At 64.7% G+C, this 54,044-nt stretch carries 47 protein-coding genes, 3 pseudogenes and 1 riboswitch; of the genes and pseudogenes, 19 read left to right on the top strand and 31 right to left on the bottom strand.

Features of this window, described 5'->3' with window-relative positions; genetic code table 11:
- Window positions 1–85: 85 nt before the first annotated feature.
- The 17 genes and pseudogenes from TVC13_RS07950 to TVC13_RS07870 form a co-directional block, all read right to left on the bottom strand.
- A complete protein-coding gene (locus tag TVC13_RS07950; protein WP_422400677.1) occupies window positions 86–1,468 on the bottom strand; it encodes an NAD(P)/FAD-dependent oxidoreductase in 1,383 nt (460 codons plus the stop codon).
- Window positions 1,469–1,592: 124 nt separating this feature from the next.
- The gene (locus TVC13_RS07945) at window positions 1,593–3,062 is read right to left on the bottom strand and encodes a S8 family serine peptidase (protein WP_422400676.1); all 1,470 of its coding nucleotides are present in this window, start codon (window positions 3,060–3,062) and stop codon (window positions 1,593–1,595) included.
- Window positions 3,059–3,919, bottom strand: a pseudogene (locus TVC13_RS07940) (exopolyphosphatase); the annotation flags it as partial. The pseudogene TVC13_RS07940 and the gene TVC13_RS07945, both read right to left, overlap by 4 nt.
- Window positions 3,920–4,126: 207 nt before the next feature.
- Window positions 4,127–4,714 (bottom strand): annotated as a pseudogene (locus TVC13_RS07935) (DUF501 domain-containing protein); the annotation flags it as partial.
- Between the two features lie 84 nt (window positions 4,715–4,798).
- Window positions 4,799–5,392 (bottom strand): FtsB family cell division protein, encoded by a 594-nt coding sequence (locus tag TVC13_RS07930; RefSeq protein WP_422400675.1) that lies wholly within the window; start codon window positions 5,390–5,392, stop codon window positions 4,799–4,801.
- Between the two features lie 318 nt (window positions 5,393–5,710).
- Window positions 5,711–6,991, bottom strand: coding sequence for a phosphopyruvate hydratase (eno, locus tag TVC13_RS07925; protein WP_422400674.1), 1,281 nt, complete (start codon window positions 6,989–6,991; stop codon window positions 5,711–5,713).
- 117 nt (window positions 6,992–7,108) lie between these two features.
- Window positions 7,109–7,801 (bottom strand): MazG nucleotide pyrophosphohydrolase domain-containing protein, encoded by a 693-nt coding sequence (locus tag TVC13_RS07920; RefSeq protein WP_422400673.1) that lies wholly within the window; start codon window positions 7,799–7,801, stop codon window positions 7,109–7,111.
- Window positions 7,794–8,945, bottom strand: coding sequence for an adenosine deaminase (locus TVC13_RS07915; protein WP_422400672.1), 1,152 nt, complete (start codon window positions 8,943–8,945; stop codon window positions 7,794–7,796). Before TVC13_RS07915 ends, TVC13_RS07920 begins: the two co-directional genes overlap by 8 nt.
- A 33-nt stretch (window positions 8,946–8,978) precedes the next feature.
- A complete protein-coding gene (locus TVC13_RS07910; RefSeq protein ID WP_422400681.1) occupies window positions 8,979–9,626 on the bottom strand; it encodes a DedA family protein in 648 nt (215 codons plus the stop codon).
- A gap of 246 nt (window positions 9,627–9,872) precedes the next feature.
- A complete protein-coding gene (locus tag TVC13_RS07905; protein WP_422400671.1) occupies window positions 9,873–11,156 on the bottom strand; it encodes a thymidine phosphorylase in 1,284 nt (427 codons plus the stop codon).
- Entirely contained in the window at window positions 11,153–11,575 is a 423-nt protein-coding gene (locus TVC13_RS07900; RefSeq protein ID WP_422400670.1) for a cytidine deaminase, read from the bottom strand. The genes TVC13_RS07905 and TVC13_RS07900 overlap by 4 nt, the downstream gene beginning before the upstream one ends.
- A 34-nt stretch (window positions 11,576–11,609) precedes the next feature.
- On the bottom strand, window positions 11,610–12,899 hold the full coding sequence (locus tag TVC13_RS07895; protein ID WP_422400669.1) for an ABC transporter permease: 1,290 nt from the start codon (window positions 12,897–12,899) through the stop codon (window positions 11,610–11,612).
- Entirely contained in the window at window positions 12,896–14,263 is a 1,368-nt protein-coding gene (locus TVC13_RS07890; RefSeq protein ID WP_422400668.1) for an ABC transporter permease, read from the bottom strand. Before TVC13_RS07890 ends, TVC13_RS07895 begins: the two co-directional genes overlap by 4 nt.
- Window positions 14,260–15,804, bottom strand: coding sequence for an ABC transporter ATP-binding protein (locus TVC13_RS07885; RefSeq protein WP_422400667.1), 1,545 nt, complete (start codon window positions 15,802–15,804; stop codon window positions 14,260–14,262). The genes TVC13_RS07890 and TVC13_RS07885 overlap by 4 nt, the downstream gene beginning before the upstream one ends.
- A gap of 136 nt (window positions 15,805–15,940) precedes the next feature.
- Complete coding sequence (locus tag TVC13_RS07880; RefSeq protein ID WP_422400666.1) at window positions 15,941–17,053, bottom strand: BMP family lipoprotein; 1,113 nt, start codon at window positions 17,051–17,053, stop codon at window positions 15,941–15,943.
- A 255-nt stretch (window positions 17,054–17,308) separates the two neighbouring features.
- Window positions 17,309–18,514 (bottom strand): amidohydrolase, encoded by a 1,206-nt coding sequence (locus tag TVC13_RS07875; protein WP_422400665.1) that lies wholly within the window; start codon window positions 18,512–18,514, stop codon window positions 17,309–17,311.
- Window positions 18,515–18,642: 128 nt separating this feature from the next.
- Window positions 18,643–19,794, bottom strand: a complete 1,152-nt coding sequence (locus TVC13_RS07870) for a mannose-1-phosphate guanylyltransferase (protein WP_422400664.1) — start codon at window positions 19,792–19,794, stop codon at window positions 18,643–18,645.
- A gap of 228 nt (window positions 19,795–20,022) precedes the next feature.
- Here TVC13_RS07870 and sdhC point away from each other — a divergent pair, with 228 nt between their 5' ends.
- The 5 genes from sdhC (at window position 20,023) to TVC13_RS07845 (ending at window position 24,388) form a co-directional block, all read left to right on the top strand.
- Window positions 20,023–20,403: a succinate dehydrogenase, cytochrome b556 subunit gene (sdhC, locus tag TVC13_RS07865; protein WP_422400663.1), complete on the top strand. Its 381-nt coding sequence runs from the start codon at window positions 20,023–20,025 to the stop codon at window positions 20,401–20,403.
- Between the two features lie 3 nt (window positions 20,404–20,406).
- Complete coding sequence (locus tag TVC13_RS07860; protein WP_422400662.1) at window positions 20,407–20,874, top strand: succinate dehydrogenase hydrophobic membrane anchor subunit; 468 nt, start codon at window positions 20,407–20,409, stop codon at window positions 20,872–20,874.
- 63 nt (window positions 20,875–20,937) lie between these two features.
- The gene (gene sdhA / locus TVC13_RS07855; RefSeq protein WP_152228749.1) at window positions 20,938–22,704 is read left to right on the top strand and encodes a succinate dehydrogenase flavoprotein subunit; all 1,767 of its coding nucleotides are present in this window, start codon (window positions 20,938–20,940) and stop codon (window positions 22,702–22,704) included.
- Window positions 22,704–23,480: a succinate dehydrogenase iron-sulfur subunit gene (locus TVC13_RS07850; RefSeq protein ID WP_152228750.1), complete on the top strand. Its 777-nt coding sequence runs from the start codon at window positions 22,704–22,706 to the stop codon at window positions 23,478–23,480. Before sdhA ends, TVC13_RS07850 begins: the two co-directional genes overlap by 1 nt.
- A 125-nt stretch (window positions 23,481–23,605) precedes the next feature.
- Window positions 23,606–24,388: an alpha/beta hydrolase gene (locus TVC13_RS07845; protein WP_422400661.1), complete on the top strand. Its 783-nt coding sequence runs from the start codon at window positions 23,606–23,608 to the stop codon at window positions 24,386–24,388.
- Here the strand turns inward: TVC13_RS07845 and TVC13_RS07840 are convergent.
- The 4 genes from TVC13_RS07840 to TVC13_RS07825 form a co-directional block, all read right to left on the bottom strand.
- Entirely contained in the window at window positions 24,385–24,966 is a 582-nt protein-coding gene (locus TVC13_RS07840; protein ID WP_422400660.1) for a 2'-5' RNA ligase family protein, read from the bottom strand. The two genes, TVC13_RS07845 and TVC13_RS07840, sit on opposite strands and share 4 nt — an antisense overlap.
- Before the next feature lie 6 nt (window positions 24,967–24,972).
- On the bottom strand, window positions 24,973–26,001 hold the full coding sequence (gene trpS / locus TVC13_RS07835) for a tryptophan--tRNA ligase (RefSeq protein WP_422400659.1): 1,029 nt from the start codon (window positions 25,999–26,001) through the stop codon (window positions 24,973–24,975).
- A gap of 8 nt (window positions 26,002–26,009) precedes the next feature.
- Window positions 26,010–26,858: an exodeoxyribonuclease III gene (locus tag TVC13_RS07830; protein ID WP_422400680.1), complete on the bottom strand. Its 849-nt coding sequence runs from the start codon at window positions 26,856–26,858 to the stop codon at window positions 26,010–26,012.
- 84 nt (window positions 26,859–26,942) lie between these two features.
- Entirely contained in the window at window positions 26,943–27,455 is a 513-nt protein-coding gene (locus TVC13_RS07825) for a hypothetical protein (protein WP_422400658.1), read from the bottom strand.
- Between the two features lie 178 nt (window positions 27,456–27,633).
- Between TVC13_RS07825 and TVC13_RS07820 the strand changes: the two genes are divergently transcribed.
- A complete protein-coding gene (locus TVC13_RS07820) occupies window positions 27,634–28,152 on the top strand; it encodes an O-acetyl-ADP-ribose deacetylase (protein WP_422400657.1) in 519 nt (172 codons plus the stop codon).
- Here TVC13_RS07820 and TVC13_RS07815 read toward each other — a convergent pair.
- Entirely contained in the window at window positions 28,149–28,991 is an 843-nt protein-coding gene (locus TVC13_RS07815) for a GAP family protein (protein ID WP_422400656.1), read from the bottom strand. The two genes, TVC13_RS07820 and TVC13_RS07815, sit on opposite strands and share 4 nt — an antisense overlap.
- 125 nt (window positions 28,992–29,116) lie before the next feature.
- Here TVC13_RS07815 and TVC13_RS07810 point away from each other — a divergent pair, with 125 nt between their 5' ends.
- Together TVC13_RS07810 and TVC13_RS07805 are read left to right on the top strand one after the other, a co-directional pair.
- On the top strand, window positions 29,117–30,388 hold the full coding sequence (locus TVC13_RS07810) for a sensor histidine kinase (protein ID WP_422400655.1): 1,272 nt from the start codon (window positions 29,117–29,119) through the stop codon (window positions 30,386–30,388).
- Window positions 30,385–31,056, top strand: a complete 672-nt coding sequence (locus TVC13_RS07805) for a response regulator (RefSeq protein WP_422400654.1) — start codon at window positions 30,385–30,387, stop codon at window positions 31,054–31,056. Before TVC13_RS07810 ends, TVC13_RS07805 begins: the two co-directional genes overlap by 4 nt.
- 20 nt (window positions 31,057–31,076) lie before the next feature.
- On the opposite strand, the gene TVC13_RS07800 is transcribed toward TVC13_RS07805, so the two are convergent.
- The 6 genes from TVC13_RS07800 to TVC13_RS07775 form a co-directional block, all read right to left on the bottom strand.
- Window positions 31,077–31,991 (bottom strand): ABC transporter permease, encoded by a 915-nt coding sequence (locus TVC13_RS07800; RefSeq protein WP_422400653.1) that lies wholly within the window; start codon window positions 31,989–31,991, stop codon window positions 31,077–31,079.
- On the bottom strand, window positions 31,988–32,860 hold the full coding sequence (locus TVC13_RS07795) for an ABC transporter permease (protein WP_422400652.1): 873 nt from the start codon (window positions 32,858–32,860) through the stop codon (window positions 31,988–31,990). The genes TVC13_RS07800 and TVC13_RS07795 overlap by 4 nt, the downstream gene beginning before the upstream one ends.
- A complete protein-coding gene (locus TVC13_RS07790) occupies window positions 32,853–33,821 on the bottom strand; it encodes an ABC transporter ATP-binding protein (protein ID WP_422400651.1) in 969 nt (322 codons plus the stop codon). Before TVC13_RS07790 ends, TVC13_RS07795 begins: the two co-directional genes overlap by 8 nt.
- Window positions 33,822–33,911: 90 nt before the next feature.
- Entirely contained in the window at window positions 33,912–34,850 is a 939-nt protein-coding gene (locus TVC13_RS07785; protein ID WP_422400679.1) for a bifunctional methylenetetrahydrofolate dehydrogenase/methenyltetrahydrofolate cyclohydrolase, read from the bottom strand.
- A 20-nt stretch (window positions 34,851–34,870) separates the two neighbouring features.
- The gene (gene glyA, locus TVC13_RS07780; RefSeq protein ID WP_422400650.1) at window positions 34,871–36,154 is read right to left on the bottom strand and encodes a serine hydroxymethyltransferase; all 1,284 of its coding nucleotides are present in this window, start codon (window positions 36,152–36,154) and stop codon (window positions 34,871–34,873) included.
- 88 nt (window positions 36,155–36,242) lie between these two features.
- Window positions 36,243–36,333: riboswitch (ZMP/ZTP riboswitch) on the bottom strand.
- 2 nt (window positions 36,334–36,335) lie between these two features.
- A complete protein-coding gene (locus tag TVC13_RS07775) occupies window positions 36,336–36,878 on the bottom strand; it encodes a GNAT family N-acetyltransferase (RefSeq protein WP_422400649.1) in 543 nt (180 codons plus the stop codon).
- Between the two features lie 84 nt (window positions 36,879–36,962).
- Between TVC13_RS07775 and purU the strand changes: the two genes are divergently transcribed.
- The 9 genes and pseudogenes from purU to TVC13_RS07730 form a co-directional block, all read left to right on the top strand.
- Window positions 36,963–37,841, top strand: coding sequence for a formyltetrahydrofolate deformylase (purU, locus tag TVC13_RS07770; RefSeq protein WP_422400678.1), 879 nt, complete (start codon window positions 36,963–36,965; stop codon window positions 37,839–37,841).
- Window positions 37,842–37,935: 94 nt separating this feature from the next.
- Window positions 37,936–38,460 carry a gamma carbonic anhydrase family protein gene (locus TVC13_RS07765; protein WP_422400648.1) on the top strand — a complete coding sequence of 175 codons (525 nt, stop codon included), beginning with the start codon at window positions 37,936–37,938 and terminating at the stop codon, window positions 38,458–38,460.
- Window positions 38,461–38,566: 106 nt separating this feature from the next.
- Window positions 38,567–39,775, top strand: coding sequence for an ROK family transcriptional regulator (locus TVC13_RS07760; protein ID WP_422400647.1), 1,209 nt, complete (start codon window positions 38,567–38,569; stop codon window positions 39,773–39,775).
- Window positions 39,776–40,015: 240 nt separating this feature from the next.
- Window positions 40,016–41,587 carry a multiple monosaccharide ABC transporter ATP-binding protein gene (gene mmsA / locus TVC13_RS07755; RefSeq protein ID WP_422400646.1) on the top strand — a complete coding sequence of 524 codons (1,572 nt, stop codon included), beginning with the start codon at window positions 40,016–40,018 and terminating at the stop codon, window positions 41,585–41,587.
- Window positions 41,584–42,876 (top strand): multiple monosaccharide ABC transporter permease, encoded by a 1,293-nt coding sequence (gene mmsB / locus TVC13_RS07750; protein ID WP_422400645.1) that lies wholly within the window; start codon window positions 41,584–41,586, stop codon window positions 42,874–42,876. The genes mmsA and mmsB overlap by 4 nt, the downstream gene beginning before the upstream one ends.
- Before the next feature lie 81 nt (window positions 42,877–42,957).
- On the top strand, window positions 42,958–44,040 hold the full coding sequence (locus tag TVC13_RS07745; protein WP_422400644.1) for a substrate-binding domain-containing protein: 1,083 nt from the start codon (window positions 42,958–42,960) through the stop codon (window positions 44,038–44,040).
- 191 nt (window positions 44,041–44,231) lie between these two features.
- Window positions 44,232–45,347, top strand: a complete 1,116-nt coding sequence (locus TVC13_RS07740; protein ID WP_422400643.1) for a Gfo/Idh/MocA family protein — start codon at window positions 44,232–44,234, stop codon at window positions 45,345–45,347.
- A 141-nt stretch (window positions 45,348–45,488) separates the two neighbouring features.
- Complete coding sequence (locus TVC13_RS07735; RefSeq protein ID WP_422400642.1) at window positions 45,489–46,958, top strand: glutamate--cysteine ligase; 1,470 nt, start codon at window positions 45,489–45,491, stop codon at window positions 46,956–46,958.
- Window positions 46,959–47,150: 192 nt separating this feature from the next.
- Window positions 47,151–47,546: pseudogene (locus TVC13_RS07730) on the top strand (Hsp20/alpha crystallin family protein); the annotation flags it as partial.
- A 536-nt stretch (window positions 47,547–48,082) separates the two neighbouring features.
- On the opposite strand, the gene TVC13_RS07725 reads toward TVC13_RS07730, so the two are convergent.
- Window positions 48,083–49,303, bottom strand: coding sequence for an NADP-dependent isocitrate dehydrogenase (locus TVC13_RS07725; protein ID WP_422400641.1), 1,221 nt, complete (start codon window positions 49,301–49,303; stop codon window positions 48,083–48,085).
- A gap of 175 nt (window positions 49,304–49,478) precedes the next feature.
- Complete coding sequence (gene purH / locus TVC13_RS07720) at window positions 49,479–51,092, bottom strand: bifunctional phosphoribosylaminoimidazolecarboxamide formyltransferase/IMP cyclohydrolase (RefSeq protein ID WP_422400640.1); 1,614 nt, start codon at window positions 51,090–51,092, stop codon at window positions 49,479–49,481.
- A gap of 278 nt (window positions 51,093–51,370) precedes the next feature.
- On the opposite strand from purH, the gene TVC13_RS07715 reads away from it, so the two are divergent.
- Window positions 51,371–52,723, top strand: a complete 1,353-nt coding sequence (locus TVC13_RS07715; RefSeq protein WP_422400639.1) for an MFS transporter — start codon at window positions 51,371–51,373, stop codon at window positions 52,721–52,723.
- A 107-nt stretch (window positions 52,724–52,830) separates the two neighbouring features.
- On the opposite strand, the gene purN is transcribed toward TVC13_RS07715, so the two are convergent.
- Entirely contained in the window at window positions 52,831–53,409 is a 579-nt protein-coding gene (purN, locus tag TVC13_RS07710) for a phosphoribosylglycinamide formyltransferase (RefSeq protein WP_422400638.1), read from the bottom strand.
- 39 nt (window positions 53,410–53,448) lie between these two features.
- On the opposite strand from purN, the gene TVC13_RS07705 reads away from it, so the two are divergent.
- Entirely contained in the window at window positions 53,449–53,892 is a 444-nt protein-coding gene (locus tag TVC13_RS07705; protein ID WP_422400637.1) for an NfeD family protein, read from the top strand.
- Window positions 53,893–54,044: the final 152 nt, after the last annotated feature.

The raw sequence follows: 54,044 nt of genomic DNA, 5'->3' as shown, positions 1-54,044 counted from the left end.
GGGCAAACCCCCCCCCTAACCCCCCCCGGGGGGCCCGCCGGACCCGCAGCCGGGCGGCCGCCGCTGTATGGCAGTCTCGCTGGTGTTACTTTGCAGCAGGCTTCTTGGCCGGCGTTGCGGCCTCCACGAAGGCCTTGCGCGGGTTCTTCAGGTGCATCAGCTGCGTGAAGTCGCGGCCGAACCAGAAGTTCGATGCCCAGCCGGAGATCACGCGGAACTTGCGCTCGAACATCGGCATGGCCATGCCGTGGTAGCCGCGGTGGGCCAGCCAGGCCGGGAGGCCCTTCATGCCGAAGCCCATGATGTTGGCAACGCCCTTGTACTGGCCCATGCCGGCAACTGCGCCGAGGTTCTTGTGGCGGTACTCAACAACCTGGCCCTCGCCGTAGCGGTCGGCCAGCAGGTTCTTGGCCAGGCGCTTGGCCTGGCGGACAGCGTGCTGTGCGTTGGGAACGCAGAAACCGCCGACGCCGCCGCCGGTGAGGTCGGGAACAGCCGATACGTCGCCTGCTGCCCAGGCACCTTCCAGGGGACCGTCATCGCCGGTGATCCGCAGTTCGGCGTTCGCACGCACGCGGCCGCGGTCATCAATCGGGAAATCGGTGGCGCGGACCATCGGGTTGGCCTGCACACCGGCGGTCCAGATGAGCGTGTCAGCTTCGAACTCGCCGGCCGGGGACTTGTCCGCCATGTTGATGAGCTTCAGCAGGCCGCCTTCGGCGCTGGCCAGGGAGGTGTTCAGCAGGACTTCAATGCCGCGCTCACGCATGGAGGAGACAACCCACTCAGCCTGGTCCGGCTTGACCTCGGGCATAACGCGTCCCATGGCTTCGATCATGACGAAGCGCAGGTCTTCCCGCTTCAGGCGGTTGTTCTCGCGCACGGCGCCACGGGCCATGTCTTCGATTTCGGTGATGGTCTCAATACCGGCGAAGCCGCCGCCGACGACGACGAAGGTCAGGGCGCGGGCGCGCTCAGCCTGGTCGGTCATCAGGGAAGCGGTTTCGATGCGCTCGAGCACCTTGTTCCGCATTTCCACGGCTTCTTCGATGGTCTTCATGCCAATGCCGACCTCGGCGAGGCCCGGAATCGGGAAGGTTCGCGTGACGGAACCGGCGGCCATAACGACGTCGCGGTAGCTCAGTTCGAACGGTGCGCCGCCGTCAGCCGGCTCAACCGTTGCGGTGTGCGTCGCGTGGTTGATGGCCACGACCTTGCCGGAGATCAGCTCGGTGTCCTTCAGGTGCATGCGGTGGGAAACAACGGCGTTGCGCGCGTTGATGGTTCCGGCTGCGACCTCGGGAAGGAAGGGCTGGTAGGTCATGTACGGCAGCGGATCCACCACCGTAACGATCCCGCCGTTGGCCTTAACCTTCTTTTGGAGGTTCTTGGCTACGTACAGACCGACGTAACCACCGCCAACCACCAGAACGCGGGGACGATCAGAGAATTGTGTTTGCGATGCCATGGGCAACATCCTACCCGACTTGTGAAAGTCTTCACTAAGTCTCACGACTTCATTTCTTCACCTTGCGGAACAGCCGTTATCGGGCTTCACTGCGGGGGTTTTCGGCTGGCCCGGAAGCACCTGTTCAGGCGTGTGGAGCAGGCTCAGACGGGTGTTTAATCTCATCCCCGGCAGTGTCGGTTTCGTCTGCCGGTTCCGGGTCCGGCGAACCGTTCCCGGCTGCCTGCGCCGAGCGCCTTACGCGTAGCACGGCAATGGCGCCGCCGGCACCAACGAGCAGGATCAACCCACCGAATCCCAGCACCAGACCGGCCGGCAGCGGGTCGTTCCCGGCGCGGGGATCAGCTGCCACCGGCACCTGGGGCTCGGGGATGTCCGGGAGGCTCTGGCCGGGCGGAGGCGCAGTGTCTTCTGCTGCGGGGGCTTCACCGCGGCGGTGGATCCGAATCCATTCCTCGATCGTTCCCAGCGGGTTCCCGGCGACGGCCGGAACATCGGCGTTCAGGGCAGCTGCTGCGTCCACGATGCCGTACCCGTAGAGCGTGTCCCGGCCGGGAGCTCCGCTGTCCTTTGCCGTGGTGATGATCCGGTTGATCACCTGAGGGGCGGTCAGCTCCGGATAGGCAGAACGGATCAGGGCCGCGACGCCGGAAACCAGCGGCGCGGCTGCAGAAGTTCCGGACCACTCGGCGTAGCGCGAGGGTCCCTCAGGCAGACCGCCCACGAGGTTCTCAGCCGGCGCCGCAACACCGATGCTGATGCCCTCGGATGAGGAATCCCAGCTCGCACGTCCCTCACGGTCAAGTCCCGCGACGGTCAGGACACCCGGGATCGTTGCAGGTGCCCCCACCTGGGTCATCCCCACACCGCGGTTGCCGGCTGCCGCCACAATAACGACGTCGTTCTGTTCGGCATAGAGGAAGGCCTCGTCCCAGCTTTCGGGCCAGGCCGTGGAGGTGGACCCGAGAGACATGTTGATGACCTTGGCACCGTTGTCCACGGCCCAGCGCACCGCGTTGGGCAGCTGCTCGTCGATCGGAATGCCGCCGGGATTCGCGCCGCCGATCCACGCTGAGACAGCGAGGATCTCAGCTTTTGGCGCTACGCCGATGATGCCGTCGGGTCCGGCGCCCGGACCGTTGTAGGCGTCTTTGTCCTTGTCTTTATCGTCTTTATCGGCTTTGCCGTCTGTGTCTTCTTTGCTTACTTCAGCGGCATGCCCGCGTCCGCCCAGCAGTGTGGCAACCAGGGTTCCGTGCTCCGGGTTCACTCCCAGGCCGCGCGTACCGGCGGGATCACCGGCGCCGGACACGTCCGTTCCGCCGGTGACGGCCCCGGCAAGGTCCGGGTGGCCGGCGTCGATGCCGGTGTCGATGACCGCCACCTTGACGCCTTCACCCTGGCTCTTCTTCCAGGCCTCGGTGATGCCGTAGTCGGAAAGCCAGTACTGCTTGTCGCGCCATTCGTCCGCGTGGGCTGCCTCCGGGGCTGCCAGCTGGAAAAGGACTACGGCCGCAAGCGAGAACGCCCCGGCACCGGCAGCACGCCTAACCGCGGCGCCGGCCTTCCGGCGCCGCCCTGCTTCCCCGTTCACCGCAGCGTGCTCAGGGCTATGCCGTCAAGGATGTCGTGCTCCGAGGTGATCGCGGATTCCACGCGGCCGTCGGTAAGTTCCGACATACGGTCAACGATTGTCTGCCAGATCAGTGCGCCGGCCCCGATCACGTCGACGCGTCCGGGGTGCATGTACGGCAGGGCTGCGCGCTCGGCACGGCTCATATGGAGCAGTGAGGACGCCGCGTGGTCCACCTGACCGCTGCTCAGCTCGGTGCCGTGGATCGCTTCGGAGGAGTGTTCCGGCAGTTTCAGGGCATGCGCCGTCACGGTGGTGATGGTTCCGGCAACACCAATGAGCCGGTCGGCGGTGGCCAGCGGAACGGTCTGGAGGACCTGGGCGATCATGTCCAGGATGTCGCCGCGGGCCATGGCGATTTCAGCCTCGGTGGGCGGGTCGGAGACCAGATGGCGTTCGGTGAACCGCACGCAGCCCATGTCCGTGCTCTTGGCTGCCAGGACGTGGCCGTCGATTCCCAGGACAAACTCTGTGGAGCCGCCGCCAAGGTCGACGACGAGGGTCCGGGCGCCCTTGTCCCCGGCGAGGACGCTGGATGCCCCGGCAAAGGACAGCCCGGCTTCCTCATCACCTGAAATGACCTCGGGTTCAACGCCCAGCCGGGCGCGGATACCTTCGGTGAATTCTTTCCGGTTCTCGGCGTCGCGGGTGGCTGACGTGGCGACGAATCGGACCTTCTGCGCTCCGTGTTCGCGGATCAGGGCAGCGTATTCGTCCGTGGCTTCAAAGGTGCGCTCCAGTGCGGCGTCGGAGAGCCGTCCGGTCGCGTCCACGCCTTCGCCCAGGCGGACAATGCGCATTAGGCGAACGACGTCGGTCAGCCGGGTAACGCCGTTTTCAGTGTGGGCGTCGGCGATCAGGAGACGGATTGAATTGGTGCCGCAGTCCACGGCAGCCACCCGGACAACTCCGGGCGTTCCTGCGTTCTGTTCCATTGTGTCCTCCTGCTCCCCCGCTGCTGCCTGCTGTTCAGCCTGCAGCGCCGCACGCCTGGCAGCCCGCTTTTGGTCCAGTTCCTGTGCAGAGAGGCCCTGGGTCTTGGTGTGTCGGCTCAGGTCACGTGATGGTGCAGGACTGTTCGTGTCCCATGCGCCAACACAATAGCAGCGCTCACGGGTCCACCACTCGGCGATGGCGTCCAGGGCTTCGTCGCCCAGCGGGTTCACGCCCGGTCCGGCGGCCAGCGAATGGCCAACCAGGACGTGCAGGCACTTCACACGGGTAGGCATGCCACCCGCGGAAACACCGTCAATCTCCGGCACGGGTCCGGTACCCGTGCGTTCGCCGATCTCATTGCGGACCTGGAGGTAAGCCTCGTGGGCGTGGCGGTACCGTTCGGCCAGCTCCGGGTCCTGTTCCAGCCGTGCCGTCATTTCCGTCATCAGTCCGGAGGCCTCAAGCCGGGAAACGGCGGCGGTGATCACGGGGTGGGTCAGGTAATAGGTGGTGGGGAAGGGAATCCCGTTGCTGAGCCGCGGCGCGGTGGTGGCGACCAGCGGGTTGCCGCAGACGCAGCGGGCCCCGATTTCGACGACGTCGCGGACCGGACGTCCGAGCTGGCGGCTCAGGGTCTCCAGGTCTTCCTGGGTCGGGGTGAGCTGCTCTGGGGTCATGCCGGAAGGTCCTTCCTGGGGGTCCGCAGGGGACCCGAACTGGTGATGTCTCTCTGCACCAGCCTACTGTGCCCGGCGCAAAGTTTAGGGTGCGGTGGCTGAGCGGAGAACCGAATCCCAGAGCGCGTCGACCCATTCAAGGTCCTGCGGCGCCTGTGCAGCGGCTTGCTCCTCGACGTCCTCCACGCCGTGTTCACCCTTGACCAGGTAGCGGGTCTCCCCCGGCATCACCAGGAAGATCCTCTCCCTGGCCTGCGCCTTGATGTATGCGGGGTCCTCCCAGCGGTCCAGCGTCTCTTCGAGTTCACGCCCAACTTCCTGCTCGCGGGCGATTTCAGCCTCCAAGGCGGCGATTTCCGAGCGCTGCTGCAGGAAAGTGCGGACGGACGGTGCCAGCAGCACGGTGATGACAACCATCACGATGCCCAGGGCAAGCAGCCGTCCGGAGAAGGATTTGGCCGGCACCGGCTTCAGCGAGGGTTCGGTGCGGGTGGGTGCGGCCGTGGTGTCCGCTGCGGGAACGTCGCGGCGGATTTCGGCGGCCAGCTCCTGGCGTGCGGCAGCGCGGGCTTCGGAGGGATCAGCGGGCTTGGCCGGCTTTGCTCTGGCTGCCTTGGCCGGCTTGGCGCCCCTGGACGGGGTCTTGGTCGAATCCGCCGGGTTCCGGCGTCCCGTCATCTTCGCAGGCCCGGTGCTTTTCGGGGATTCCGTGCTGCTTGAGTGCCCTGTGCTCTCTGATGCCCGTGTGCTGCTTGAGGACTGCGGGGCAGAGCCGGGACGCCGCTGGGTTCCACCGGACTGGGTTCCACCGGGCTGGCCGGCAGGCCGGGGTACCTTCGGGCGTCGGGTGGACATGCTGCTCCTGTCTCTGGCGGGCTTTTCCGGGCCGGTCGTTTCTCGCGGCGGTGCCCGCAGCGCAGGGAAGGACCTGGCAGGACCGAAAACAGCGCCGGTGGGCACCCCCATATTCGAGGGTACCCACCGGCAGCGGAGTTATTAGGCCGTGAAACGCGGGAAAGCGCTGCGTCCTGCGTAGCGTGCGGCGTCGTCGAGCTCTTCTTCGATGCGCAGCAGCTGGTTGTACTTCGCGACTCGCTCGGAGCGTGCCGGAGCACCGGTCTTGATCTGGCCGGCGTTGGTGGCAACGCAGATGTCCGCGATCGTGGTGTCTTCGGTTTCACCGGAGCGGTGCGAGGTGATGGTGGTGTAGCCGGCGCGCTGGGCCATGGTGATGGCGTCCAGGGTCTCGGACAGGGTGCCGATCTGGTTGACCTTTACCAGCAGGGAGTTGGCGGCGTTCTGCTTGATGCCGGTCTCCAGGCGTGCCGGGTTGGTGACGAACAGGTCGTCGCCAACCAGCTGGACCTTGTCGCCGAGGCGGGCGGTCAGTGCGCTCCAGCCTTCCCAGTCGTTCTCATCCAGCGGATCCTCGATGGAGACCAGCGGGTAGTCGCGCACCAGTTCCTCGTAGTACGCGGACATTTCCTCGGCGCTGCGGTTCTGGCCTTCGAAGACGTACGCGCCGTCCTTGAAGAACTCGGAGGAGGCGACGTCCAGGGCCAGCGCGATGTCGCGGCCGGGCTCGTAGCCGGCGCGCTTGATGGCTTCCAGGATCAGGTCAAGGGCTGCGCGGTTGGAGGGCAGGTTCGGAGCAAAGCCGCCTTCGTCGCCCAGGCCGGTGGACAGGCCCTGTTCCTTCAGCACGGACTTGAGGTTGTGGTAGACCTCAACGCCCCAGCGCAGGCCCTCGGAGTAGGTATCGGCGCCGAGGGGAACGATCATGAATTCCTGGATGTCGACGTCGGAGTCCGCGTGCGAGCCGCCGTTGAGGATGTTCATCAGCGGAACGGGCAGGATGTGCGCGTTCGGGCCGCCGAGGTAGCGGTAGAGCGGCAGTGCAGCGGATTCGGCGGCTGCGCGGGCGACGGCGAGGGAAACGCCGAGGATGGCGTTGGCGCCCAGGCCGGACTTGTTCTCGGTGCCGTCCAGATCCATCATGGCCTGGTCGATGGCGCGCTGGTCAGCGGCGTCGAAGCCCAGGAGCGCGGGCTGGATCTGGTCGATCACTGCCTCGACGGCCTGCAGCACGCCCTTGCCCTGGTAGCGGTCCTTCTCCCCGTCACGGCGTTCGTTGGCTTCAAAGGCGCCGGTGGAAGCGCCGGAGGGCACTGCGGCCCGGCCAAACGTGTCGTCGTCGAGCAGTACCTCGACCTCTACGGTCGGATTTCCGCGCGAATCGAGGATCTCGCGGGCGTGAATGGCATCAATGATGGCCATGGGAATGCTCCTGTTCATTGGAACTTGGGTTGGTAACTACAGCCAGGCCTATGACGGGGACCACGCTGTCTGCTCCAAGCCTAGTGGAATCCGGCTTCGGAGTAAGGACTCGGGGCGTCAATCGGCAGTACCGGGGCTTTGTGCCGTAAAACGGCGCACCGCTCCGCGGAGCGCTGCTTCGGGGTCGATGCCTTGTTCGGCTGCCTCTCGGACGGCTTCGAAGAGCAGGTCGCCAAGCTCCTGTTCGCCGTCAAAGCCCGGCAGCGCGGGGCCGGTCCGGGGCACCTGGAGCCCGGCCCTGCGTGCGCGTTCCTGCGCCTTGGCGGCGAGGGCCAGCGCGGGCAGGGCGGCGGGGATGCCTTCGAACGGGCTGGTGCGGTGGGGTTTTTCGGTCTTTTTCGCCGCGTCCCAGGCCCGCTCGATTTCCGCGGTGTCCCCGGTGGTGGCCTCCTGCAGGGAGCCGTCCGGGCGGAAGACGTGCGGATTGCGGCGGATCATTTTGTCTGTCAGGCCGGTGACGACGTCATATATGGCGAAGTTGCCGGCTTCCTCCTGGAGGCGGGCATGCAGCAGTACCTGGAAGAGCAGGTCCCCCAGTTCTCCGCTGAGCTCCCGGGCATCCTCTGCCCGGGTATGCCCGGTCTCGACAGCCTCGATGACCTCGTAACTCTCCTCGAGCAGGTACTCAAGCAGCGATTCGTGGGTCAGCGCACGGGTCCAGGGGCAGCGTTCGCGCAGCTGCGCAACGACCTGGGCCAGACGGATGAACTCCGGGCCCAGGCCCCTGCTGCCGTGCGGGGAATCAGTCACGGGCGTTGCTGAAGCCCTCGGTGATGTATTCGGCGAGGACAGCACGTTCTTCCAGGGGCAGGAAGGCAGCGTTGGCGGCGTTCAGGGTCAGCTCCAGGAGGTCATCCAGGTCGTACCCGAAGGTGGCTACGAGCAGTTCGAACTCGTCAGTCAGGCTCACGCCGCTCATCAGCCGGTTATCGGTGTTCACGGTGACCACGAAGCCGGTTTGGAACAGCAGGTCGATCGGGTGGGACTCGATGTCCCCGCCGAAGGACTCCACGGCACCGGTCTGCAGGTTGGAGGAGGGGCAGATTTCCAGGGCGATGCCGCGGTCGCGGACCCAGGCCGCCACCTCGCCTAGCGTGACCATGCCGACGGCGGCGTCCTCACCGGCGTCGGGCGCTTCCTCGTCTTCGAAGTCAACCTCGATGTCCTCGGCGATCCGCACGCCGTGGCCGAGGCGGAGGGCACGGCCGTGTACCAGCGCGTCGCTGATGCTCTCCACTCCGGCAGCTTCACCGGCGTGGACGGTTACCGGGAACATGTTCTCGGCGAGGTACGTGAAGGCGTCCTTGAACCGGGAGGGCGGGAAGCCGTCTTCGGCACCGGCGATGTCGAAGCCAACAACTCCGCGGTCGCGGTGGCGGACCGCCAGTTCGGCAATTTCCATGCCGCGGTCGCCGTGGCGCATGGCCGTGATCAGCTGGCCAACCTGGATCAGGCGGCCGCTGGCCTCAGCAGCCGCCACGCCTGCCTCCAGGCCTTCCTGGACGGCTTCAACGGCCTCGTCCAGGCTCAGGCCCGCGGTGAGGTGCTGCTCGGGTGCCCAGCGGACTTCGGCGTAGACCACGCCGTCCTCCACAAGGTCTTCAACGAACTCGCGGGCCACGCGGGCGAGTCCCTCGCGGGTCTGCATCACGGCGATGGTGTGGTCAAAGGTTTCCAGGTAACGCACCAGCGAGCCGGAGTTGGCGGATTCGCGGAACCACTCCCCCAGGGCAACGGGATCGGTGGACGGCAGCGTGTGGCCAACGGCTTCGGCAAGCTCCACGATGGTGGCCGGGCGCAGCCCGCCATCGAGGTGGTCGTGCAGCGAAACCTTAGGCAGAACGCGGATGTCGAAACTGGAAAGGGCGGCGGGATTCGAAATGGGCTCAGTCACATGCCAACTCTACGTGAGGGCCGCCGAGCGTGTTTAAGGCTCGGAGTTGACCCGCTCCTCCACCAGCGGCTGGCGGGTGCGGATGGGCGTGGGGCCGCGGAGTTTGGCGATGATCCGGTCGATGATCAGGCCCAGGACAAGGGCGACGGCGATCGCCACCACAACGGCGAGCAGGTGGTTCTCCTTGAACCAGGCTCCGGCGAGGGCACCGATGGCCACGGAGTACGCTGCCCAGAGGATGGCAGACACGCCCGTTAGCGCAACGAACATACGCCGCGGGAAGCGGGTGGCTCCGGCGGTCAGATTGACCACCACACGGCCCACCGGGATGAACCGGGCAATCAGGATCAGGGACACCGCGCGTTTCTCCAGCTCGCGGCCGGCCCAGACAAAACCGCGCTGCATCCGGGGTCCGCGCATCCAGCGGTATCTGTCCGTGCGCAGCGTGCGTCCGAGGGCGTAGGCGATGTTGTCCCCAATGAAGGCACCCGCCGCCGCGGAGAGCGCGATCAGCCAGACGTTCGGGCCGCCGTCCAGGAAGACCAGGGCGGCGAGCCCCACCACGAGTGACTCACTCGGGATCGGGGGGAAGAAGCCGTCCAGCAGGCAGCAGGCGAAAAGCACCAGGTAAACCCATGGGGCGCCCGAGTAGGTCAGGACGAAGTTGTTGATGTTGTCCATTACGGCGTTTAGAACGTCCAATGGGCGGCACTCCTTGGGTCGGTATCTGTCATCTACAACGATGCCACTTCCGAATCAGTGCCCGTCACCGGGCATGTCCCCGGGAACACCCTGAGTAACCCCTGCCTGAACCCTGAGTCCGTTGGCTTTCCCCTGCACCCTCTCCATCGAGATAGCAGAAACTGCCCGTATCGGAGCCGATACGGGCAGTTTCTGTCATCTCGATGGAGCTGGACCGGGGGTGGGCTAGCTGATCCGGTCGATGATCAGCGGCTGCACTCCGGAGGCCTGAGGCGCAATGACGGCGGCCCCCTCGAGGGCTTCCTTCGCCCGCTCGAACTTCTCCGGGGTGTCGGTCAGCAGCGTCATCAGCGGCTGGCCTGCCTTGACCGAGTCACCGGGCTTGGCATGCAGCCGCACGCCCGCTCCGGCCTGCACAGCGTCTTCCTTGCGCGCCCGTCCGGCGCCGAGGCGCCAGGCGGCAACACCCACGGAGAGGGCATCCAGTTCGGTGAGCACACCGTCGGCGGAGGCCACGATGGTCTCCGATTCCTTCGCCACGGGCAGCTCGGCGTCGGGATCCCCGCCCTGGGCGGAAATCATCCGGCGCCACACGTCCATCGCACGGCCGTCCTTCAGGGCTGCGGCGGGATCGGCGTTGGGCTGTCCCGCGGCAGCGAGCATCTCCTTGGCCAGCGCCACTGTCAGCTCGACGACGTCGGCCGGACCCCCACCGGCGAGCACCTCCACCGACTCCTGAACCTCGATCGCGTTGCCCGCGGTCAGGCCCAGCGGCGTCGACATATTCGTGAGGAACGCCACAGTGTTTACGCCTGCGTCTTTACCGAGTGTGACCATGGTCTGCGCCAGCTCCCGGGCGTCGTCCACGTTCTTCATAAACGCACCCGAGCCCACCTTCACATCCAGGACCAGCGAGCCGGTTCCTTCGGCGATCTTCTTGCTCATGATGGAGGAGGCGATCAGCGGGATAGCCTCCACGGTGGCCGTCACATCGCGCAGGGCGTAGAGCTTCTTGTCCGCCGGGGCCAGTCCCGCGCCGGCAGCGCAGATCACGGCGCCGACGTCGGCAAGCTGCGCCATCATCTCGTCGTTGCTGAGCGCAGCACGCCAGCCGGGAATGGCCTCGAGCTTGTCCAGCGTGCCGCCGGTGTGGCCCAGGCCGCGGCCCGACAGCTGCGGAACGGCAACCCCGAAGACTGCGACAAGCGGTGCCAGCGGCAGGGTGATCTTGTCTCCCACGCCGCCGGTGGAGTGCTTATCGGACGTGGGCTTGCCCAGCGAGGAGAAGTCCATCCGCTCACCCGAGGCGATCATCGCAGCGGTCCACCGGGAGATTTCTTCCCGGTTCATGCCGTTGAGCAGGATCGCCATGTTCAGGGCGGCCATCTGCTCGTCGGCGATCACTCCGCGGGTGTACGCATCGATCGTCCAGTCGATCTGCTCCGGGCTGAGGGTCCCCCGGTCCCGCTTCACCCGGATGATGTCTACGGTGTCAAAACGCTCGCTCATTTGCCTGCCTGTCCTTCCAGGTGCTGGGGTCCGAAAGCATCGGGCAGCACTTCGTCCATGGTCCGGATTCCGCTGACGGTCAGCAGCTGCATGCCCGGTGCCCGGAATTCGTAGAGCAGCTGCCGGCAGCGCCCGCACGGCATGAGGATTTCACCCTCACCGTCCACGCAGGTGAAGGCCACCAGGTGTCCGCCGCCGGTCATGTTCAGCTGGCTGATCATGGAGCACTCGGCGCACAGGGTCAGACCGTAGCTGGCGTTCTCGATGTTGCAGCCGGAGACGATCCGGCCGTCATCGGTCAGTGCCGCTGCTCCCACGGGGTAGCGGGAGTAGGGAACGTAGGCATTGGCCATGGCTTCGCGGGCCGCATCCTGCAGGGCGTTCCAGTCAATTTCAGGCGCAGGGGTAACTGCGTTCATCTGTGTGTCCTCTTGTTCCTGGTTGGAGTGCGGATCAGCTCTTGATGTATGGAATGCCGCTGGCCGCCGGCCCGCGCGACTTACCCACAACACCGGCGACGGCGAAGATGGTCACCACGTAGGGCAGCATCGCCAGGAACTGGTTCGGCACCGGAGTACCGAGCAGGCTCAGCACGGACTGCAGGTTCGAGGCGAACCCGAACAGCAGTGCTGCGAACAGGGCACCAATCGGGTTCCAGCGGCCGAGGATCAGCGCCGCCAGGGCAATGTAGCCCTGGCCGGAGGTCATGTCCCGGTTGAAGGAAGAGACCGCAACGAGCGTGAAGAACGCACCGCCGACGCCGGCAACCGCACCGGCGAGCAGGACGTTCCAGAAGCGCATCCGGTTCACGTTCACGCCGAGGGTGTCTGCGGCCTTCGGGTGCTCGCCCACCGCACGGGTGCGCAGGCCCCATTTGGTGTGGAACAGGCCGAAGTAGATAGCAGCCACGGCGATGTACATCAGGTAGCCGATCACCGACTGGTCGAACAGGATCGGGCCGAGGATCGGGATGTCGGAGAGCAGCGGAATCGCAATCTTGTCCAGGCGCGGCGGCGAGTTCCACTTGGCCGAGTCCGCGCTGAGCACGGTGGAAAAGAGGAACCCGGTCAGCCCGGAGACCAGCACATTCAGGACGACGCCGACAATCACCTGGTTCACGATGTACTTGATGCTGAAGACTGCCAGCACCAGCGACACCAGCACACCGGCGATGGCCGCCGCGAAGAGGCCCACAAAAGCGTTCCCGGACAGGGAGCCTGCCACTGCGGCGGCGAAGGCGCCGAAGAGCAGCTGACCTTCAATGGCAATGTTGACGACGCCGGAGCGTTCACACAGCACACCCGAGAGCGAGCCGAAGATCAGCGGGAACGCCAGTGTGAAGGAGCCAGCCAGCAGGCCGTACAGTGCCACACTGGGGCTGCGGGCGCTGCCCACCGCCCAGGTCAGGAACGCGGCGATGAAAAAGACCGCGAAGACGGCGATCAGCCAGGCCGGCACATGCTGGTAGCGGTTGACCAGGATGAACGCGTAGGCGGCTGAGGCCAGCAGCACGACGGCGGAAATCCAGCCCAGCACCGGAGCGGAAACAACGATGTTGGGCAGCTGGATAGCCGCGTCGGCGTCCGTCAGGCGGAACGTGACGTCACTGGACGGGGCACCGAGGCCAAAGGTGATGAAGCCGAGCACAGCCAGGACACCGAGGATAATCGGGGTCTTCCAGCTGCGGATGGCCTGCAGGTCTGCCGGCCGGTCCTTGGAGGCGAGAGTTGTTGCGGTGCTCATGCTGCTCCTTGCGCTGCATCGGCTTTTTTGGTCATGCGCTTGCCGGAGGTCTTGAAGGCTCCGGGCGGCGGGATCCTGAACAGGGACCGGACCAGCGGCGGTGCGGCGATGAACAGGACGATCAGCGACTGGACCACCAGGACAATGTCAATGTTGGTGCCGGTGCTGGTCTGCATGGTGACGCCGCCTGCGCGGAAGGCACCAAAGAGCAGGCCTGCCGCGAAGGTTCCCCAGGGTGAGGAGCGGCCCAGCAGTGCAACGGTAATGGCGTCAAAGCCAAAGCTGGCAGCCACACCCGAGGTGAGCACCTTTTCGGTGCCGGAGACCTGGGCTACACCGGCGAGGCCGGCCAGGGCACCGGCGATCAGCATGACGATCACGTAGCCCTTGGTGGTGTTGATGCCGGCGTTGCGGGCAGCAGCGGGGTTGGCGCCCACTGCGCGGAGCTCAAAGCCCACGGTGGACCGGTTCAGCAGCCACCAGATGAAGACCGTGGCAGCGATGGCCATGATGAAGCCCCAGTGCAGGCGGAAGCCGGAACCGAACAGCGGCGGGAACATGGCGCTCTCATCCAGCTGCGGGCTGATGGGGTTGGTGGAGCCCGGGCGCTGGAATCCGGGCGTGGTCAGCAGGAAGAGCACCAGCTGGATCGCAATGTAGTTGAGCATGATCGTCACGATCACCTCATGCGCTCCGGTCCGTGCCTTCAGCAGGCCGGCGATGCCGCCCCACAGGGCGCCGCCGACGGCACCGGCAAGAATGACGATCAGCAGGTGCAGGCCAACGGGGAGGTGCCAGCTGAAGCCGACCCAGGCTGCCAGGGTGGCGCCGATCAGGATCTGGCCCTGGGCGCCGATGTTGAAGAGGCCCGCACGGAAGGCGAGGGCGACGCCGAGGCCGGCACAGATCAGCGGTGTCGCCACGGTCAGTGTCTGGGTCAGCGGGTAGATCATCCGGGAGAACGTGTCGGCTTCAAAGTTGAAGACCGAGCCCTGGAAGAGGGCCACGTAAGCACCCGACGCCGCGGACCAGGCGGCACCCAGCATGTCGCCGGGCTTGTTGAAGAAGTAGCCTGCGGCGTCCGCGACTTCTTCATCGGTCAGGGCGATGAGCAGGCCGCCCACCACCAGGGCCATCAGCACGGAGAGTACCGACACCAGGGCGTTGCCCGTGACGATGCGGCGCAGGAGGGATTCACTGCCGGTCTCCGGATGGAGTTCGGCCTCGGGCACTGGCACGGCCGGCGGCGGAAGTGCCCCTCCGGCGGTTTCGGCAGCATTCAGCAGCCGAGTCTCATCGGCAGCTGCTTCCTCCTTGCGGGGGGCGGGATCGCCCTGCTGCCTGTTTGCTTCCTCCGGGCTCACTTCGCCCCTCCCTCAATCTCACTCTGGTGCGAAAGTGCATCTTCAGCGCCCATGCCGGCCATCATCAGGCCCAGCACATCGCGCGATGTGTTGCCCGGGACAATGCCCATTAGCCGGCCGCTGTACAGAACGGCAATCCGGTCAGCCAGTTCCAGGACCTCGTCCAGTTCAGTGGAAACGATCATTACCGGTGTTCCGCCGTCGCGCTCTGCCACGATCCGCTTATGCAGGAACTCAATGGATCCGACGTCGACGCCGCGGGTCGGCTGGGAGGCTATGAACAGGGACAGCGGCCGGGACAGCTCCCGGGCCATGACGACCTTCTGCTGGTTGCCGCCGGACAGGGTCCCTGCTGCGGCCTCGGCAGACTGCGTGCGGATGTCGAACTCTTCGATCTTCTCTGCCGCGTTCCTGGCCACGACCGCCGGACGCATGGACAGGCCCTTGGCGAACGGCGCCTTGTTGTAGCGGTTCAGGACCAGGTTCTCCGCGACAGTGAACGTCCCCACGAGTCCGTCCACGCTGCGGTCTTCGGGCACAAAGCCCACGCCGGCGTCAATGATCTGGGCTACGCGCTTGCCGACGAGCTCTTCGCCGTCGAGCTTGATTGATCCCGCGACATGCTCCTGCAGGCCCATGATGGCTTCGGTGAGTTCGGTCTGCCCGTTGCCCTGGACGCCGGCGACGGCGAGGATCTCACCCTTGGCGATTTCGAAGCTGAGGTGGTCCACCACGGCCTGGCCGGTGTCGGAAAGCACCACCAGGTCACGGACCTGGAAGGTTGCCTCGCCCAGCTTGGCGGGCTCCTTCTGCAGGTTCAGGCTGACCGAACGGCCAACCATCATGGAGGCGAGCTCGGTAGTGGAGGCGCTCGGCGGAGCGTCGCCGACCACCTTGCCTCGGCGGATCACGGTAATGACGTCCGAGACGGCCTTGACCTCGCGCAGCTTGTGGGAAATGAAGACTACGGATTTGCCGTCGTCGCACAGCTGGCGCATGATCGCCAGCAGCTCATCGGTCTCCCGCGGGGTCAGCACGGCGGTGGGTTCATCAAGAATCAGGACTTCAGCGTCCCGGATCAGTGCCTTGATGATTTCAACGCGCTGCTGCACACCGACCGGCAGATCCTCAACGACGGCATCGGGATCAACATCGAACCCGTACTGCTCCGAGATCTGCCGGATGCGTGCCCGTGTGGTTTCCAGGTTCAGGGATCCCCCGGCGCGGGTGGTTTCGTTGCCCAGCGCTACGTTCTCCGCAACGGTGAACACGGGCACCAGCATAAAGTGCTGGTGCACCATTCCGATTCCTGCCGCCATGGCATCGCCGGGACCTGAGAAGACAACGGGTTTGCCGTTGATAAGGATTTCGCCCTCTGTGGGTTCGTAGAGGCCGTACAGGACGTTCATGAGCGTTGACTTGCCCGCCCCGTTCTCACCGAGCAGGCTGTGAACCTGCCCCGGCTCGATCACCAGGTCTATGTGGTCGTTGGCAACCAGGGAGCCGAAGCGCTTGGTAATGCCCTTGAGTTCGAGTTTCACAACCCCAACCAATCTGTTTGTGTCTGAGTGTTTGGGTACCCCCAAAGTGAAGGTTACCCGGAACAGAACGAACCGCCGTCCGCCCGGTGGTAGTACATCCGGACGGACGACGGTTCAGGGTTGCTGTCTGCCCTGTTTACTTGGGGCTGGCAGCAGATTCTACGGTGATTTCGCCGGAGATGATCTTCGCCTTGATCTCATCTACAGCGGTCTTGACTTCAGCCGGAACAGCGTCTTCCTGGTCGTGGTACGGAGCCAGCGTGACGCCGCCGTTCTCCAGCGTGCCGATGTACGGCTCGGCGTCGAAGTTGCCTTCGACGTCAGTGGTGATGACGTCCTCTACGGCCTGGCCCATCAGCTTCATGACGGAGGTCAGGATGTACTCCTTGCCGTTGCCGGCGGTCTCGTAGCCGTCGGAGTCGACCCAGATCACCTTGTTGGTGCCGCCGCCCGCATTGGCTTCAACTACGGCGTCCAGCGTACCCGTGCCCACCGGTCCGGCGACCGGCATGATGATGTCGGCGCCTTCGTTGATGAAGTTCTCAGTGGTGGTCTTGCCTGCACCGGTGTTGGTGAAGTCTCCGATGAAGGAACCGGTCTGCTCTGCCTTGTTCCAGCCGAGGACCTCGACGTTGGTGCCATTCTCTTCGTTGTAGTACGCAACGCCGTCGGCGAAGCCGTCCATGAAGATCGTGACAGTCGGGATGTTGATGCCGCCGTAGGTGGCAACCTTGCCCGTCTCCGACGTTCCGGCAGCTACGTAGCCGGCCAGGAATGCAGCCTGGGCGGTGTCGTAGATGATGGGCTTGACGTTATCCAGCTCGATGGAGTTGTCATCGATGATGGCGAAGTGGCTCTCCGGGTTCGCGGCAGCCACTTCCTGGGTGGCGTCGGCCAGGAGGAAGCCGACGGTGACGGTGATGTCGCAGCCGTTCTGGACAACCATGGAGTCAAGGTTCGGGCCGAAATCGGTCTCCGACTGGGACTCAGCCGTCTTGACCTGGATTCCGAGGTCCTTCTCCGCAGCCTTCAGGCCTTCGAAGCCGGACTGGTTGAATGAGCGGTCATCGAATCCGCCGGAGTCCGAAACCATGCAGGCCAGGAAGTCGCCGTTGGCGCTTGCCTCACCGCTGGATGCGGAGTCTTCCTCCGGGGCGGCACCGCAACCGGCCAGCAGAAGCGCCGACGCGCCCAGCATGGCAGCGGATACACCGGCATTGCGCTTGAAGCCGCGCGGGAAATTCTTCAATGTTCCTCCAGAAAAGAAAAGTTTTCCACCGCCTTAACTGCGGCTCGGCCCGCCGGACGGGAAGGCCTTCGCAGGTGCGTGTGGTGCGCGCTCCTTCCCTCATGGAGCGCAGCAAGACCTAACCATAGTGCATGTGTTGCGAACCACTATGCGCAGAAGTGTCCTGGGGAACATTTGTTTACATGTTGTTATCAATCGCGGCACTGTTAAGGGTGCCGCACCGGGTGCCGGAACGGCCGCTGGACAACGCTTGAATCAGCGCCGGAGGCCCCGCGCAGCACGCACCGCGGCAGCCGCCATGACCGAGACACCGCAGCTGATGGCCAGTTCGTCCGGGTTGTAGTCGCCACGGTGCAGGTCGAAGGTTTCCCCTCCCGGCGTGCGGGTACCGAGGCGCATCATGGCGCCGGGGATGGCCTGGGTCATCCAGGCGAAGTCCTCTCCGCCCATTGACTGCGGGGTCAGCACCACCGAGTCCTCCCCCAGCTCAGCACGGGCGGAAGCCTCAATCAGCCCGGTCTCGGCTTCGGAGTTGATGACCGGCGGAACCCCCCGGGTGTGCTCCAGTGCCACCTCCACGCCGTAGGGTGCGGCAACTTCGCGCACCACGTCGTCGAGCAGCTCACCGGCTGCGTGCCATGCTTCGGCGTCAAGGCAGCGCATGGTGCCTGCCATAAAGCCGTGGCCGGGGATGGCGTTCGGGGCTGATCCGGCGTGAATCTGCCCCCAGACAACGGAAACACCGCTGCGGACATCGATCCGCCGGGACAGGATGGCCGGAACACTGACGGCGATCTGGCTCAGGGCGAAAACCAGGTCCTCGGTCAGGTGCGGCCGGGAAGTGTGCCCGCCCCGGCCGGAGAGCTCAATCCGGATTGTGTCAGAGGCGGAGGTGATGGCGCCGATCCGGGTGCCTACCTGCCCGACGTCGACGCGGGGGTCGCAGTGCAGGGCAAGGATCCGCGGAACTCCGGAGAGCACTCCCTGTTCGATCACGGACAGGGCACCGCCCGGCATCACTTCTTCTGCCGGCTGGAAGATCACCCGGATCCGCCCGCCCAGCAATCCCTCGGCGTCGAGCTTTGCCAGCACCCTGGCAGCGCCGAGCATAACGGTGGTGTGGATGTCATGGCCGCAGGCGTGGGCAATTCCGGTGTTCACCGAGGCGTAAGGAAGACCGGTTTCCTCGAGGACAGGCAGCGCATCGATGTCTGCGCGCAGCGCCAGGCCGATCGGGCCGTCTCCAACGTCCACATAGGCGCCGGTGTTTTCCAGCCGCTTGGGCTGCAGGCCCGCAGCTTCAAGCGCCTCGACGATCCGATCCGTGGTGCGGAACTCCTTGTGCGAGAGCTCGGGGTGCGAGTGCAGATCCCGCCGGAAATCGATCAGCTCACCCAGAATCGGAGCAACACTGCCCCGGATAGACGGAACCGGTGAACTGGTAAGTGGGGTTGTCTGCACGTATTCAAGGTTAGCCAACCTGCGCTGGTCTGCGGGAACTGGATGACTTTAAGACTTCCCACGGGCAAAGAAGGTGAGCCGGACAACTGCGTACAGTCGCCCTGGATACGCTCCAGCTAAGGGTTTGCCTACAGGACGTCGGTGTCGCCGCTCGCCTTGAGGTGTTCCACGGCCTTTTTGACTTCCTGGGCGTGGTCCTTGGTCGTCACCAGCAGTGCATCAGGAGTGTCAACTATCACCACGTCCTCAATGCCGATCAGTGCAATTACCCGCTTGGTGTCGGAGACGACGATGCCCGAGGCATTTTCGGAGTAGACGCGCGCGCCTTCCCCCATGACAGTCAGTTCACTGTTTTCCTCGGCCGGGTTCAGCCGGCCGATGGCGGCAAAGTCCCCTACGTCGTCCCAGCTGAAGATGCCGGGGATCATGGCGACGTCGCCGGCCGCTGCGGCAGGTTCAGCCACCGCATAGTCGATGGCAATTTTGGGCAGCGTCGGCCAGACCCTCAGCACCACTTCCCGGCGGTTCTCGGTGTCCCACGCCTCAGCGATTTCCATCAGCCCGGCGTGCAGTTCCGGCTCGTTGGCCAGCAGGTGCTTAAGCATCAGGGCAACCGGGGCCACGAACATGCCGGCATTCCAGCTGTACTTTCCGCTGCGCAGGTAGCCGCGCGCGGTGTCTTCGGAGGGCTTCTCCACGAATTCGACGACGGAGTGGGCACTCGGTGCGCCGTCGATCTCCAGCGCATCCCCGGCCTTTATATAGCCAAAACCCGTGGACGGATGAGTGGGGTGGATGCCGATGGTGACGATATAGCCCTGGGCTGCCGTGTGGATGGCTTCCCGGACGGTCTCCTGGAAGACCTCGACGGGAGTGATTACCTGGTCTGCCGCAAAGGAACCCATGATGATTGAGGGGTCGCGCTGGTACAGGATGGCCGCGGCCAGGCCGATGGCGGCCGCGGAGTCCTTGGGCTCGTTTTCCAGCACCAGGTTCTCCTGCTGGATTTCAGGCAGCTGCGCCAGGACGGCGGCACGGTGCAGCTGTCCGGTCACCACCATGACCCGGTCCTCGGACAGCGGTGCCAGCCGGTCGTACGTCGCACGGATCAGCGTGGACCCGGAACCGGTGAGGTCGTGCAGGAACTTCGGCGCGGCGGCACGGGACAGCGGCCACAGCCTGGTCCCCACTCCCCCGGCCGGAATCACGCCGTAAAAGCGGTCGAATATGTCGGCGCCCGCAGCTGCTGCCGGGTTCACATTTGTCATTTCAGCACTCATCAATGCCAAGGTTAGCTGAGAGTTCCCCTGAGACACGGTGCAGACACGGGTACGTCGCTGCCGCCAGGCACCGCGCAGTGTAAGCCAGGTCACACAGTAGGGGAACCTAAATTGATCCCGTTTCGGACGGGACCTAGATTATGCTTGAGCTATTAAGTGCTCTCGCACCGGCGTCATCACTGCGTGGAAGACACGCTAGCGCCGCTGCGACGCAGGGAGGAAAATTCAGTGTCGAAGTTACCAGCAGGCACGCTTTACCGCGGCCGCGAAGGCCAGTGGTCATGGGTCGCCCATCGGATTACTGGCGTGGTGATCTTCTTCTTCCTTTTGGTCCACGTTCTGGATACCTCGCTGGTGCGCGTGTCGCCCGAGGCCTACAACGTGGTCATCGGAGCGTACAAGAACCCCGTCATGGGCCTCGGTGAGCTTGGCCTCGTCGCCGCCATCGTGTTCCACGCCTTCAACGGCCTCCGGGTGATTCTGATCGACTTCTGGAAGAAGGGACCCAAGTACCAGCGCCAGATGCTCTGGGGCGTCGTCGGTCTTTGGGTTGTGACCATGATCGGCTTCTCCATCCGCCACCTTCCCATCGTCTTCGGGGGTCACTAAGCCATGAGCTCTCCTTCAATTGAGGCCCCCCGGGCCGGACGCATCTCCCCCAAGTACACCCGCAGCGGTTCCGGCAAGGGCAACTTCGAGATGATCGCATGGCTGTTTATGCGCATCTCTGGTGCACTGCTGGTCATCCTCATCTTCACGCACCTCTTTGTGAACCTCATGGTCGGCGACGGCATCCACGCCGTCGACTTCGGTTTTGTTGCCGGCAAGTGGGCCTCCCCGCTGTGGCAGGTCTGGGACCTGGTGATGCTGTGGCTCGCCATGCTCCACGGCACCAACGGCGTCCGCACGATCATCAACGATTACGCGGAGAAGAACTCCACCCGCATGTGGCTCAAGACCGTGCTGTACTCCGCAGCCGTAGTCATCATCGTGCTCGGCACCCTCGTGATCTTCACCTTCGATCCGTGCCCCGCCAACGCGACACTGGACCAGCTGCCGTCCTTCTGCCCCGCTCCCTAGCCGGCAGGCACCGCAGCAACTCCCTTAGAGCTACACACAGTTTCAACAGAAAGAGCATCTGGTATGCAGGTCCATAAGTACGACGTCGTCATTGTCGGCGCCGGCGGCGCCGGTATGCGTGCCGCCATCGAATCCGGACAGCGCGCACGGACGGCGGTACTGACCAAGCTGTACCCCACGCGTTCCCACACCGGAGCAGCGCAGGGCGGCATGTGCGCAGCACTGGCCAACGTAGAAGAAGACAACTGGGAATGGCACACCTTTGACACCGTCAAGGGCGGTGACTACCTGGTAGACCAGGATGCCGCCGAGGTCATGGCGAAGGAAGCCATCGACGCCGTGCTGGACCTGGAAAAGATGGGCCTGCCCTTTAACCGCACGCCTGAAGGCCGGATCGACCAGCGGCGTTTCGGCGGCCACACCCGTGACCACGGCAAGGCCCCCGTCCGCCGCGCCTGCTACGCAGCAGACCGCACCGGCCACATGATCCTGCAGACGCTGTACCAAAACTGCGTCAAGCACAACGTTGAGTTCTACAACGAGTACTACGTCCTGGACCTGCTGACTGTTGAAGACAGCTTCGGCCAGAAGCGTGTTGCCGGCGTCGTGTCCTACGACCTCGCCACCGGTGAACTGCACGTGTTCCAGGCCAAGTCCGTGGTCTTCGCCTCCGGCGGCGCCGGCAAGGTCTTCAAGACCACCTCCAACGCCCACACCCTCACCGGTGACGGCATGGGCATCGCGTTCCGCAAGGGCATCCCGCTGGAGGACATGGAGTTCATCCAGTTCCACCCGACCGGCCTGGCCGGCCTGGGCATCCTGCTCTCCGAAGCTGCCCGCGGCGAAGGCGCGATCCTGCGCAACTCCGAGGGTGAGCGCTTCATGGAGCGCTACGCTCCCACCATCAAGGACCTCGCTCCGCGTGACATCGTGGCCCGTTCAATGGCCAACGAAGTCCGTGAAGGCCGCGGCTGCGGCCCGAACAAGGACTACGTCCTGCTGGACCTGACGCACCTGGAGCCGGCGCACATCGACGCCAAGCTCCCGGACATCACCGAGTTCGCCCGCACCTACCTGGGTGTGGAGCCGTACACCGAGCCGGTCCCCGTCTTCCCGACGGCGCACTACGTCATGGGCGGCATCCCGACCAACATCAAGGCCGAGGTCCTCCAGGACAACGACACCGTGATCCCCGGCCTGTACGCTGCCGGCGAGGTTGCCTGCGTGTCAGTCCACGGCTCCAACCGCCTAGGCACCAACTCCCTGCTGGACATCAACGTGTTCGGCAAGCGCGCCGGCATCTACGCCGCCGAGTACGCGCTGCAGGCCGACTTCGTTGACCTGCCCGAAGATCCGGAAGCAGACACGATCGCCCTGCTGGATGTTGTCCGCAACTCCGAAGGCACCGAGCGCGTTTCCGAAATCCGCCGCGACCTGCAGAACACCATGGATGCCAACATGCAGGTGTTCCGTACGGCCGAGACGATCCAGAAGACGCTCTCCGACATTGCCGACCTGGAAGAGCGCTACAAGAAGATCAACGTGCAGGACAAGGGCAAGCGCTTCAACCTTGACCTGCTCGAAGCCGTAGAGCTTGGTTTCCTCCTGGAACTGGCCAAGGTCATGTCCGTGGCAGCCCTGCACCGCGAGGAATCGCGCGGCGGCCACTTCCGTGAGGACTTCCCGGAGCGCGATGACGAGAAGTTCATGCTGCACTCCATGGCCTACAAGGTCGATGAGGCCGACAACGCCGAGCACACGGCCGGCATCCGGCTCGATACCAAGCCGGTTATTTTCACGCGCTACGAGCCGATGGTGAGGAAGTACTAATGACAACGGAAGTCGCTGAGCCGGCCTCGAAGATTGACCTGGCCGAATCAACTGCCGGTGAAATCCCCTCCTTCGACATCACGCTGAAGGTACGCCGCTACAACCCGGAGATCTCTGACGAGGCTCACTGGGACGAGTGGACGCTGACCATGTACGGTACGGACCGTGTGCTGGATGCCCTGCACAAGGTCAAGTGGGAGCATGACGGCACCGTTTCCTTCCGCCGTTCCTGCGCCCACGGCGTCTGCGGCTCCGATGCCATGCGCATCAACGGCCGCAACCGCCTGGCCTGCAAGACCCTGCTGAAGGACCTGGACACCTCCAAGCCCATCCTCGTTGAGCCCATCAAGGGCCTGCCGGTGGAAAAGGACCTGATCGTGGACATGGAACCGTTCTTCCAGTCCTACCGCGAGATCATGCCCTTCCTGGTCTCCAAGGGCCACGAGCCGACGAAGGAACGCCTGCAGTCCGCCGAGGACCGCGAACGTTTCGACGACACCACCAAGTGCATCCTCTGCGCTGCCTGCACGTCCTCCTGCCCCGTCTTCTGGACCGACGGACAGTACTTCGGCCCGGCCGCGATCGTGAACGCACACCGCTTCATCTTCGACTCGCGTGACGACGCCGGAGACATGCGCCTTGAAATCCTGAACGACAAGGAAGGCGTGTGGCGCTGCCGCACCACCTTCAACTGCTCGGAAGCATGCCCCCGCGGCATCCAGGTCACCAAGGCCATCTCCGAGGTCAAGCAGGCCATCCTGAACCGCTCCATCTAGTTCAGCGGCTTAGCCCGCTTCACAAGGCGGAGGAACCGGATTCACTTCCGGGTCCTCCGCCTTTTGCGTGCCCGCGCCCTTTTATCCTTCCCGGGAACCGTGCAGGCAGCAGATAGGGTTGTTCCATGCCAGAGTTCGAATCTGTAACCTTCCCCGGCGTCAACGGCACCACCCTTGCCGGCACCCTGGACGTTCCGGACGGGAATGCCCTCGGCTGGGCCGTATTCTGCCATGGTTTTGCCCTCGGGAAGAACAGCGCCGCTGCCTCCCGCATCTCCAAGGCGCTGGCGGAGCGCGGCATTGGTGTACTGCGTTACGACGCCGCCGGGCTGGGCCGTTCGACCGGCTCCTGGGAGGACGGATCGTTCACTACCAAGGTTGCCGATCTGCACAACGCCATGGATTTCCTGCGTTCCTCCGGCCGGCCGCCGAGCCTGCTGATCGGCCATTCCCTTGGCGGTGCCGCTGCCCTCGCGGCCGCGCCCGGCGAAGACTCCCTGGCCGCACTCGTGACCATCGGCGCCCCGTTCCGGCCCTCCCACGTAGCCCACCTGTTCGAAGATGAGCTGGAGACAATCGCCGCCCGGGGAGAGGCCGACGTCGAGCTGGGCGGGCGTACCCTGACCATCCGCCACAACCTGGTGGAAGACCTGCACAGCCATGACCTGCGCGGATGCATCGAGTCCCTCGATCTGCCGCTGCTGGTGATGCACTCCCCCACCGATGAGACCGTGGGAATCGAGAACGCGTCGGAGATCTTCAATGCCGCACGGCATCCGCGCAGCTTCGTCTCGCTGGAAGGCGCCGGCCATCTGATGCCGGACAGGGAACAGACCTCCCGGGCAGCGGAGATCATTGCCGCGTGGGCGGGACTTTACCTCCGGCAGGCCCGGGAAAGCGGTTCCTAGCCCAACAGGCGCATTTCCTCGCGCAGGACCCACAGGCCGTGCGGATCGTGTTCAAACACGCCGATCCGGTCAACGCTGAAGCTCGCCCGGTAATCCCGCAGAGTCTGGACTGCGTTATCCATGCTGGCCTCGGAAACGTCGTGGGCCACGGTGACGTGCGGGTGGTAGGGGTACGGAATCTGGTGGTCCAGCGGGCCCGACTGCAGCTGTTCGTGCAGGTTCGAGCACTCCCGGAAACCGTCCTCTACCTGCACGTACACCACCGGGGTGACGGGCCGGAAGGACGCCGCGCCGCGCAGGGTCACGGTGAAGGGCGCCTGGGCGGCCGTCACTTCGCGCACGTGTTCCAGGGCAGAGGACCAGTCCGGTGCCGGCGTCGTGGTCACCAGCGTGATGTGGGCTGGGATGACCGACGCCATCGGGTCCCCGAAGGAGGCCCGGGCACGCCTGAGCTCCGAGGCCATGGGCTCAGGAACCGGGATCACAATCCCCACCCAGCAAGGGCTTTCGGGCATCCGGCCGCTGCCGCCGCGTGCTGCGCCGGATGAGGTCTGGACGGTGGAGTTCGTGTAGCCCATGAGCGTTTAGCGGGCGGTGGAACCCAGTGGGAGGAAACCGATCTTCTCGTACACATCGGCAAGTGTAGCCGACGCCGTTTCCCGGGCTTTCAGCGCGCCCTTGGCCAGCAGCCGGTCCAGCTCCGCCGGATCATCCAGCAGCGCCAGGGCCCGCTCCCGGATGGGACGGATGTGCTCGGTAACAACTTCTGCCAGGTCAACCTTCAGGTGTCCGTACATCTTGCCTTCGTACTCCTTCACCAGTGTGTCGATGGTTCGGCCGCTGATCAGTGAGTAGATGGAGAGCAGGTTTGAGATGCCGGGCTTGGTGTCCCGGTCGAACCGGATCTCCGTGCCGTCGTCAGTCACGGCGGACTTGATGCGCTTGGCAATCATCTTGTCCGGATCCAGCAGGTTAATCAGGCCTGCCGGAGATTCCGCTGACTTCGACATCTTTGCCGCAGGGTTCTGCAGGTCGTAGATCTTTGCGGATTCCTTTTGGATGAAGGCTTCCGGCACCGTGAACGTCTCTCCGTAGCGGGAGTTGAACCGCTTCGCGAGGTCCCGGCTGAGTTCCACGTGCTGGCGCTGGTCCTCGCCCACGGGCACACCGTGGGGCTGGTACAGCAGGATGTCCGCAACCTGCAGGATGGGGTAGGTGAACAGGCCAACGCTGGCGGCGTCAGCTCCAAAGCGCTGCTGCTTGTCCTTGAACTGCGTCATCCGCGACGCCTCGCCGAAACCGGTGAGGCAGTTCAGCACCCAGGCAAGCTGTGCGTGTTCGGGAACCTGGGACTGGACGAACAGGGTGGCGTTGTCCACGTCCACGCCGCCGGCGATGTACTGCGCAGCGGTCACGCGGGTGCGCTGCCGGAGGTCCGCCGGGTCCTGCGGCACGGTGATCGCGTGCAGGTCCGGAATGAAGAAGTAGGCGTCGTACTGCTCCTGCAGGCGCACCCAGTTCACCAGGGCACCCAGGTAGTTGCCCAGGTGCAGTGAATCCGCGGAGGGCTGCATTCCGGAAAGGATGCGCTGGCGGGCGGGTGTCTGCGTCATGTTTTGCCTCAGAACTTGTAGTCGACAACCACGGGGGCGTGGTCGGAGAAACGGGCGTCGTAGGTAGCTGCACGGTCGACGACGGCGCTGACGGCACGGTCGGCGAGGGCGGGAGTGGCCATGTGGTAATCGATGCGCCAGCCGGCGTCGTTATCGAAGGCCTGTCCACGCCAGGACCACCAGGTGTAGGGACCGGGCACTTCTCCGGCAAGCTTGCGGGCTACGTCCACGTAGCCGATCTCGTCGCCGAAGAACCGGTCGAAGTACTCACGCTCTTCGGGCAGGAACCCTGCACGCTTTACGTTGCCCTTCCAGTTCTTGATGTCCAGGGTGGTGTGGCCTACGTTGAGGTCTCCCACGATCAGGGCGTAGTCGCTGGTGGCCGCGAGCACCGGCAGCCGGGCCGCCATGACGTCCAGGAAGCGGTACTTGTCATCCTGTTTCGGGGTTCCGGCTTCGCCGGAGTGCACATAGGCGCTGACCACGGTAAGCAGCTTTTCCTCGCCGTCGACCGGGATCTTGAAGTCTGCTTCCACCCAGCGTCCGGAGAGGGCGAAGTAGTCCTCTCCGATGTGTTGCCGCACGGCAACCGGCTCTGCGCGGGAGACGATCGCCACACCGGCGCGGCCCTTGGCCTCTGCCTCGGCGTGCAGAATGTGCCAGTCGCTGCCCAGGAGCTCGCGGACAATCGCGTCGGGAGCCCGCACTTCCTGGAGGCACAGGATGTCTACGCCGCGCTCGGCGAGCCACTCTGCCATGCCGCGCTTGTATGCGGCCCGGATGCCGTTGACGTTGACGGTTGCGATCCTCAGTGTTGACGATCCGCTTTCAGGGCTGGAGTCCCCAGTCGATTCCATGCTCACGCCAAATACCTTACCCCTCAGTAGCTTTCGTTTCCGGCGGTGCCGCCGGGCGCGTAATGATGCGCTCTTCCGTGCTGCCTAGTCGACTACAGTGCCTTCGACCGGACCGCCGTCGTCCTTCTTCATCATTCCGCGGGCGTTGTGCGCCGTGATCTCGATGGTCTCGATGGCGCGGGCAACCTGGTCAGCGTCGGTGCCGAGGTTGTCGCGGATCACCTTGGACTGGACCTGGATGATCTTGAAGCTGTGATCAAGCTTCTCGTCGCGGATGAGGGTCGCCTCATCCATGACCTCCACGGACGGGGCTGCGCCGGACGCACGGTTCAGTGAGTCCTGTGCCTGGGCGAGCTTGGCGCCGGCCTTGCGGGCCGCGCCGCGGATGCTGAAGACAACAAATGCGAACAGCAGCAGCCAGCCCAGGGAGATGATCACCACCAGCCAGCCAACGACGTCGTTCTCATTAGCGGCGAAAAGCACGGCAACAATGAACACGAAGACCATGACAGTGGTCCCGATCGTGGCCATCTGGCGGCTGATACCCCGGCCGGGATTGCTTGCTGACGGCGTCTTGCCGTTACGGATGGACTGCATAAGCTCATTCTCTCAAATTTTCGGAGTGTCTCCTTCCGACTTACCCCCACGGCGAAACGAGATAACAGTTACGGCCCGTTTCGGGGCCGAAAAGAGCTTTTTCTGCCATCTCGATGACAGGGTTCGGGACAGGGACGGGCGGGTTGCCGGCGCGCGGCTGCGCTGGAAGGCTGGGCCAATGGATATTGAGCTGGTGCAGGGAGACATTACAACGCGCGACGTCGACGCAGTGGTCAACGCCGCCAACTCGTCTTTGCTGGGCGGCGGCGGAGTGGACGGCGCGATCCACCGGGCGGCCGGGAGGCAGCTGCTCGAGGCCTGCCGTGCCCTGCGGAAGACCGACTATCCGGACGGGCTGCCGGTGGGACAGGCGGTTGCCACGGAAGCCTTCGATCTTCCAGCCCGCTGGGTGATCCACACCGTGGGCCCCAATGCCAACGCAGGCCAGACTGATCCGGAACTGCTGCGCCAGGCCTTCGCCAACAGCCTGGCCGTGGCCGAGGAACTCGGGGCCGCGACCATTGCCTTCCCCGCCATCAGTGCCGGGGTCTACGGCTGGGACGCGAACGACGTCGCCCGCACAGCCCTGCAGGCAGTTAGAGACCATCCGGGAACAGGCATTGAACGGGTTGAGTTCGTGCTGTTCAGTGACCGAGTCGCGCAGGCGTTCCGTGCCGCACTCGGATACCGGGACTAGCCGCCAAAAGGATTCCAGGCAGCACCGGGGAACAGCCCGGCCAGTCCTGCGCGGAGCATCAGGAACCCGACGATCCCCACGATCCAGAGCACCGCTTCACCCGCTGCCTTGGACAGCCAGGCCCGCAGCCGTTCCAGCGGTCCGTCCAGGCGCCGTCCCAGCAGCCCCCGTGCGGTCAGCAGCACGGCTGCAGGAAGCAGCATCACCAGGCAGTACAGTCCCAGTACCCCGGCGGACATGGTCCAGCCTGTCCCCGATGAGGTCACCAGGCCTACGGCCGCCAGGTAGGGCAGCATGGTGGGCAGTTCCAGGAGGCCGGCCAGGAGTGCGAGTCCCAAAAGTCCGCCCCGGGTGTCCAGGGCCTTGCCGATGCGGTGCTGCCAGCGGCGCTCAGTTGCCTGCGAGCGCTGGAGCACGGCCGTAGCCCGGGCGCTGCCGGCTTGTGGGTCACCGCCACCCGCCGCGTTTGGGGCGAAGCCCGGCGCCGCCTGCGGCCCGGCAGCCCCGGGTTCGGTGCCGGGCTTCTTTAAGCTGTCCTTGAAGGACCAGAGCAGCATGCCTGCGCCGGCGGCAATCATTACGGCCTGCACCGCCGGGACTTCCAGCAGCGTACTTATCCCCCCGCCCATCATCTGGCCCAGTCCGCTGGCTCCGGAGAGCAGCAGCAGCCCCACGATGAAATAGAACACCCCGACGGCGCCGAGGTAAACCGCCACCTTCCCGGTGGTCCTTCCGGCATCCCGCCGCATCAGGAGCCATACAGGAATCACTAGGGTGCCGATGCTGGTGCTGTCTACCAGTGCAAGTACGCCGAGCTGGGCCAGGGTTTCCGGAGTCATGACCAACACTCTTCCGCGGATCCGGCGGGCTGGAATCCGGCCTTCGGTGTAGCCGGGGTCATTCTTTGGTGCCACAGCACCGGAACGTGCTTGGCCGCAGGCAATGCCCACGTCAGGATGGAGTCATGAACCTCTCCCTGGGCCAGGCTGCCCCTGCCCGCAGGATCCGGCGCGAGGACGTCCTGCTGGCGCTTGCCTACGCTGCCCTTGCGTGGCTGCTGCATTCCCTGGACCTGACCGCCACCGGATCCCCGGCGGTCCCGCAGCTGGAACCGTGGTGGCCGGTGCTGACCGTCATTGGCTGTGGCGCCGTCCTGTTCCGCCGCATACGGACGGCCGTGATGGTACCCGTCTGCATCGCCGCTGCGGTGCCCCTGGTCCTGGCCAACAGCACGGTGGGGTTGTTCCTCATCTTCGAAGCTGTCTTTTCCCTGGTGCTGTTCGGCTCCGCCCGGGCAGCCCGCGCCGCGGAGGTCAGCGTCCTGGTGCTCTGCGGCGCCTCCGGCCTGACGGTGTGGGTACTCACGGCCAACCTCCGCGACGGTGTCACCGTCATCCTGCTCACCGGCATGATTCTGCTGCTCCCGGCAGAGTGGGCCTCCAACCTGCGCAAGGCGGGCCAGCTGGCCAGGAGCGAGAGTGCCCGGGCAGCCGCCATCCGCGCAGCCGCACGGGACCAGGAGCGTCTTGCCGCCCGCGAACACGAGCTTGCACTGGCAGCCGAGCGGCAGGACATGGCCAGGGAACTGCATGATGTCCTCTCCTCGCGGCTCTCGGCTATTGCCCTGCAGTCCGGAGCAGCACTGCGCAGCCCGCAGGGCAGCTCGCTGCCCGTCGAGGTGCTGGCTCATGTGCGGCAGGAAAGCGTAAAGGGCCTGGAGGAGCTGAACGGAATGATCCGCACCCTCAGTACCGGTGTCCCCCGGGCGCTGGCCGGCAGTGTCCAGGACCTCGACGCCGTTGTTGCAGGACACCGGGCAGCTGGAATGAACATCGACTGGAGCAATCGGGTCAGCGGCGAGCTGCCCTCCCCCGTGCAGGCGGCTGTCTACCGGATCGCCGTGGAAGCGCTGGTCAACACTGCACGCCATACGGACCAAGCCCGGGTCAGCATGCTGCTGGAGCGTGTTCCGGGCGGGCTCCGGCTGGTGGTGGAGGACGACGGCGGGAATGCCGTCCCGGGGGCCACGCCTGCGGCCCCCGGCGCAGGACCGGGCACGGGCACCGGGCTGCCCAGCATACTGGCACGCGCCGAGCAGCTTGGCGGCCGGGCGGCTGCGGGTCCCTCGGCAGAAGGCACCGGATGGAAGGTTGAAGCACTGCTCCCGGTCACTGTGCCGGAGGCGGCACCGGAACCCCATCAGAACAGCGTCAGCGCAGGAGGAACAAAGGTATGAGCGGGGACATTCGGGTACTGCTGGCGGACGACCATGCCGCGATCCGGCTGGGCATGCGCATGGTGCTGGAGACCGAGCCCGGTTTCGAGGTGGTTGGCGAGGCAGCCGACGGCGCCACTGCCGTGCGGATGGCCAGTGCGCTGCGCCCGGACATTGTGCTGATGGACCTGCGGATGCCCGTGGTCGACGGGGTCCAGGCCACCAGCGAGATTGCTGCCGCCGGCCTGGCCAGAGTCGTCGCCCTGACCACCTTCGACCACGATTCCTACCTGTTTGGCGTTCTCTCCGCAGGCGCGGCAGGGTTCCTGCTCAAGACGGCAGAACCGGCGGAAATCACGACGGCGCTGCGCCGGGTCCACGACGGCGGCACAGTGATTGCCCCGGAGGTCGCCGGCCGGCTGGTGGATGCGTTTGTCTCCGGAAGGGAACGTGCCGCTCCTGGCGCGCAGGTTGTTCCGGCCCAGCCTGCGGCACCGGAGCTGGAGCTGACATCCCGGGAAGAGGAAGTCCTGGACTGCCTGGCCGAAGGCCTGAGCAACGTCCGGATCGCCCGCAAACTGGGCATCTCGGAAACAACCGTCAAGACCCACGTTTCCCGGGTGCTGGCGAAGCTCGGCGTTGAATCCCGGCTGCAGGCCGCCCTGGCTGCCCGCGTCCGCACGCCCTAGGCCGGGAACCGGCACAGGCCCTACTTCTGGAACAGTGCTTCGAGCCGCCGGGTCGTGACAATCAGGCCGATCCCGATCATCACCACAAAGTAGAGCAGGTGCCCGGCAGTAGCCAGGCTGAAGGCTCCCGCACTGATTTGGCGCAGCATCTCCACGCCGTGCCACAGCGGCAGTGCCTGAATGATCCACTGCACGGCCTGCGGGTAGACGCTGAGCGGGTAGAACGTGGCGGAGAACAGGAACATGGGCAGCATGACGAAGTTGACCCAGTCCAGCTGCTGGAAGGTCTTCATGTAGCTGGTGATCGCCATCCCGAAGGACGCGAACCCAAAGGCCACCACCACGGCGGCCGGAATCATCAGCAGCGCCACCGGGGAGGTCACCAGTCCCATGGCGGCCATGACGGCGGTAAAGCCGGTGGCGTACATGGCCCCGCGCAGCAGCGCCAGCAGGATTTCGCCGAGTGCGACGTCGAGCGGGCCCAGCGAGGTGGCCAGCATCCCCTCGTAAAGCTTGGCGTAGTTCAGTTTGAAGAACACGTTCATGGTGGAGTCGTAAACCGCGCCGTTCATGGCGGATACAGCCAGCAGCGCCGGCGCGATGTACGCGGCGTAGCTGATCTGTTCCCCGCCCGGGCCGGTGACGGTGCCGATCAGCGCGCCCAGTCCGATCCCCATGGCGAGGAGGTACAGCACGGGTTCGACGAACCCGCTGATCATGATGGACCAGTTGGTTCCCCACGTGGCTTTCAGCCCGCGGGCAAAAACGGCGCGGATGTTTCTGGCGTACAGCGAACCCAGGAAGCGGTTCCCTGCCAGCGCCGGTGACCCGGGAGCCAGGAAGTCCGACGCCGCTGCGCCGGTACGGTGTTCAGAGCCGGTACGGTGTTCAGAGCCGGTACGGTGTTCAGAGCCGGTACGGTGTTCAGTGCTCATTTGCCCAGCCTCCGGGTGAACGTCCGCCGTGCCAGGATCCAGCCGCCCGCTGCGAGTACCAGCAGGTAGGCCACGTGCACCACGGTCAGGAGAACCGGCTCACCAAGGCCGTAGCTGAACAGCCGGCCCAGCTCCGTGGCGTGCCACAGCGGTGAGATCCAGCCGATCCACCGGATCACCAGCGGCAGGGTGTCCAGCGGGAAGAAAGTTCCGGAGAACAGGAACAGCGGCATGACGATGAACCGCTGCACCATCGCGAACTGCCCGCGGTCCTCGGTGATGGACGCGCTGTACGCCATCAACGGCAGGCCGAACGAAAGCCCGCCCAGGATGGCCGTGAAGATCATCAGCCACGCGGTGGCCGGATTGCCGGCTGCGCCGAACAGCAGGAGGAAGCCGAAGTAGGCACCGCAGGTGATCAGCAGCCGGACGCCGAGCCCGAGCACGTGCCCGTCCACCAGCTGGCCGCTGGACAGCGGCGAGGCATTGGGACCGTAGTAGGTCCGCCGCCATTTGAAGCCGGACATCACCGTGTAGGTGTTTTCCTCGCTGGAGACCATGATTGCCGCCGTCGCCAGCAGTGCGGGCGCTACGAACATCAGGTAGGAAACGGAGGTGCCGTTTCCGGCTTCGAACGCCGCGTTGGTCCCGGTGTCCACCAGTGAAGCCAGTCCGATTCCCATGCCAAAGAGGTAGACAAGCGGGGTTCCGACGGCAGTGACCAGCACCGTGATCCCGTAGCCGCGCATCCGGCGCAGCCAGTGCTCTGCATAGTAGAAGGCTCCGAAGCGGCGGGCCCTGCGGGCGGTTTCTTCGGGCGTGAGCGGGGACCGCAGCCCCAGCACTGCGTGGGTGCGCTGCTCAGTCAACGAGGCTCCTGCCGGTGAGGCGAAGGAACACGTCCTCCAGCGAGGAACGCCGCACCAGGGAGGTGATGGGGCGCAGTCCGCGGGCGCTGACCGCCTCCAGTGCCGCTTCGCCGTCGTTCGCGTAGATCAACACCCTGTCCGGCAGTGTCTCAATGCGCTCCCCGATTCCATCCAGCTCCGCGGCCACCGTTGTGTTGCGCTCGGAACCGAAACGAAGTTCCACCACTTCACGGGAGGAATGCGCTCGGATCAGGGCTGCCGGTGACCCTTCGGCCATGATGGTGCCCTTGTCCACCACAATCAGCCGGTCACAGAGCTGCTCGGCCTCGTCCATGTAGTGGGTGGTCAGGATCAGCGTGACGCCGGCTTCCTTGAGCCGGAAGAGCCGGTCCCAGAGAATGTGGCGGGCCTGCGGGTCCAATCCGGTGGTGGGTTCGTCCAGCAGCAGGATCTTGGGATCGTTGATGAGTGAGCGGGCAATCGTCAGGCGCCGCTTCATGCCGCCTGAGAGATCGTCCACCCGTGCCTTGGCCTTGTCCGTCAGCTGCGCGAACTCCAGCAGTTCGTCCGCTTTGGGCTGCAGGTAGCTCTTGGGCAGCCCGAAGTAGCGTCCATAGGCAAGCAGGTTGTCCCGTACCCGCAGCTCCTCGTCCAGGTTGTCCTGCTGCGGGACCACACCCAGGTGTGCCCGGACTTCGGGTCCATTGGTGTTGGGGTCCAGGCCCATGATCGCCAGCTCGCCGGAGGTGCGGCGGGAGACTCCGCCGATCATCTTCATGGTGGTGGATTTCCCGGCGCCGTTGGGGCCCAGGAGCCCGAAGGACTCCCCTGCCGGAACTTCGAAGCTGATTCCGTCAACGGCGGTGAAGTCCCCGTAGGACTTGGTGAGGTTCGACGCGGCGATGACCGGGCCCTGGAAGCCGCTCACGGCGGGAGAAGAGGAGGTTGTGATCTGCGGCACCCGGCAATCATAGTGCAGGGTGCCCGGGGACACACGCAGGCCCGCCCTCCGTTGCGGGAGGACGGGCCTGCGTGTGTCCGGAGTGGTGGCTTACGCGGCCGGGAGGATTCCTGCGGTGCGCTCCGCAGCTTCAACCACATTGGCCAGCAGCATGGCCCGGGTCATCGGTCCCACGCCGCCCGGGTTCGGCGACATCCAGGAAGCGACGCTCATGGCATCCTTTTCGACGTCGCCGCTCAGGGTGGTCTTGCCGGTTTCCGGGTCGGTAACGCGGGTGACGCCGACATCCAGGACGATTGCGCCGGGCTTGAGCTCGGCGGCCTTGATCATGCCGGGGAAGCCGGCAGCGGCTACCACTACGTCGGCTTCGGCGAGCAGTTCCGGCAGGTTTACGGTGCCGGTGTGGGCGAGGGTGACCGTGGCGTTGATCTGGCGGCGGGTCAGCAGCAGGCCCAGCGGCCGGCCAACGGTCACGCCCCGGCCGATCACCAGTACGTTCTTACCGGTCAGCACCAGTCCGTTGCGGACCAGCAGCTGCACGATGCCGTGCGGGGTGCACGGCAGCGGGGACGTCATGGGATCTGAAACGTTGAGCACCAGCCGGCCCAGGTTCACCGGGTGCAGCCCGTCGGCGTCCTTCTCCGGGGCGATGCGCTCCAGGATGGCGTTGGTGTCCAGGTGCTTGGGCAATGGGAGCTGGACAATGTAGCCCGTGACCGCCGGGTCCTCGTTCAGCTCATCAATGACCTTTTCCAGCTCTTCCTGGCTGATGTCTTCCGGCAGGTCGCGGCGGATGGAGTTGATGCCCACCTGCGCGCAGTCCTTATGCTTGCCGCCCACGTAGGAGTGGCTGGCAGGGTCGTCGCCCACCAGTACGGTTGCCAGCCCCGGAGTGATTCCGTGTTCATCCTTCAGGACCTGGATGCGGCCTGCCAGCTCGGCCTTGATCTCCTTGGCGGCTTTGATGCCGTCCAGGACCTGGGCTGTTGCGGGTGCGGTTTCTTCAGCGGTCTCCACAGCGCCTTCCATATTTGTGCCTTTTTCCACGTTTACCATTCCTCCTGGCCCGGGTAGAGCGGGAAGTCCTCGGCCAGGGCGGTGACCCGGCTGCGCAGTGCTTCGGTGTCCGGGGAAGGCTTCAGGGCCGCGGCGATGATCTCGGCGACCTCGGTGAACTCCTTGGCACCGAATCCGCGGGTGGCCAGCGCGGGGGTTCCGATGCGCAGGCCGGACGTGACCATCGGCGGGCGGGGATCGAACGGGATCGAGTTGCGGTTCACGGTGATCCCCACCGAGTGCAGCAGGTCTTCGGCCTGCTTGCCGTCCAGTACGGAGTTCCGCAGGTCAACCAGGATCAGGTGGACGTCGGTGCCGCCGGTGAGCACGGAGACACCGTGCTCTGCGACATCAGCCGCGGTCAGGCGGTCGGCGATGATCCGGGCGCCTTCGAGCACGCGTTCCTGCCGCTCACGGAATTCCTCCGAGCCGGCAACCTTGAACGCCACGGCCTTGGCAGCGATGACGTGCATGAGCGGACCGCCCTGCTGTCCGGGGAAGACGCTGGAGTTGATCTTCTTGCCGAATTCTTCCTTGGCCAGGATCATGCCGGAACGCGGGCCGGCAAGGGTCTTGTGCACCGTGGAGGTAACGACGTCGGAATACGGCACCGGGCTCGGGTGCAGTCCGGCTGCCACCAGGCCGGCGAAGTGCGCCATGTCCGTCCACAGGTAGGCGCCAACCTCGTCGGCAATCGAACGGAACGCTTCGAAGTCCAGCTGCCGCGGGTACGCGGACCACCCGGCAATGATGACCTGGGGCTTTTCGGCAATTGCCTGTGCGCGGACCTTGTCCATGTCCACGCGGTAAGTGTTTTCGTCCACGCCGTAGGCCGCAACTTCGTAGAGCTTTCCGGAGAAGTTCAGCTTCATGCCGTGGGTCAGGTGACCGCCGTGTGCCAGGTTCAGGCCCATGATCTTGTCACCGGGCTTGATCAGGGCAGCGAGCGCGGCAGCGTTGGCCTGGGCTCCGGAGTGCGGCTGCACGTTGGCGAACTCGGCGCCGAACAGGGCCTTGACCCGTTCGATTGCGAGGTTCTCGGCGACATCAACCTGCTCGCATCCACCGTAGTAGCGGCGTCCGGGGTAGCCCTCGGCGTACTTGTTGGTCAGGACCGAGCCCTGTGCTTCCAGTACGGCACGCGGGGCGAAGTTTTCTGAAGCGATCATTTCCAGCGTATTGCGCTGGCGGGCCAGTTCCCCGTCTAGGACTGCGGCGATCTCCGGGTCAACCTCGGAGAGGGGGGCATTGGTGACGGGCTGGGTGGATAGTCTCACGTGGATCTCCTGGGGAAAGGTGTTCTATAGGTCAGGCTACCTGCCGGGCACCCCCGGGGTCCGGGCATGACAAACAGATGACAACTTGACCGAAGGCCCAGGCGTGCGATCCGCGGTATGTTACTGCTCTGTGCCGCTTCCTGGTGGTTACCCACCCAACGCCAGTTGCGACGGTTACATCCTACCGTGCAGTGACGTCCTCCCACTCGAAGCCGGAAACGGTTCCCGTTTCCCAGTCAGAGCGCAGCCGGCTGTAGACCACTTCCGCCAGCCGGCTCCCGTCCGGCAGGGGCCACTCCTCGCGCAGGTGCCCTTCCTTGATGAATCCGGTGCGCAGCAGGGTCTTGCGCATGGCAATGTTGTCTTCCCGCATCCGTCCGGCGAAGCGGCGCGGGTGCGGGTAGTCGGTGAAGACTTTGTCCGTCAGGGCACGAAGCACCGGAACCCCCTTGCCCTCACCTCTGTGCTCCTCCACCAGGCGAAGGTCGAAGTACGCGCACTCGTCGTCGAGGTCCTCCAGGATCACCAGGCCAAGCCGGTGGTTGCCGCCGAAGACCCAGAAGGTGCAGACGCCGTCGGACTCAAACCTTCCCTCCAGCAGCAGCCTGCGGACCAGTTCCTCGGAGGGAGCCGTGATCCGGTGGAACGGAAAGCTGTTGGTGGTCAGGAATTTGACCAGTTCCTCTTCGTCCTTGTCCATAAGCGGGGCGAAAGTAACGTCCATTCACCCAGCCTAGGCGGTGGGCGCCCGGGCGGTAACCTTGGGAAGGTGAGAGAAGATGCCTCCGCCGGGCTGCCGGCGTCCCCCATTGCCCCTGTTTCCCCCCTCGACGCCGCTGCGGAAGCCGGCGCGTACACACTGACGCTTTCCTGTGCCGACCGGCCGGGAATCGTCCACGCTGTCTCCGGTGCGCTGGCGGGAGCAGGCGGGAACATCACGGAGTCCCAGCAGTACGGGAGCCCGGACTCCGGCACCTTCTTTATGCGCGTGGACTTCACGGCACCGGGGACCTACGACGACGTCCGGTCCCGGATCACTCCGGTCGCCGGACAGTTCGGGATGGACTGGGAACTGCACCGCGCCGGAGTGCCCGTGCGCACCCTGATCATGGCGTCCAAGGACGGGCACTGCCTCAACGACCTGCTCTTCCAGCAGCGGGCCGGCAACCTGCCGATCGAGATCCCCGCGATCGTTTCCAACCACCGGGATCTGGCCGGCCTGGCTGAGTTCTACGGCATTCCCTTCCATCACATCCCGGTCACTGCGGACACAAAGCAGGAAGCCGAGAACCAGCTGCGGGCACTGATGGCCGAACTGGACATTGAGCTGGTGGTACTGGCCCGCTACATGCAGATCCTGAGCAACGAACTCTGTCAGGAGCTCTCCGGCCGGGCGATCAACATCCACCACTCCTTCCTGCCCTCCTTCAAGGGCGCACGCCCGTACCACCAGGCGCACGCCCGCGGCGTAAAACTGATCGGGGCGACGGCACACTACGTGACCTCGGACCTGGATGAAGGGCCGATCATCGAGCAGGAAGTCATCCGGGTGGACCACTCCCGGACAGCCCAGCGGCTTGCCGCCCTCGGTGCCGGAGTTGAGGGACGCACCCTGTCCAAGGCGGTGCAGTGGCATGCCGAGCACCGCGTGCTCCTCGACGGCCGCCGGACCATCGTCTTCAACTAGGCAAGCGTTCAGCACGCCATCCTTCCGCACGTCGACTCAGGGGACGCCGTGCCGCACACCGGGCTGGCTGCTGCCCGACCGTTAGAGTTGTCGCATGGCTCACATCGTTACGCTCCGCGGCAAGACACCCGTTTTCGACCCGTCTGTTTTCCTGGCACCCACGGCGTCGCTGATTGGCGACGTCGAACTGGGTCCGGGAGCCAGCGCGTTCTACGGCGTCTGCGTGCGCGGTGACTCCAACGCGATCCGTGTCGGCGCCGGAACCAACCTGCAGGACAACGTGGTGCTGCACGCCGACCCGGGTTTCCCCACCAGCGTCGGCGAGCGGGTCAGCGTGGGACACAACGCCGTCGTGCACGGCTGCACTGTGGAGGACGACTGCCTGGTGGGCATGAGCGCAACCATCATGAACGGGGCGGTCATCGGCGCAGGTTCCCTTGTGGCTGCAGGCGCACTGGTGCTCGAGGGTACCCAGGTTCCGCCGCGCTCCCTGGTGGCCGGGGTGCCTGCCAAGGTGCGCCGCACACTGACGGATGAGGAGTTCGCCAACGTGCAGCGCAACGCTGCCCACTACCTCGAAATGGCAGCCGAGCACCGCGACGCTCTCGCTGCCCAATAATTTCCCGCCACTCCCCCCGGGCACCGGGCAATAATTCTGCGTGCTCAAAAAAACTCTTTGCATTCATTTCTTGACCACAAGCGATCCGTATAGGACCCTAAACTCTATGTCTGCCGAATCACCCTCAACGTTGAGGGCCTTTCCCGCCGCCGGCCGGCGAACAAAACCCGGTTCCCAGACCGCGCTGCGTGCACGCAACCAGCAGCGCATCCAGGAGGCACTGCTCGCTTCCGGCCCGCAAACCCAGGCCGAGCTCTCACGCTCGACCGGCCTCTCCAGCGCCACAGTCTCAAACATCGTCCGGCAGATGTCCGAATCCGGGCTGGTGATGACTGAACCGACCACCAGCTCCGGCCGCCGCGCCCTTTCCGTCCGGCTCAACGACACCGGCGCGGTCGCCGCCGGGATCGACATCGGCCGCCGCCACGTCCGGGTAGTTCTGGCCACCCTCGGCTACAGCATCATCGGTGAAGATTCGATCTCCCTGCCTGCCGGGCACAGCGCCGACGAAGGCATGGACGCCGCCGCGGAACTCTTCGAATCCGTACTCCGCGAAGCCGAGGTGGACCGGGACCGTGTCCTGGGCGCCGGCGTCGGCATTCCCGGCCCGATCGACCGGCGCAGCGGCACAGTGGTGCGGGGCGCGATCCTGCCCGAATGGGTGGGCATCAACATGCGGGAAGACCTGGCCGCCCGGCTCAAAGTCCCCGTTCACATCGACAATGATGCAAACCTCGGCGCGCTGGCACAGGTGACATGGGGGCCGCACGGCGGCTGCGAGAACCTCATCTTCGTCAAGGTTGCCACCGGCATCGGCGCAGGACTGGTGATCAACGGGTCACTGTTCTACGGCCATGTAGGCATCACCGGGGAAATCGGCCACGCCACCATCTCGGACCAGGGCCTGATCTGCCGCTGCGGGAACCGCGGCTGCCTGGAAACCGTTGCCTCCACCGCCACCATGATCGATCTGCTCAGCCGCGCCTCCGCGGAGCCGGTCACCACAGCTGACATCATCGCGCAGGCCGCGGCCGGAGATCCTGCCACGCTGCGGGTGGTGGACGACGCCGGGATGGCCGTGGGCAGGGCGGTGGCGGGCATTGCCAACGCGCTAAACCCCGAGGTAATCGTCGTGGGCGGCTCGCTGACCGGTTTGGGTGAAGCTTTCCTGAGCCCCATCGAGCGCGGACTGCTGCGCCACGCCGTGCCGCTGATTGGAGAAACCACCACGATCACGATGTCCTCGCTCGGTGACCGCGCCGAGGCCCTGGGGGCTGCTTCGCTGGTCCTGGCGCAGGCCGACGCACTGCTCTGATCAGCCCTTTTTTCGGCAAACCCATTTTATTTAGAATCTATGTTTTTTTGGCACTGTTTCGGTCTTGCGTTCAAGACTTGACGACAAGTAGGGAATAAGAGTTTACTTCTCTATCGACCCCTATTGGGGTCTGCAGCAAGACAAAGAAGTCACAACGGGAGGCACTTATGCGAGCAGCAGTTGCAGCTCGGGCAACTGGAGCGCTCAGCGTCCAGTGCCCCTACGGCGGGGTTTGGGCACATGCCGCATAACCACACCATCCTGGAAATGCGTTCCATCACCAAGGAATTTCCCGGCGTCAAGGCTCTGTCCGACGTCTCAATCTCCGTAAAAGCTGGAGAAATCCACGCTATTTGCGGTGAAAACGGAGCCGGCAAATCCACCCTCATGAAGGTTCTTTCCGGGGTCTACCCCTACGGAACCTACAGCGGCGAAATCGTCTTCCAGGGGGAAGTTGTCCAGTTCAAGGACATCCGTTCCTCTGAGGCCGCCGGCATCGTCATCATCCACCAGGAACTGGCGCTGATCCCCGAACTGTCCATCGCGGAGAACATCTTCCTGGGCAACGAGCCTCGGCGCTTCGGTTTCATCGACTGGGACCGCGCAAACCTCGAGGCATCCGAGCTGATGGCCAGGGTTGGCCTCGAGGAAGACCCCACTACCCCGATCAAGGACATCGGTGTGGGGAAGCAGCAGCTCGTGGAGATCGCGAAGGCCCTGAGCAAGCGCGTGAAGCTGCTCATCCTCGACGAGCCCACAGCCGCACTGAACGAAACCGATTCCCAGCACCTGCTGGACCTGATGGCCGGGCTTAGGTCCAAGGGGATCAGCTGCATCATGATCTCCCACAAGCTCAACGAGATCGAGCAGATCGCGGATTCGATCACCATCATCCGTGACGGCAAGTCCATCGAAACCATCGACGTAGCCGTCGACGGCGCGAACGAAGACCGCATCATCAAGGGCATGGTGGGCCGCTCGCTCGAGTCACGCTTCCCGGACCACACCCCGAACATCGGTGAAGTGTTCTTTGAAGTGAGGGACTGGACCGTCGGGCACCCCACAGTGCCGGACCGCCTGGTTTGCAAGGGTTCCAGCTTCCACGTCCGGCGCGGTGAGATTGTCGGCTTCGCCGGCCTCATGGGAGCCGGCCGCACGGAGCTGGCCCGGTCCCTGTTCGGACGTTCCTACGGCAACTTCATCAGCGGCGAGATCATCAAGGACGGCCGGCAAGTCACCTTCAAGTCCGTGCCGCAGGCCATCAGCCACGGCCTCGCGTACGTGACGGAGGACCGCAAGACCCTCGGACTGAACCTGCTCGATGACATCAAGGCCACCACTGTGGCCTCGAACCTGAAGAAGATCACCAAAGGCCTCGTCGTCGACAAGGACCAGGAATACCGATACGCCGAGGAATACCGCAAGAACCTGCGGACCAAGGCTCCCACCGTGGACGAAGGCGTTTCCAAGCTCTCCGGCGGAAACCAGCAGAAGGTTGTCCTGGCGAAGTGGATGTTCACCGACCCGGACCTGCTGATCCTCGACGAACCCACCCGCGGCATCGACGTCGGTGCCAAATACGAGATTTACGGGATCATCCAGCAGCTGGCCAACCAGGGCAAGGGCGTGATCGTGATCTCCTCGGAGCTTCCCGAGCTCCTTGGTCTCTCCGACCGCATCTACACAATTTTCGAAGGCGCGATCACCGGTGAACTTTCCAAGGCTGAAGCCAGCCAGGAAAACCTCATGAAGCTCATGACCTCCGCCGGCAAGCAAACCTCCGACCTCGCCACCCAAGGACCCCTCTCATGAAAGCCATGAAACAGCTGCTGAGCGGCAATGGCCGCCAGTTCGGCATGATCTTTGCCCTCGTCGTCCTGATCGGCCTCTTCCAGTGGCTGACCGGCGGCAAGACCCTGACGCCCACGAACATGATCAACCTGTTCAACGGCAACTCCTACATCCTGATCCTTGCCGTGGGCATGGTCTTTGTGATCATCGCCGGGCACATTGACCTCTCGGTCGGCTCAGTCGCCGCCGTAACCGGCATCATCGTGGCCATGGCCATGCGGGACTGGGGCATTCCGTGGTGGGCGGGCATCCTGCTCGGCCTGCTGATCGGTGCCGCCATCGGTGCCTGGCAGGGCCTCTGGGTGGCCTACGTGGGTATACCGGCATTCATCGTCACGCTCGCAGGCATGCTGATCTTCCGCGGCGCCAACCAGTACATCGGCAAGTCCAACACCGTTCCCGTGCCGCAGGAATTCCAGTTCATCGGCGCCGGCTACCTGCCCGAGGTTGGTCCCAACACGGGCTACAACAACCTGACCCTGCTCCTTGGCCTGGTCCTCGCCGCCGTCGTAATCGTCGGTGAAGTCCGCCGCCGTGCCAAGACGGTGAAGATCGGCTCGGTTAATCCGCCTGCCTGGGTTGCCGTCACCAAGACCGGCCTTCTGGTCGCTGCAATCCTCTACGCCACGTACCTGTTCTCTACGGGCCGTCCGGGTACCTCCTTCCCGGTATCCGGCATCATCCTGGCTGCCCTGGTGGTCCTGTATGTCTTCATCTCCACCAAGACCGTGGTCGGCCGCCACGTCTACGCTGTGGGCGGCAACCTGCACGCAGCTGAGCTCTCCGGCGTGCGGAGCAAGAAGGTCAACTTCCTGGTCATGATGAACATGTCCATCCTGGCCTCCCTGGCCGGCATGATCTTCGTGGCCCGCTCCACCGCCTCCGGACCGTTTGACGGCACCGGCTGGGAACTCGACGCCATCGCCGCAGTCTTCATTGGCGGTGCAGCCGTCTCCGGCGGCGTCGGCACCGTGGTTGGCTCGATCGTCGGCGGCCTGGTCATGGCCGTGCTGAACAACGGCCTGCAGCTGCTGGGCATCGGCGCTGACCTGACCTCGATCATCAAGGGCCTGGTCCTGCTGATCGCCGTGGCACTGGATGTCTACAACAAGAGCCAGGGGAAGCCCTCCATCATCGGCATGATGATGAAGAACTTCGGGTCCAAGGACAAGCTCTCCGTCCCCGCACCCGTGAATCCCAAGCCTGAGATGCCCACCGGCACCAAGTCCACCATCGGAACGGATGCCTAAGCCCCACCGGGCCGCTTAATCCGCGCCGCAATCCCCGCACCACCCATACCACCCGCACCACCCATCAAGAGAAGGAACACCATGCGTAAGATCGCAAAGTCATTTGCCGTAGTCGCCACGGTGGCAGCACTGTCGCTGTCCGCCTGCGGCCGTGCCGACGAAGCTTCCACCGGCGAAGCTGCCGGCTTCGAAGAGGGATCGGCAATCGGCGTAGCGCTGCCCCAGAAGACCTCGGAAAACTGGGTCCTCGCAGAAGGCCTGTTCAACGACGGCCTGAAGGAAGCCGGCTACGAGCCGCAGGTCCAGTTCGCCAACGGCGGCGTCTCCGAGCAGCAGAACCAGATCAGCTCCATGATCACCAACGGCGTCAAGGTCCTGGTTGTCGGAGCAATCGACGGCGCCCAGCTCGGCTCCCAGCTGCAGGAAGCCAAGGATGCCGGCATCACCGTCATCGCCTACGACCGCCTGCTGACCAACACTGAGAACGTTGACTACTACGTCGCGTACGACAACTTCCAGGTCGGCCAGCTCCAGGGCCAGGCCCTGCTGGACGGAATGAAGGCCAACAAGCCCGAAGGCCCCTGGAACATCGAGCTCTTCGCCGGCTCCCCCGACGACGCCAACGCACAGGTCTTCTTCGACGGCGCCATGGACGTCCTGAAGCCGGAGATCGAAGCCGGCAACCTGAACGTTGTTTCCGGCCAGACCGAATTCAACCAGGCTGTCACCCAGGGCTGGAAGGCCGAGAACGCCCAGAAGCGCATGGACACCCTGCTCTCGGGTTCCTACGGTTCTGAGGAACTGGACGGTGTCCTGTCCCCGAACGACACCCTGGCCCGCGCCATCCTGACCTCCGTCGCCGCTGCCGGGAAGCCGGTTCCGGTTGTGACCGGCCAGGATTCCGAGGTTGAGTCCGTGAAGTCCATCATGGACGGCGTCCAGTACTCCACCATCAACAAGGACACCCGCGCCCTGGTGAACCACACCATCGACATGGTCAAGGGCCTGGGTGCCGGTGAAGAGCTGGAAATCAACGACGACGAGTCCTACGACAACGGTGTGAAGGTTGTTCCGGCCTACCTGCTGGAACCGCAGATCGTCACCAAGGACAACGCTGCCGAGGCTTACGCCAACGATCCGACGCTGGCTGAACTGGTCAAGTAAGTACAGTTTCCGCTGACGCGCTGAGCCCGGGCTGTCCTCCGTTACGGAAGGCAGCCCGGGCTTTTTCGTACCGCACAATAACCAAACCGTCCGCGGGTGAGCGTCGGGACTGGGCAGTTTACGGCCCGGCCAATAAGGTAGTTCTAATGCCGAGACACTAGCCAGCCAAGCCAATGATTGAGAGCCGAAATATGAGCGCCCCGCAGTTTATCCGCACACCGCCGTGCGTCCTTCAGGGGGCGCCCAGCCCGGTGCAGGCCACCGGCCGTACCCTGCGCTGGGGCGTCGTGGCCACCGGCCGCATCGCAGGGCGTGTCACCGAGGACATTGCCCGGCTCGAGGACGCCGTCCTGCAGGCCGTCAGCTCGCGGTCGGAGGCCACGGCCGTGGAATTCGCCCAGCGTTTCGGCTTCGCCACCAGTTATTACGACGACGATGCCCGGGGCAAGGGGTACCGCCAGCTCTTCGCTGACCCGGAAGTGGACGTTGTCTATATAGCTTCTCCGCACGCTCAGCATTACGAGCTCGCCCGTGAGGCACTCGAGGCCGGGAAGCACGTGCTCTGCGAAAAGTCGATCACTATCAACGCCGCTGAACTGGCTGACCTAATCGACGTAGCCTCGCGCCGCGGAGTGTTCCTGATGGAAGCCGTCTGGACCCGTTTCCTGCCGTGCATCAACCGGCTCTGGGAGATCCTCTCCAGCGGCGAGCTGGGTGAGATCCACTGGGTCCAGGCGGATCTTGGTTTCCCGGCGCCGTACGATCCCGCCGCCCGGCTTTGGGATCCTGCCGCAGGCGGCGGAGCCCTCCTGGACCTTGCCGTCTATCCCCTCACGCTTGCAGTCGGCTCGCTTGGCTTCCCACAGCGCGTCCAGGCGAGCGGCACCCTGAACAGCGACGGCGTCGACACCCAGAACGCACTGAACCTGGGCTACAGCTCCGGTGCACAGGCGCAGCTAACCTCGTCCCTGCTCGCCTCCGGGCCCCGCACCGCCACCATCTCCGGCAGCGAGGGCTGGATCCGAACCGGCGCTCCCCTGCATAACCCGGTGGAGCTCTACATCCAGCAGCACATGGGTCCGGCCCGCACTGAGCGTTTCCAGCAGGTGGGCAATGGTTATACCTATGAACTCCGGGAAGTCACGCGCTGTATTCAGGAAGGCCTGACCGAGAGCCCGACCATGCCCTGGGCCGATTCCCTGCAGACCATGCAGCTCTTTGATGAGGTACGTGCCCAGCTCGGTGTCCGCTACCCCAACGACGAACGCTCCCTTCCGTCCCTGCAGCCGGCGAGCAAGCTTCCGTAGCAGTCCGCGCTGCCCGCCGTCCGTCTGGAAGCACCGCTTCCGGACGGACGGTTTTCTTTGCCCCGGTGTTGTTGGCACGGACCGAAAATGAGGGCCGCCGGGATGCTATACATCGCCACCGCGGCGTGGTTATCTTCATCCATGGGAACAGAGGTCAACGCCAGGTCGTTCACCCGCGAAGAGCGGACCCGCTACCGACGCCGGCTGCTGGAGAATCTGGACAGGTTCGCCGGCTTCCTGGGTACTGCGCAGTTCGCGGACACCGCGAGCATCGGCGTCGAACTTGAATTGAACCTGACCAACGACGACTTCACGCCCGCCCTGCGGAACTCCTCCGTGCTCGAGGAAATAGCCGATCCGTCCTTCCAGACGGAAATGGGAGCCTTCAACATTGAGATGAACCATCCGGCGATGTCCATCCGGGGCCAGGGCCTGCTGGAGCTGGAAGAGAGCCTGCGTGCCCAGCTCAACCGGGCCGACGAGCTCGCGGCCAAGGCTGAGGCGAACATCCTGATGGTGGGCATCCTGCCCACGCTCACCAACGACGTGCTCGACGGCGATGCCTGGATTAGCTCCGGCGCGCGCTACGCGGCGCTGAACACTTCCGTGCTCCAGGCCCGCGGCGAGGATGTGTACCTCTCGCTGAACGGGTCCGAGTCCCTGACCCAGTACGCGAAGAACATCGCTCCTGAGGCTGCCTGTACGTCCCTGCAGCTGCACCTGGAGGTCAGCCCGGCGGACTTCGCTCCGGCCTGGAACGCTGCCCAGCTGATTGCCGGGCCCCAGGTGGCTTTGGCAGCCAACTCGCCAATCTTCCTGGAGCATGTGCTCTGGCAGGAAACCCGGATCGAACTCTTCAAGCAGGCCATCGACACCCGTCCGCCGGAGATGCGAAACCAGGGTGTGCGGCCGCGGGTTTGGTTCGGCGAACGCTGGATAACCTCCATCTTCGATCTGTTCGAAGAGAATGTGCGGTATTTCCCGGCGCTGCTGCCCGAGCTCTCCCCCGCCAGTTCCGGTTCCACGGATGCCGGTGCTCCCCTGCTGCCGGAGCTGCGGCTGCACAACGGCACCGTGTACCGGTGGAACCGGCCCATATATGATCCGGGCACCCACGCGCCGAACCTGCGGCTCGAAAACCGTGTGCTGCCCGCCGGACCAACCGTCCTGGATGTAAGCGCCAACGCGGCCTTCTTCTACGGTCTGGTGCAGACCCTGCGCACTGCGGACCGTCCGCTGTGGACCCGCACGGCGTTCAAGACCGCTGCGGACAATTTCCTGGCCTGTTCGCGGCTGGGCCTGGATGCATCGGTGTATTGGCCCGGCATCGGAGATATCCCGGTGACGGAGCTGGTGGTGCGGCATCTGGTTCCCATGGCTGCAGACGGGCTCCGGGAGCTCGGTGTGGATGACGCGCTGATCGAGCGCTACCTGACGGTGATCCGTGAGCGTGCCAGGACCGAGCAGAACGGTGCTTCCTGGCAGGTTTCAGTTCTTATGCGGCTTGAGGCTGAGGGCTATGACCGCACCTCAGCGCTGGCCGAAATGACCCGCCGCTACTGGCACCTCATGCACAGCAACGAGCCGGTTCATCTGTGGCCGGTGAATTGATCATCGGGGACCCGGATTTTTGCATGACCTCTGGCACTCGATATTGGCGAGTGCTAGCCTAATTCTATTCTTGAGTGGAGATGACTCAACCCCGATTCAGTTACCGCTCAAGCAGTCGACCCTTCGTTATTCCTGTCAGTGAAGAACACATCCACCCGTCTGAACGGGACGGGTGAAAAGGAGTTGATGAGAATGGCCATGAAATTCGATCCTTTCCGCGAACTGGACCGCATGGCAGGAGCCCTTTTGGATCCCAGGCAGCGGCTGCGGCTGATGCCGATCGACCTGTACCGCGAGGGTGACCACTACATCTTGAACGCCGACCTGCCCGGCATAGATCCGGGATCGGTCGATGTGGATGTTGACGGCCAGCTGCTGACCATCCGGGCCGAACGCACCATCCACGTGCCCGACGGCGCCACCTGGCTGAACCGGGAGCGTGAGTCCGGCACTTTCCTGCGCCAGCTGAACCTGGGCCAGGGCATAAACATCGAGGGCATTTCCGCCAAGTATGAAAACGGTGTCCTGAGTGTGTTTATCCCCGTGAGCGAGCGGGCCAGGCCCCGCAAGATCGAGGTTTCCTCGTCCTACTCGGGTGACAGCAATGTGATCAGCGGTGAGTCTGAGACGGTCAGTTCATCGGTCAGCTCGGGCTCCTCCTCCGGCTCGGCTTCCGGCGGAGGCAGCGGCTCCTCCGGCGGCATGGGCTCGGGCGGTTCCGGATCCGGGATGGGAGACTCCGGCAGTTCCGGTTCCGGCTTCGGCTCCGGTGGCTCCGGTTCCCCGGGTTCGTCCGGCTCGGGATCGGGATCCGGCGGCATGGACTCCGGCTCCGGGAGCTCCGGCTCCTAGTCCTCAACCCGCTCCTGACGTGCCACTGTGAACTCGCCAGTGCCGCGGCGACCCCGGACGGTGACACAGCGAGCTCGCCGGACGGGCCGGGTTAGGCGGCTTTAATACTCCAAGCGAGCTCTGCGAGCGAAGGAGTTTCGTTGCCGCCGTTCCGGCCCGCCCGGCGGGCAGGACAGCCCCGGACCCGCGGCCCGGACAACCCGAAACAAACAGCCAGCCCCGATCCTTTCCGGACCGGGGCTGGCTGTTTACTGCGGTATGAAGCTTGGGTCTTAGCCCAGGCGCACCTTGAGGTTCTCGTCCAGTGCGGCGAGGAACTCTTCGGTGGTCAGGTACGGCTGGTCGGGTCCGACCAGCAGTGCCAGGTCCTTGGTCATCTTGCCGGATTCGACCGTCTTGACGACTACGTCTTCAAGGGTCTGCGCGAAGTTGATGACCTCGGGGGTGTTGTCCAGCTTGCCGCGGTGCATCAGGCCACGGGTCCACGCGAAGATCGAAGCGATCGGGTTGGTGGAGGTGGGCTTGCCCTGCTGGTGCTGGCGGTAGTGACGGGTCACGGTGCCGTGTGCGGCTTCAGCCTCAACGGTCTTGCCGTCCGGGGTCATCAGCACGGAGGTCATCAGACCCAGCGAGCCGAAGCCCTGCGCAACGGTGTCGGACTGGACGTCGCCGTCGTAGTTCTTGCAGGCCCAGACGTAGCCGCCTTCCCACTTCATCGCGGAGGCAACCATGTCATCGATCAGGCGGTGCTCGTAGGTGAGGCCGGCTGTTTCGAACTGATCTTTGAACTCGGCGTCGAAGACTTCCTGGAACAGGTCCTTGAACTGGCCGTCGTAGGCCTTCAGGATCGTGTTCTTGGTGGAGAGGTACACCGGGTAGTTGCGCTGCAGGCCGTAGGCGAAGGATGCACGTGCGAAGTCCTTGATGGACTCGTTGAAGTTGTACATGCCCATGGCCACGCCGCCCTCTTCGGGGTACGTGACAACGGTCTGCTTGATTTCTTCGCCGCCGTCAGCCGGGGTGTAGGTCAGGGTCAGGGTGCCGGCACCCGGGACCTTGAAGTTGGTGGCCTTGTACTGGTCGCCGTGTGCGTGGCGGCCAATGATGATCGGCTTGTTCCAGCCCGGAACCAGGCGCGGGATGTTGGAGATGATGATCGGTTCGCGGAAGACGACGCCGCCGAGGATGTTGCGGATGGTCCCGTTCGGGGAAACCCACATCTTCTTCAGGCCGAATTCTTCAACACGTGCTTCATCCGGAGTAATGGTTGCGCACTTGACGCCTACGCCGTGTTCCTTGATCGCGTTGGCTGCGTCGATGGTGACCTGGTCGTCCGTGGCGTCACGGTTCTGGATCGAGAGGTCGTAGTACTTCAGGTCTACGTCCAGGTACGGGTTGATCAGGCGGTCCTTGATGAACTGCCAGATGATCCGCGTCATCTCGTCGCCGTCGAGCTCTACGACAGAGCCCACAACCTTGATTTTGTCAGCCACACGGTCTCCTTGTGGAATGGGGGTCCGCGGACATGGCTTTAGACATGCGGGGACCCGGCTTTTTGGGTCTGGTTTCTGTGTCCAACTATGCCACAGCGCAGTTGCGCTCCCTAAACTGCGGGCCGCACGCGGACATCATGCGCGCGGCCCGCAGCGGGGCATTGCCGGGTGTCTCCTAGTGGAAGAAGTGCCGTGCTCCGGTGAAGTACATGGGTACGCCGGCCGCGTTCGCGGCCGCAATCACCTCTTCGTCACGCACGGAACCGCCGGGCTGGACGACGGCGCGGACGCCGGCGTTCAGCAGGATCTCGAGTCCGTCGGCGAACGGGAAGAAGGCATCCGAGGCAGCTACGGCACCCCGGGCACGCTCGTCATCTTCACCGGCCAGGGTGTTGGCACGCTCCACAGCGAGCTTGCAGGAGTCAACGCGGTTGACCTGACCCATGCCCACGCCTACGGAGGCGCCGTCGCGGGCGAGCAGGATCGCGTTGGACTTTGCGGCGCGGACGGCACGCCAGGCGAAGGCCAGATCGGCCAGCGTCTTCTCATCGGCGGCTTCACCAGTGACGAGGGTCCAGTTGGCCGGATCGTCACCTTCCGCTTCGACGGTGTCCGGCTGCTGCATCAGCACGCCGCCGGAGACCTGGCGGAATTCCAGCGGGTTGCGTCCGTAGCCGTCCGGCAGGGTGAGCAGGCGGATGTTTTTCTTGCGGGAGAGGATCTCCACGGCTTCCGGCTCGAAGTCCGGAGCAATGACAACCTCAGTGAAGATGTCCTTTATGGTCTCAGCCATGCCGGCGGTAACCGTGCGGTTTGCGGCAATCACGCCGCCATAGGCGGAGACCGGGTCGCAGGCGTGTGCCTTCAGGTGGGCGTTCGCGATCGGGTCAGCAGCACCCGGTGAGGCTACGGCAACACCGCACGGGTTCGCGTGCTTGACGACGGCGACTGCCGGCTCGTCGAAGTCGAAGGCGGCACGCAGTGCGGCATCGGCGTCGACGTAGTTGTTGTAGGACATGGCCTTGCCGTGCAGCTGGTCTGCCTGGGCCACACCGGGCATCGAGTCCTGGTCTGCGTAGAGCGCAGCTGCCTGATGCGGGTTTTCGCCGTAGCGCAGCACCTCGGAGCGTTCCAGGGCCATACCGCTGTACGCAGGCCAGGTTGCTCCGGCTTCGGTGCCGTCACCGAACTGCGCAGCCGTCCACTTGGCCACGGCTGTGTCGTACGCAGCGGTATGGGCGAACGCTTCGGCAGCCAGGCGGCGTCGTTCGTTGAGGTCAAACCCGCCGGCAGCGGCAGCTGCGGTGACAGCGGAGTACTTGGCCGGATCCACCACAACGGCGACGGAGGGGTGATTCTTGGCGGCAGCGCGGACCATGGACGGTCCGCCGATGTCGATCTGCTCGACGACGTCGTCCTGTGCTGCGCCGGACTTCACGGTCTCGACGAACGGGTAGAGGTTCACGACCACGAGGTCGAAGGGTTCGATGCCGAGCTCTTCGAGCTGGTCCCGGTGGTCCTGGCGGCGGCGGTCGGCCAGGATGCCGGCGTGCACACGCGGGTGGAGCGTCTTCACGCGGCCGTCCAGGCATTCCTGGAAGCCGGTGACTTCGGCTACCTCGGTGACCTGAATGCCTGCAGCGGCGATCTGCTTGGCGGTGGAGCCGGTGGAGACAATGCTGACGCCGGCGGCGGAGAGGCCCTGAGCCAGTTCCGTCAGGCCGGTCTTGTCATAGACCGAGATGAGGGCCCGGCGGATAGGTACACGGTCAAGGGGGGTGTTGCTCACGGAAGTCACTCCAACTGGGTATCGGCGAACGATGCACGCGGGCCATCGGCGGGCCCAAGGTTGAGTTTATGCCTTGGGCCGTCCGGGCACAGGCCCGCGGGTAATACTCACCGGCAGGGCCGTCACCCTTTTGACGCGGCCGCTTTCTGGTGTGCTTGGCGGCGGGGCGCATTCGGGAACATTACGCGCTCCGGGGAGCCGCGCGGCGTCGTCCGTTGTAGAGTTTGCCCAGTTAGTGCATTTATGACTATAAGTCCCGGCGGAAGGCCAGCCCCTAAATGACAACGACCCATACCCTGCCTGCGGGCGACGAGGTGGTGCAGAACCTGCCGTGGCGCTGGCGGGTCCAGGGCAAGATCTTCCTGATCGGCGGGCTGGGCTTTATGTTCGATGCCTGGGACGTCACGCTCAACGGCGTCCTCATTCCCCTGCTGTCCGAGGAGTGGAACCTTGTGCCGGCGCAGGCTGCGTGGATTGGCACTGCGAACCTCCTGGGAATGGCTATTGGCGCGTTCCTGTGGGGCTCCATTGCGGATGCGATCGGCCGCAAGCAGGCCTTTACCGCGACGCTGCTGATTTTCTCGATCTTTACCGTGGCCGGTGCCTTCGCGCCGGACATCGCCTGGTTCTGCGTCTTTAGGTTCCTTGCCGGTGTGGGGCTGGGCGGCTGTGTTCCGGTGGACTACGCCCTGGTGGGTGAGTTCACTCCGCGGAAGCAGCGCGGCCGGGTGCTGACTGCCATGGACGGCTGGTGGCCGGTAGGTGCTGCGCTGTGCGGCGTGACTTCCGCCGTCATCATGGCGACCGTTGCGGACTGGCGCTGGACCATGCTGGTGATGGTTATTCCTGCGCTGCTGGTGTTCTGGGTCCGGCGTTCGGTGCCCGAGTCCCCGCTGTTCCTGGTCCGCAGGGGCCGCACTGAAGAAGCCAGTGCGGTTATCAATGACCTGATTCGCCGTACCGGGGGAACCCAGACTGAGTGGCGGCTTCCGGAGCCGGAGCCCGCACAGAAGTTCTCGCTGAAGACCACGGGAAGTCAGCTTGCCGAACTGTGGAGGTCCAATCCGAAGTCCACGGTGACAGCCTGGTCGCTGTTCGTGACGGTGCTGCTGGTCTATTACCTGGCCCTTCAGTGGATGCCGAAGATCCTCGTGGATGCCGGGTATGCCGAGTACAAGGCGTTCCTGACGACGTCGGGCATGGCTGCAGTGGGTCTGCTGGGTGTTGTTGCTGCGGCCCTGCTGGTGGAGCGGGTTGGCCGCAAGTGGCTGCTGGGGATCACCGGGCCTGCGGCCGCGGCGTCTCTGGTGGTGGTGGCCCTGGTGGTGGACGTTCCGGCTGCCGCAACGACATGGCTCTTGATCTACGGGTTGGTGGTGCAGGTGGCCATACCGGTGCTGTACACCTATGTTTCCGAGCTCTACCCCACCCGTCTGCGTGCCAGCGGGTTCGGCTGGGCCTCCACTGCCTCGCGTGTTGGTGCCGGTTTCGGACCATTGCTCTTTGTTTCCGTGCTGTGGCCGTATCTGGGACTGCCGCTGTCCTTTGCCGTCGCCGGACTGCTGGTGGTGGCGGCGGTGCTGTGGATGGCGAAGTTCTCGCCTGAGACCAAGGGCGCTGCGCTGGACTGAGGTTCCCGGGCTGGGTTAGGTTCGCGTTGGGTTAGGTTCCGCGCGGGGGCAGCTCACCAGAGGCGGGCCGCTGATCAGGGAGCGGCTCACCAGGGGCGGGCCGCTCGTCAGAGGGCCGGAATGCCTTCTTTGCTGATCTTGGCCAGGGTCTCGATCAGCAGCCGGCGTTCCTGCACCTTGATGCGCTCGTGCAGGGTCTCCTCGGTGTCGCCGTCGAACACCTCCACCGCAGCCTGCGCCAGAATCGGCCCGGTGTCCACGCCGGCGTCGGCAATGTGCACCGTGCAGCCGGTTACCTTCACGCCATAAGCGAGTGCATCGCGGACTCCGTGCGCGCCCGGGAAAGAGGGCAGCAGTGCGGGATGCGTGTTGACGTATCGGCCTTCGAAGGTGTCGATGAAGTGCTCATCCACAATCCGCATAAACCCTGAGGAAAGAACGATCTCGGGCTCGTAGGATGCGACCTTCTCTGTCAGGGCGCGGTTCCAGTCGGCGCGGACCTCGTAGTCCTTGAAGTTCACTACGAACGTTTCGTATCCGGCTGCGGCAGCGCGTTCGACGCCGTAGGTTCCGTTCCTGTCGGCACCTACTGCCGCGATTTCGACGTCGAGCTCTCCCGCTGCCACCGCATCGAGGACGGCTTGGAGGTTGGAGCCGGTGCCGGAAACCAGAACAACAATTCGCATGTGTCAACCTTAAGTCCAAGCGTCGCCTAGGCTTAATCCATGAATAACGACGGCCCTGATGTACGCCCGCGACCGCCGTTTCCCCCGGCAACACGCAAACCGGAGCCCACACCGGCCCAGTCGAAGGAAGCCCGGTCCTACCTGTGGGTGTTTATTGCCCTGCTGCTGGGAATGCTGATCAGCTCTGAGCTTGCGCTTCCCTGGAAGCTGCTCCCGCTTGCCCTGGGTATTGCGGCTCTGGTGGTTGGCATCATGACTCTGGTTAAAGTGGTCCGCTACGGGCTGCACAGGTCGCTGCGTGTGATCATTTCGATGGGTCTTGCAGCTACAGCCTTTATGACTCTTGGCCTTGCTGCCATGGTGGCTCTGTGGCCGTTTACTGCCAAGTACGAGACCTGCATGCAGTCAGCGCTGACTGTCCAGGCTACGGAGACCTGCACCAAGGATTACCTGAGCTTTGGCGGGATGCTGCCTCAGCCGTAGCCGCGCGACTTCCGGGCGTCCGTCTGTGGGCCGTTCGGTCCCACTGCTCTCCCGGACCGCGGTGTTCCTGGCCGGGCCAGCTGCCCTCCTTGCCCACCCCGCCTCTGGGCGCGCTTGCCCCCCCCGGCGGGCCCGCGGCCCGCCGTGGCCTG

This window comes from Arthrobacter sp. 3Tela_A, from assembly GCF_049311025.1.
Taxonomy (GTDB): Bacteria; Actinomycetota; Actinomycetes; order Actinomycetales; family Micrococcaceae; genus Arthrobacter_B.
Note: the sequence above shows the minus strand (reverse complement) of the source record. Positions and strands in the feature narration are given on the sequence as shown.

What these genes read in the sequence shown, in the direction of transcription:
- TVC13_RS07950 (WP_422400677.1), bottom strand. Translation starts at nt 1,468, where the DNA reads ATGGCATCGCAAACACAATTCTCTGATCGTCCCCGCGTTCTGGTGGTT.
- TVC13_RS07930 (WP_422400675.1), bottom strand. Translation starts at nt 5,392, where the DNA reads ATGACGGGACGCCGGAACCCGGCGGATTCGACCAAGACCCCGTCCAGG.
- eno (WP_422400674.1), bottom strand. Translation starts at nt 6,991, where the DNA reads ATGGCCATCATTGATGCCATTCACGCCCGCGAGATCCTCGATTCGCGC.
- TVC13_RS07910 (WP_422400681.1), bottom strand. Translation starts at nt 9,626, where the DNA reads ATGGACAACATCAACAACTTCGTCCTGACCTACTCGGGCGCCCCATGG.
- TVC13_RS07905 (WP_422400671.1), bottom strand. Translation starts at nt 11,156, where the DNA reads ATGAGCGAGCGTTTTGACACCGTAGACATCATCCGGGTGAAGCGGGAC.
- TVC13_RS07900 (WP_422400670.1), bottom strand. Translation starts at nt 11,575, where the DNA reads ATGAACGCAGTTACCCCTGCGCCTGAAATTGACTGGAACGCCCTGCAG.
- TVC13_RS07895 (WP_422400669.1), bottom strand. Translation starts at nt 12,899, where the DNA reads ATGAGCACCGCAACAACTCTCGCCTCCAAGGACCGGCCGGCAGACCTG.
- TVC13_RS07870 (WP_422400664.1), bottom strand. Translation starts at nt 19,794, where the DNA reads ATGAGTGCTGAAATGACAAATGTGAACCCGGCAGCAGCTGCGGGCGCC.
- TVC13_RS07860 (WP_422400662.1), top strand. Translation starts at nt 20,407, where the DNA reads ATGAGCTCTCCTTCAATTGAGGCCCCCCGGGCCGGACGCATCTCCCCC.
- sdhA (WP_152228749.1), top strand. Translation starts at nt 20,938, where the DNA reads ATGCAGGTCCATAAGTACGACGTCGTCATTGTCGGCGCCGGCGGCGCC.
- TVC13_RS07850 (WP_152228750.1), top strand. Translation starts at nt 22,704, where the DNA reads ATGACAACGGAAGTCGCTGAGCCGGCCTCGAAGATTGACCTGGCCGAA.
- TVC13_RS07845 (WP_422400661.1), top strand. Translation starts at nt 23,606, where the DNA reads ATGCCAGAGTTCGAATCTGTAACCTTCCCCGGCGTCAACGGCACCACC.
- TVC13_RS07840 (WP_422400660.1), bottom strand. Translation starts at nt 24,966, where the DNA reads ATGGGCTACACGAACTCCACCGTCCAGACCTCATCCGGCGCAGCACGC.
- trpS (WP_422400659.1), bottom strand. Translation starts at nt 26,001, where the DNA reads ATGACGCAGACACCCGCCCGCCAGCGCATCCTTTCCGGAATGCAGCCC.
- TVC13_RS07830 (WP_422400680.1), bottom strand. Translation starts at nt 26,858, where the DNA reads ATGGAATCGACTGGGGACTCCAGCCCTGAAAGCGGATCGTCAACACTG.
- TVC13_RS07825 (WP_422400658.1), bottom strand. Translation starts at nt 27,455, where the DNA reads ATGCAGTCCATCCGTAACGGCAAGACGCCGTCAGCAAGCAATCCCGGC.
- TVC13_RS07820 (WP_422400657.1), top strand. Translation starts at nt 27,634, where the DNA reads ATGGATATTGAGCTGGTGCAGGGAGACATTACAACGCGCGACGTCGAC.
- TVC13_RS07815 (WP_422400656.1), bottom strand. Translation starts at nt 28,991, where the DNA reads ATGACTCCGGAAACCCTGGCCCAGCTCGGCGTACTTGCACTGGTAGAC.
- TVC13_RS07810 (WP_422400655.1), top strand. Translation starts at nt 29,117, where the DNA reads ATGAACCTCTCCCTGGGCCAGGCTGCCCCTGCCCGCAGGATCCGGCGC.
- TVC13_RS07805 (WP_422400654.1), top strand. Translation starts at nt 30,385, where the DNA reads ATGAGCGGGGACATTCGGGTACTGCTGGCGGACGACCATGCCGCGATC.
- TVC13_RS07800 (WP_422400653.1), bottom strand. Translation starts at nt 31,991, where the DNA reads ATGAGCACTGAACACCGTACCGGCTCTGAACACCGTACCGGCTCTGAA.
- TVC13_RS07785 (WP_422400679.1), bottom strand. Translation starts at nt 34,850, where the DNA reads ATGGAAGGCGCTGTGGAGACCGCTGAAGAAACCGCACCCGCAACAGCC.
- TVC13_RS07775 (WP_422400649.1), bottom strand. Translation starts at nt 36,878, where the DNA reads ATGGACGTTACTTTCGCCCCGCTTATGGACAAGGACGAAGAGGAACTG.
- TVC13_RS07765 (WP_422400648.1), top strand. Translation starts at nt 37,936, where the DNA reads ATGGCTCACATCGTTACGCTCCGCGGCAAGACACCCGTTTTCGACCCG.
- TVC13_RS07760 (WP_422400647.1), top strand. Translation starts at nt 38,567, where the DNA reads ATGTCTGCCGAATCACCCTCAACGTTGAGGGCCTTTCCCGCCGCCGGC.
- mmsA (WP_422400646.1), top strand. Translation starts at nt 40,016, where the DNA reads ATGCCGCATAACCACACCATCCTGGAAATGCGTTCCATCACCAAGGAA.
- mmsB (WP_422400645.1), top strand. Translation starts at nt 41,584, where the DNA reads ATGAAAGCCATGAAACAGCTGCTGAGCGGCAATGGCCGCCAGTTCGGC.
- TVC13_RS07745 (WP_422400644.1), top strand. Translation starts at nt 42,958, where the DNA reads ATGCGTAAGATCGCAAAGTCATTTGCCGTAGTCGCCACGGTGGCAGCA.
- TVC13_RS07740 (WP_422400643.1), top strand. Translation starts at nt 44,232, where the DNA reads ATGAGCGCCCCGCAGTTTATCCGCACACCGCCGTGCGTCCTTCAGGGG.
- TVC13_RS07735 (WP_422400642.1), top strand. Translation starts at nt 45,489, where the DNA reads ATGGGAACAGAGGTCAACGCCAGGTCGTTCACCCGCGAAGAGCGGACC.
- TVC13_RS07715 (WP_422400639.1), top strand. Translation starts at nt 51,371, where the DNA reads ATGACAACGACCCATACCCTGCCTGCGGGCGACGAGGTGGTGCAGAAC.
- purN (WP_422400638.1), bottom strand. Translation starts at nt 53,409, where the DNA reads ATGCGAATTGTTGTTCTGGTTTCCGGCACCGGCTCCAACCTCCAAGCC.
- TVC13_RS07705 (WP_422400637.1), top strand. Translation starts at nt 53,449, where the DNA reads ATGAATAACGACGGCCCTGATGTACGCCCGCGACCGCCGTTTCCCCCG.